This window comes from Actinomyces oris, assembly GCF_001937665.1.
In the GTDB taxonomy this organism is placed as follows: Bacteria; Actinomycetota; Actinomycetes; order Actinomycetales; family Actinomycetaceae; genus Actinomyces; species Actinomyces stomatis.
On sequence record NZ_MSKL01000007.1, the window covers coordinates 1 to 56,271 of the forward strand.

Annotated in this window: 49 protein-coding genes, 3 tRNA genes and 1 pseudogene (1 of these 53 only partly in view); 29 read left to right on the forward strand and 24 right to left on the reverse strand. The window is 69.0% G+C overall.

What is annotated here, in order from left to right; all coding sequences use genetic code 11:
- Positions 1-109 precede the first annotated feature (109 nt).
- Together BKH28_RS02970 and BKH28_RS02975 are read left to right on the forward strand one after the other, a co-directional pair.
- Positions 110-198: transfer RNA gene (locus BKH28_RS02970), tRNA-Ser, on the forward strand.
- 461 nt (positions 199-659) lie between these two features.
- Positions 660-1,094: a hypothetical protein gene (locus BKH28_RS02975; protein ID WP_075417504.1), complete on the forward strand. Its 435-nt coding sequence runs from the start codon at positions 660-662 to the stop codon at positions 1,092-1,094.
- A 145-nt stretch (positions 1,095-1,239) separates the two neighbouring features.
- Here BKH28_RS02975 and BKH28_RS02980 read toward each other — a convergent pair whose 3' ends face one another.
- A complete protein-coding gene (locus tag BKH28_RS02980) occupies positions 1,240-1,626 on the reverse strand; it encodes a VOC family protein (protein ID WP_075417414.1) in 387 nt (128 codons plus the stop codon).
- A 104-nt stretch (positions 1,627-1,730) separates the two neighbouring features.
- Between BKH28_RS02980 and BKH28_RS02985 the strand changes: the two genes are divergently transcribed.
- Complete coding sequence (locus BKH28_RS02985; protein ID WP_075417415.1) at positions 1,731-2,735, forward strand: helix-turn-helix transcriptional regulator; 1,005 nt, start codon at positions 1,731-1,733, stop codon at positions 2,733-2,735.
- An 85-nt stretch (positions 2,736-2,820) separates the two neighbouring features.
- Here BKH28_RS02985 and BKH28_RS02990 read toward each other — a convergent pair whose 3' ends face one another.
- Positions 2,821-3,531 carry a DNA alkylation repair protein gene (locus BKH28_RS02990; protein ID WP_075417416.1) on the reverse strand — a complete coding sequence of 237 codons (711 nt, stop codon included), beginning with the start codon at positions 3,529-3,531 and terminating at the stop codon, positions 2,821-2,823.
- 277 nt (positions 3,532-3,808) lie between these two features.
- Between BKH28_RS02990 and BKH28_RS02995 the strand changes: the two genes are divergently transcribed.
- The 4 genes from BKH28_RS02995 (at position 3,809) to BKH28_RS03010 (ending at position 6,055) form a co-directional block, all read left to right on the forward strand.
- A tRNA-Ser gene (locus BKH28_RS02995) sits at positions 3,809-3,895 on the forward strand.
- A gap of 177 nt (positions 3,896-4,072) precedes the next feature.
- On the forward strand, positions 4,073-4,426 hold the full coding sequence (locus tag BKH28_RS03000) for a hypothetical protein (RefSeq protein WP_075417417.1): 354 nt from the start codon (positions 4,073-4,075) through the stop codon (positions 4,424-4,426).
- Between the two features lie 91 nt (positions 4,427-4,517).
- Positions 4,518-5,825, forward strand: coding sequence for a hypothetical protein (locus BKH28_RS13510; RefSeq protein WP_075417418.1), 1,308 nt, complete (start codon positions 4,518-4,520; stop codon positions 5,823-5,825).
- A gap of 154 nt (positions 5,826-5,979) precedes the next feature.
- Positions 5,980-6,055: transfer RNA gene (locus BKH28_RS03010), tRNA-Arg, on the forward strand.
- 104 nt (positions 6,056-6,159) lie between these two features.
- Here BKH28_RS03010 and BKH28_RS03015 read toward each other — a convergent pair.
- From BKH28_RS03015 to BKH28_RS03025, 3 genes are all read right to left on the reverse strand, one after another.
- On the reverse strand, positions 6,160-7,944 hold the full coding sequence (locus BKH28_RS03015) for an alpha/beta hydrolase (RefSeq protein WP_075417419.1): 1,785 nt from the start codon (positions 7,942-7,944) through the stop codon (positions 6,160-6,162).
- A gap of 112 nt (positions 7,945-8,056) precedes the next feature.
- On the reverse strand, positions 8,057-9,265 hold the full coding sequence (locus tag BKH28_RS03020; protein WP_075417420.1) for a PLP-dependent transferase: 1,209 nt from the start codon (positions 9,263-9,265) through the stop codon (positions 8,057-8,059).
- Between the two features lie 128 nt (positions 9,266-9,393).
- Complete coding sequence (locus tag BKH28_RS03025) at positions 9,394-10,770, reverse strand: MalY/PatB family protein (RefSeq protein WP_075417421.1); 1,377 nt, start codon at positions 10,768-10,770, stop codon at positions 9,394-9,396.
- Between the two features lie 569 nt (positions 10,771-11,339).
- Here BKH28_RS03025 and BKH28_RS03030 point away from each other — a divergent pair.
- Complete coding sequence (locus BKH28_RS03030) at positions 11,340-12,353, forward strand: alpha/beta hydrolase (RefSeq protein ID WP_430515697.1); 1,014 nt, start codon at positions 11,340-11,342, stop codon at positions 12,351-12,353.
- A gap of 141 nt (positions 12,354-12,494) precedes the next feature.
- Here the strand turns inward: BKH28_RS03030 and BKH28_RS03035 are convergent, their stop codons facing one another.
- The 3 genes from BKH28_RS03035 to BKH28_RS03045 all read right to left on the reverse strand — a co-directional run bounded on the left by BKH28_RS03035 (position 12,495) and on the right by BKH28_RS03045 (position 15,984).
- The gene (locus BKH28_RS03035) at positions 12,495-15,266 is read right to left on the reverse strand and encodes a heavy metal translocating P-type ATPase (protein ID WP_075417423.1); all 2,772 of its coding nucleotides are present in this window, start codon (positions 15,264-15,266) and stop codon (positions 12,495-12,497) included.
- A gap of 82 nt (positions 15,267-15,348) precedes the next feature.
- Positions 15,349-15,618, reverse strand: coding sequence for a heavy-metal-associated domain-containing protein (locus BKH28_RS03040; protein WP_075417424.1), 270 nt, complete (start codon positions 15,616-15,618; stop codon positions 15,349-15,351).
- Between the two features lie 84 nt (positions 15,619-15,702).
- A complete protein-coding gene (locus BKH28_RS03045; protein ID WP_009406821.1) occupies positions 15,703-15,984 on the reverse strand; it encodes a metal-sensitive transcriptional regulator in 282 nt (93 codons plus the stop codon).
- A 173-nt stretch (positions 15,985-16,157) separates the two neighbouring features.
- Between BKH28_RS03045 and BKH28_RS03050 the strand changes: the two genes are divergently transcribed.
- Positions 16,158-17,108, forward strand: a complete 951-nt coding sequence (locus BKH28_RS03050) for a hypothetical protein (protein ID WP_075417425.1) — start codon at positions 16,158-16,160, stop codon at positions 17,106-17,108.
- A 45-nt stretch (positions 17,109-17,153) separates the two neighbouring features.
- On the opposite strand, the gene BKH28_RS03055 is transcribed toward BKH28_RS03050, so the two are convergent.
- On the reverse strand, positions 17,154-17,879 hold the full coding sequence (locus BKH28_RS03055) for a response regulator transcription factor (protein WP_075417426.1): 726 nt from the start codon (positions 17,877-17,879) through the stop codon (positions 17,154-17,156).
- Positions 17,880-18,143: 264 nt separating this feature from the next.
- Between BKH28_RS03055 and BKH28_RS03060 the strand changes: the two genes are divergently transcribed.
- The 8 genes from BKH28_RS03060 (at position 18,144) to BKH28_RS03100 (ending at position 28,341) form a co-directional block, all read left to right on the forward strand.
- Positions 18,144-19,535, forward strand: coding sequence for a YcaO-like family protein (locus tag BKH28_RS03060; protein WP_075417427.1), 1,392 nt, complete (start codon positions 18,144-18,146; stop codon positions 19,533-19,535).
- Positions 19,536-19,601: 66 nt separating this feature from the next.
- The gene (locus tag BKH28_RS03065; RefSeq protein ID WP_075417428.1) at positions 19,602-20,309 is read left to right on the forward strand and encodes a cyclodehydratase; all 708 of its coding nucleotides are present in this window, start codon (positions 19,602-19,604) and stop codon (positions 20,307-20,309) included.
- A 1-nt stretch (position 20,310) separates the two neighbouring features.
- Positions 20,311-22,104: a bacteriocin biosynthesis protein gene (locus tag BKH28_RS03070; protein ID WP_075417429.1), complete on the forward strand. Its 1,794-nt coding sequence runs from the start codon at positions 20,311-20,313 to the stop codon at positions 22,102-22,104.
- Positions 22,094-22,831: a hypothetical protein gene (locus tag BKH28_RS03075; protein ID WP_075417430.1), complete on the forward strand. Its 738-nt coding sequence runs from the start codon at positions 22,094-22,096 to the stop codon at positions 22,829-22,831. Before BKH28_RS03070 ends, BKH28_RS03075 begins: the two co-directional genes overlap by 11 nt.
- Positions 22,832-23,025: 194 nt before the next feature.
- Entirely contained in the window at positions 23,026-23,229 is a 204-nt protein-coding gene (locus BKH28_RS03080; protein ID WP_075375698.1) for a thiocillin family RiPP, read from the forward strand.
- 98 nt (positions 23,230-23,327) lie between these two features.
- Positions 23,328-24,545, forward strand: a complete 1,218-nt coding sequence (locus tag BKH28_RS03090; protein WP_075417432.1) for a PqqD family peptide modification chaperone — start codon at positions 23,328-23,330, stop codon at positions 24,543-24,545.
- Positions 24,542-27,184, forward strand: coding sequence for a lantibiotic dehydratase (locus BKH28_RS03095; RefSeq protein ID WP_081380013.1), 2,643 nt, complete (start codon positions 24,542-24,544; stop codon positions 27,182-27,184). The genes BKH28_RS03090 and BKH28_RS03095 overlap by 4 nt, the downstream gene beginning before the upstream one ends.
- Positions 27,181-28,341 carry a thiopeptide-type bacteriocin biosynthesis protein gene (locus BKH28_RS03100; RefSeq protein WP_075417433.1) on the forward strand — a complete coding sequence of 387 codons (1,161 nt, stop codon included), beginning with the start codon at positions 27,181-27,183 and terminating at the stop codon, positions 28,339-28,341. The genes BKH28_RS03095 and BKH28_RS03100 overlap by 4 nt, the downstream gene beginning before the upstream one ends.
- A 296-nt stretch (positions 28,342-28,637) precedes the next feature.
- Here BKH28_RS03100 and purB read toward each other — a convergent pair whose 3' ends face one another.
- Positions 28,638-30,083 carry an adenylosuccinate lyase gene (gene purB / locus BKH28_RS03105; protein ID WP_075417434.1) on the reverse strand — a complete coding sequence of 482 codons (1,446 nt, stop codon included), beginning with the start codon at positions 30,081-30,083 and terminating at the stop codon, positions 28,638-28,640.
- A gap of 5 nt (positions 30,084-30,088) precedes the next feature.
- Positions 30,089-30,499: a hypothetical protein gene (locus BKH28_RS03110; protein ID WP_075417435.1), complete on the reverse strand. Its 411-nt coding sequence runs from the start codon at positions 30,497-30,499 to the stop codon at positions 30,089-30,091.
- A 236-nt stretch (positions 30,500-30,735) separates the two neighbouring features.
- Between BKH28_RS03110 and BKH28_RS03115 the strand changes: the two genes are divergently transcribed.
- Positions 30,736-31,212, forward strand: a complete 477-nt coding sequence (locus tag BKH28_RS03115; RefSeq protein WP_075417436.1) for a GNAT family N-acetyltransferase — start codon at positions 30,736-30,738, stop codon at positions 31,210-31,212.
- Between the two features lie 137 nt (positions 31,213-31,349).
- On the opposite strand, the gene BKH28_RS03120 is transcribed toward BKH28_RS03115, so the two are convergent.
- From BKH28_RS03120 to BKH28_RS03130, 3 genes are all read right to left on the reverse strand, one after another.
- Positions 31,350-31,721: a hypothetical protein gene (locus tag BKH28_RS03120; RefSeq protein ID WP_075417506.1), complete on the reverse strand. Its 372-nt coding sequence runs from the start codon at positions 31,719-31,721 to the stop codon at positions 31,350-31,352.
- Positions 31,722-31,799: 78 nt separating this feature from the next.
- The gene (locus BKH28_RS03125; RefSeq protein ID WP_075417437.1) at positions 31,800-32,561 is read right to left on the reverse strand and encodes a siderophore-interacting protein; all 762 of its coding nucleotides are present in this window, start codon (positions 32,559-32,561) and stop codon (positions 31,800-31,802) included.
- 202 nt (positions 32,562-32,763) lie between these two features.
- Positions 32,764-34,068 (reverse strand): aminopeptidase C, encoded by a 1,305-nt coding sequence (locus BKH28_RS03130; RefSeq protein ID WP_075417438.1) that lies wholly within the window; start codon positions 34,066-34,068, stop codon positions 32,764-32,766.
- Between the two features lie 106 nt (positions 34,069-34,174).
- On the opposite strand from BKH28_RS03130, the gene BKH28_RS03135 reads away from it, so the two are divergent.
- Complete coding sequence (locus tag BKH28_RS03135) at positions 34,175-34,846, forward strand: class I SAM-dependent methyltransferase (protein WP_075417439.1); 672 nt, start codon at positions 34,175-34,177, stop codon at positions 34,844-34,846.
- Positions 34,847-35,264: 418 nt separating this feature from the next.
- Here BKH28_RS03135 and BKH28_RS03140 read toward each other — a convergent pair whose 3' ends face one another.
- Entirely contained in the window at positions 35,265-35,636 is a 372-nt protein-coding gene (locus BKH28_RS03140; RefSeq protein ID WP_075417440.1) for a hypothetical protein, read from the reverse strand.
- A 181-nt stretch (positions 35,637-35,817) separates the two neighbouring features.
- Here BKH28_RS03140 and BKH28_RS03145 point away from each other — a divergent pair, with 181 nt between their 5' ends.
- Both BKH28_RS03145 and BKH28_RS03150 read left to right on the forward strand, forming a co-directional pair.
- Positions 35,818-36,045 carry a hypothetical protein gene (locus tag BKH28_RS03145; protein WP_075417441.1) on the forward strand — a complete coding sequence of 76 codons (228 nt, stop codon included), beginning with the start codon at positions 35,818-35,820 and terminating at the stop codon, positions 36,043-36,045.
- Complete coding sequence (locus tag BKH28_RS03150; protein ID WP_075417442.1) at positions 36,042-38,147, forward strand: hypothetical protein; 2,106 nt, start codon at positions 36,042-36,044, stop codon at positions 38,145-38,147. Before BKH28_RS03145 ends, BKH28_RS03150 begins: the two co-directional genes overlap by 4 nt.
- A gap of 121 nt (positions 38,148-38,268) precedes the next feature.
- Here the strand turns inward: BKH28_RS03150 and BKH28_RS03155 are convergent.
- Positions 38,269-38,675, reverse strand: a pseudogene (locus tag BKH28_RS03155) (phage holin family protein).
- Between the two features lie 46 nt (positions 38,676-38,721).
- Between BKH28_RS03155 and hisC the strand changes: the two are divergent.
- On the forward strand, positions 38,722-39,876 hold the full coding sequence (gene hisC / locus BKH28_RS03160) for a histidinol-phosphate transaminase (RefSeq protein ID WP_075417443.1): 1,155 nt from the start codon (positions 38,722-38,724) through the stop codon (positions 39,874-39,876).
- 32 nt (positions 39,877-39,908) lie between these two features.
- Here the strand turns inward: hisC and BKH28_RS03165 are convergent, their stop codons facing one another.
- The 4 genes from BKH28_RS03165 to pgm all read right to left on the reverse strand — a co-directional run bounded on the left by BKH28_RS03165 (position 39,909) and on the right by pgm (position 45,216).
- A complete protein-coding gene (locus tag BKH28_RS03165) occupies positions 39,909-41,084 on the reverse strand; it encodes a YwiC-like family protein (RefSeq protein ID WP_178388819.1) in 1,176 nt (391 codons plus the stop codon).
- Between the two features lie 313 nt (positions 41,085-41,397).
- Positions 41,398-42,357, reverse strand: a complete 960-nt coding sequence (locus BKH28_RS03175; protein WP_075417446.1) for a hypothetical protein — start codon at positions 42,355-42,357, stop codon at positions 41,398-41,400.
- A gap of 289 nt (positions 42,358-42,646) precedes the next feature.
- Positions 42,647-43,177: a GNAT family N-acetyltransferase gene (locus BKH28_RS03180; protein ID WP_178388820.1), complete on the reverse strand. Its 531-nt coding sequence runs from the start codon at positions 43,175-43,177 to the stop codon at positions 42,647-42,649.
- A 356-nt stretch (positions 43,178-43,533) separates the two neighbouring features.
- Entirely contained in the window at positions 43,534-45,216 is a 1,683-nt protein-coding gene (gene pgm / locus BKH28_RS03185) for a phosphoglucomutase (alpha-D-glucose-1,6-bisphosphate-dependent) (RefSeq protein WP_075417447.1), read from the reverse strand.
- 381 nt (positions 45,217-45,597) lie between these two features.
- Between pgm and BKH28_RS03190 the strand changes: the two genes are divergently transcribed.
- The 5 genes from BKH28_RS03190 to BKH28_RS03210 all read left to right on the forward strand — a co-directional run bounded on the left by BKH28_RS03190 (position 45,598) and on the right by BKH28_RS03210 (position 51,362).
- Positions 45,598-45,996 (forward strand): RidA family protein, encoded by a 399-nt coding sequence (locus BKH28_RS03190; protein ID WP_075417448.1) that lies wholly within the window; start codon positions 45,598-45,600, stop codon positions 45,994-45,996.
- Positions 45,997-46,320: 324 nt separating this feature from the next.
- Entirely contained in the window at positions 46,321-47,322 is a 1,002-nt protein-coding gene (locus BKH28_RS03195; protein ID WP_075417449.1) for a DUF5129 domain-containing protein, read from the forward strand.
- 145 nt (positions 47,323-47,467) lie between these two features.
- Positions 47,468-48,448 carry a DUF5129 domain-containing protein gene (locus BKH28_RS03200; RefSeq protein ID WP_075417450.1) on the forward strand — a complete coding sequence of 327 codons (981 nt, stop codon included), beginning with the start codon at positions 47,468-47,470 and terminating at the stop codon, positions 48,446-48,448.
- The gene (locus BKH28_RS03205) at positions 48,445-50,097 is read left to right on the forward strand and encodes a DUF5129 domain-containing protein (protein ID WP_075417451.1); all 1,653 of its coding nucleotides are present in this window, start codon (positions 48,445-48,447) and stop codon (positions 50,095-50,097) included. The genes BKH28_RS03200 and BKH28_RS03205 overlap by 4 nt, the downstream gene beginning before the upstream one ends.
- Positions 50,094-51,362, forward strand: a complete 1,269-nt coding sequence (locus tag BKH28_RS03210; protein WP_075417452.1) for a DUF5129 domain-containing protein — start codon at positions 50,094-50,096, stop codon at positions 51,360-51,362. Before BKH28_RS03205 ends, BKH28_RS03210 begins: the two co-directional genes overlap by 4 nt.
- 1 nt (position 51,363) lies before the next feature.
- On the opposite strand, the gene BKH28_RS03215 is transcribed toward BKH28_RS03210, so the two are convergent.
- Entirely contained in the window at positions 51,364-52,461 is a 1,098-nt protein-coding gene (locus BKH28_RS03215; RefSeq protein WP_256695450.1) for a serine/arginine repetitive matrix protein 1, read from the reverse strand.
- Between BKH28_RS03215 and BKH28_RS13690 the strand changes: the two genes are divergently transcribed.
- Complete coding sequence (locus tag BKH28_RS13690; protein WP_256695451.1) at positions 52,460-52,654, forward strand: hypothetical protein; 195 nt, start codon at positions 52,460-52,462, stop codon at positions 52,652-52,654. The genes BKH28_RS03215 and BKH28_RS13690 overlap by 2 nt on opposite strands.
- Positions 52,655-52,932: 278 nt before the next feature.
- Entirely contained in the window at positions 52,933-53,823 is an 891-nt protein-coding gene (locus BKH28_RS03220; protein WP_075417454.1) for a DUF5926 family protein, read from the forward strand.
- A 259-nt stretch (positions 53,824-54,082) separates the two neighbouring features.
- Here BKH28_RS03220 and BKH28_RS03225 read toward each other — a convergent pair whose 3' ends face one another.
- The 3 genes from BKH28_RS03225 to BKH28_RS03235 all read right to left on the reverse strand — a co-directional run.
- Positions 54,083-54,940, reverse strand: coding sequence for a DUF817 domain-containing protein (locus tag BKH28_RS03225; RefSeq protein WP_075417455.1), 858 nt, complete (start codon positions 54,938-54,940; stop codon positions 54,083-54,085).
- 252 nt (positions 54,941-55,192) lie between these two features.
- The gene (locus tag BKH28_RS03230; protein ID WP_075417456.1) at positions 55,193-55,945 is read right to left on the reverse strand and encodes a DNA alkylation repair protein; all 753 of its coding nucleotides are present in this window, start codon (positions 55,943-55,945) and stop codon (positions 55,193-55,195) included.
- A 3-nt stretch (positions 55,946-55,948) separates the two neighbouring features.
- Positions 55,949-56,271, reverse strand: the 3' portion of a protein-coding gene (locus tag BKH28_RS03235; protein ID WP_075417457.1) for an NAD(P)H-dependent oxidoreductase. 289 nt of this gene lie beyond the right edge of the window; only the last 323 of its 612 coding nucleotides appear in the window; the start codon falls outside the window, past its right edge; it ends in the stop codon at positions 55,949-55,951.

Genomic DNA, 56,271 nt, shown 5'->3' on the forward strand with positions numbered 1-56,271 from the left:
CAGTACACCTAAGGTACGACCGCGACGCTGGCGACCGGTGGGCTCACGGTGACCGCGGGCCCACCGGGATGGTAGGGTCTGTGCCTGTCGCGCCCGGAGGGTGCGGCTTGGAGAGGTGACAGAGCGGCCGAATGTGGCGGTCTTGAAAACCGCTGTGCGCCTAGCGCACCGGGGGTTCGAATCCCTCCCTCTCCGCCATGTCATGCTTACTCGAACCCTCGGTAGCAATTCGGCTGCCGAGGGTTTGTTTGTGCTCGGATGCGGTCTCCCAAGTGGCTCTCGGCATCTTCTGGGCGCAATGCACGAAGGTCGGGGGTTACTGGCGGACGGTTGGGTGTAGTTCCCGGGGTGCGGGGGTTCGTGCAGTACGCACAACCCTTGGCCAGTAGTCCCCGAGGCTCGTGGAGTAGTCGGCTGGAGCGAGGGGGTGCTTGGGTGGAGGTGCCGTTGGCAAGCCGCGGCGACGAGCGGGGAGTGTTTGGTTAGCATGCTCAGGCGTACCTGCCCTTGCTGCGTATGTCGTTCGCGAGAAACTATGTGATGCGCTCCAAGGCCCCTTGGATGGTGGCACCGCTCAAGTCATTGCTGAGTCTGTCGAGTGGGTCATGTGGGCGCTACTCTAGGCTTCTGTCGCAAGGAGCGAGGGGAGGGTGCAGTTAATGCCCGAGTCCAGTACAGAGTTAGACGAATTACGTCGCCGAATTGATGAGCAATCTCAACGTATTGAAGAGCTACAGGATGCCTTGCACACCTTATCTATAGCGGTCCAGTATCGAAAGGAAGAGCCCTACCTGGCCTTCCAGGCCGAGCACGGTATCACCGGACGGCGAAGGATTGCTCTGAATGCGGCCATCAACGGAGTGCTTTCTCGAGCGCAGGGACATGTGCGCCCACTCAGTTCCAGGGTTCATGAAGAACTCCTGGAAGACTATCCAGCCTTGGCCAAGGCATATGCGTCGGAGCCGATCGACTGGGATGAGGCCGTTCGCATCGTCGGCGAGGTGCTGGGTAGTGAGCATGTTGGTAGGCAGGCGCTGGAGGCGCATCGCGCCCGTGGCTTGGGGCAGGCAGGTCACCGGGCCCTCTCTAGCTGAGCGATCTCCACACTGTGGGTGGGGCACGTCAACGCCGGCGGTGCCCCACCCGCACTTAGGCGACAGCAACTATCGTGATGAACTCAAGCGTTGCAGCGCATCGAGGCCTGCACCCGGTGACGGGCAGGGCGCCGAGGGTCTCGAGTCAGACGAAACTCGAGGTATCAGTGGCGCACACACGCAGGCGGTGCCCATCGGGGTCTGTTGCCACAAAGGTGTAGCCGAATTCGAGGACGGTCGGCTCCAGAACCATCGGAATGCCCAGCTTCTTCCATTGCGCGTGAAGACGATCGACGTCGGCACGCTCAACGTTGCTGAGACTCAGCTCGGTCCCGCCTACGTATGGCTCAGCAGCCGGTTCAATCTCGTCGGCTGCCTGCAGGCCGAGAGTGACGTCGTCGGACAATGCGAAGACGCTGAATCCTGGATAGGTCTTGATCGGTTCATGACCGAGAATCCGGCGGTAGAAGGTGGTACTCGCCTCGACGTCGGAGACGTAGAGGATGACGCTGTTGGGAACGAAGGTCGTCATGGTGATGCTCCTGAGACTCTCACGGGTATACGAGGTGGGCGGACGGCGTCGAGGTTAGAGACCATTGGTGCCACCTTGTGTCACGTACGTGCGAGGATGAGCCGGTGCGTGCTGACCGCTTGCTGTCCATGATCTGGCTGCTGCGTACCCATGGTCGTCTGTCCGCCTCGGATCTGGCGCAGCGGCTGGAGGTCTCACGGCGCACCGTGCTGCGGGACGTTGAGGCGCTGTCGGCTGCGGGCGTGCCGGTATGGTGCGAGCGGGGACCTCATGGGGGAGTGAGAATCGACCCCGGCTTTCGCATTGACGTGACAGGACTGAACCGTGAGGAGAGCCGGGCTCTCTTCGCAGGTCTCACCAGCTGGGGTGCTGCGCCACTGGGCCTTGGTGACGCCCTCGTCTCCGCGTCTCGCAAACTGCTCGCCGCCGTGCCCGACAGCCATCGAAGCCGGTCCATGGGCATTGCCTCGCGCGTCGTGGTCGATCCTCAAGGGTGGCTTCCCCTTCCTGAGAGCGAGCGGGCCGACGCCGTCTTCCATGCTGTTCAGGAAGCGGTCTTGACGCGCCATCGACTGCGTATGGTCTTCCGTCACAAGTCGAGGACGACGACGCAGGACGTCGTCGATCCGCACGGAATAGTTGCCGCTGGTCGCAGCTGGTACCTGTGCGCCTCACACGGCACCGAGGTTCGCTTCACCAGGCTCTCTCGGATCGAAGAGGCTGACGTACTCGCTGAGGAGTGTGCTGACGACTCCGGCTTCGATATGGCCGCGGCATGGCAGAAACAGCGGGAGGAGTTTCTTGAAAGGTTCGAGGCGATCACAGCCACTGTCTGGGTGCGGGACGAGCGTTGGAGCGATGTGCAGGAGTGGACGTTGCGCGCAACGACGACCGATGCAGATGGCGAACCTCCCGGAGATGATGGATGGACCTGTCTCCAGCTGGAGTTCATGGATCACCTGCATGCCATGACGATTCTGCTTCGGCTCGGTCCGGATGCCTGCGTCATCACCCCTATGCGACTGCGACAGGACCTCCTCGACTACGTGGACCGCATGCGTGAGCGGTACCGTGCCGATGGGGCGCGCGATCTGATGACTCACGGTTGAGGCGGCACGGCTCGCGCGTGCTCCGACGGCGAGGAACGGCCAGCGGACTGCGCGGCCCTACCGCCTGCCGTGTCGCGCCCCGCTCCTACAGGCGCTTGACGGCCTCGCGTCGGCTGAGTGGGGACAGGTCCGGATGCGCCTGGACGAAGGCGCGCACCCAGTCGCCGTCCGTGCGTGCGTAGTCGCGCAGCGCCCAGCCGACGGCCTTGCGGATGAAGAACTCCGAGTCCTCCTGGTTGGCCTCGATGACGGCGGTGAGCAGGTCGAGGTCCGTGCCGGCCTTGTGCTGCAGCTGGCAGATGATGGCACTGCGCCGCACCCACACGTCCGGGTCGGTGGCCCACACGCGCATACGGGCCGCCGCAGCCGGATGCTCACGCACCACCAGCCCGACGGCGTGGGAGGTCTCATCCACCAGATCCCACCACTGCCCCGTGCGCAGAAAATGCTCGTAGAGGGCCAGGGACTCCATGCGTCCAGCATGCGACGCGGACAGCTTGGAGCGGATGACGGCCAGCGCCGCGTAGCGCTCCTCGCGGTGAGTGGCCCCATCCCACAGGCACCGCAGCGCCGCCTCCCAGGTGGCGGCCTCAGTCCACAGGCCGCGATGGGCGACGGCGATCCGTTGCGAGAGGCGCCGCGTTTCCGGGACCCCGACGCCGTACATCGCCATCTCGGATTTCAGGTACGCCCGCTGCTGCTCGGCGCGGGCGGGGGCGCCCGCCTCCTCCAGGGCCTCACGCAGGGCAGTGATGAAATCCGTGACCCGCGCACCCGTCTCCCCACTCACCGGCATCCTCGCCCCTCCTCGCAGTGCACCGCGCGCCCTCTCAACATGCTCGCGTCGCCTCATGACATGCTTTCAAGACCATTATGGTTCCGCACGGCACTGGCGCCCGGGTCAGGGAACCGGAGGTCTCGGGCTGCAAGTAGCGGCTGCGGGGCACCCGTGCGGCCGGCACTCGCGTCGCCTCATGCCGAGGCGCCTGCACCGTGTCTTCGGCGGTTTGCTCACGCGGCATCCTCCCGGTAGGCTGCCCGTGCATCCCGCGGTGGAGCCGTGGGAAGGCGATGGAGATGTCGCATAGTGGCCTAGTGCGCCTCCCTGCTAAGGAGGTTGGGGTGGAAGCCCCTCGGGAGTTCGAATCTCCCCATCTCCGCCGGACTGAGAGCCCCGGTGCGCAGCAGCGCGCCGGGGCTTCGTCGTCGGCCCAGCCGTTGCCGCGGAGGGTGCTGTGCCTGGGCCGGCCTCCCTTCAACTGACCGAACGGTCGACGGCTCGCATCCTGCGGTCTATCCTGGCAGTAGTCCATCAATCGTGCTGGGAGTGAGCGGCTATGACTGACATGGACAACCGAAGACAGGCCATCGGATACGCGCTCATTGGCGGTTTTGTCGCCCTCTTCATCGTCCTCAACTGGGCCGGCCCCGGGCGGGTCCTGTCGCTCGTGTCCGCAGTGGCCGTTGTGGTGACACTGCTGGCGATCAGAACTAGATCGCGTCTCGCCGTGATCGCAGCCGTCATCCTCCTGGCGACGCTACCGTTCGTCGCGCTGCGGACCCACGCGGGCTCCGCCGCCGGCGCCATCGGTCCGCTGGTGATGTTCGTCGGGGTCGCTTGCTGGCAGCGCTGGAAGGCTCCGGCTGGATCGGGAGCCGGCGAGACCTCTTCGGCGGCCACTCCCTGCTGACTGGGCCCCGTGAAGCAGCCCCGGTCGGGGCGTTCGCCTCTGGCCGATCGGGGTGCCTGTGTGTCTTCCTGCGCCGATCCGGGATAGCGTGATGCTGTACTCGACTGAGAGGGACCTCATGTCTGACCACGACGCAACCCAGCCGCCGGCCTCCGGCTCGCCCCGCCCCAATCAGGGTGACGAGTTCAACGCCCGGACCGTCCTCATCAACCAGGACCTGCTCGACGCCGCGCGCGCCGAGCAGCAGGCCACTGGGCAGGTGCCCGGCTCCGCTCCTGGGGCTGCGCCCGGCGCCCAGTCCGGCTCGTGGCGCCCAGTGCAGCCCGACCTGCCCGCCGGGCCACCCCCTGAGGAGCAGACGCGCGCCTACTCCACACATGCCGCACAGGCGGCCGCCCAGCCCGGTGCGGCGTCGGCCGACCCCTACATCCAGGCCAACCCCTTCGCCCAGCAGAACGGGGTCGGTCAGCCGGGGCAGCCCGGCCAGCCCGACCCGGCCGGGGGTGGCGGATTCGGTGCCCCCTCGCCCTTCCAGCCCGGGCAGCCCCCCGCTCAGCAGGCAGCCCAGCCGGCGCCCTACAGTCAGCCGGCTCAGCCCGCCTGGGGCGGGCCCACGGCCGACGACGGCGCCGTAGCCGCGTCGTCGCCCTTCGCCCAGTCCGCCCCCGGCATCCCCTCAGCTCCGGGCACCTCCTCGGCCCCCGCAGCCGGTGCCGTTCCAGGGAGCGAGGCGAGTCGGGAGGCCCTGCAGTGGCAGGGGCAGCAGCCGCAGGCCCAGCCGGCAGGTCTGCAGGACCAGCAGCCCTTCGCCCAGCAGCCGGCCCCGCACTCGCACCCCTTCAGTGGGGGTCGCCAGGAGGGTGACGTCGGCATGTCCTCGGTCTTCCCCACGGCGACCGCGCGCGCTGAGGCCGAGCAGGCCACGGAGGCATTCGTCCCCGCTGCGACACAGGCGGTCGCCCAGTCCGCGCCGTCGTCGTCCTCAGCCTTCCCGTCGCAGGGCTCGGCGCCCCAGTGGGGCTCAGCCCCCTCCTCCGACGCCGCAGCCGGGCAGGCCCCGCCCTTCCCCGACATGGCTCCTCCCGCGGCGGGCTCGCCGTTCGCGCGGCCGGCAGGAGGCGGAGCGCTGGCAGCGGCGCGGTCTGAGGAGTTTGAGAGCGCGGACTCCGTCGGCAGCTGGATGCTGACGCTGTTCCTCATGGCCATCCCCGTCGTCAACCTCGTCTGGCTGCTGATGCTCGCCTTCGGCAGCGGCCACTCCGCCAGCAAGAGGAACTGGGCCAAGGCCACTCTCATCTGGGCGGTGATCGGTGTCGTCCTGAGCATCGCCTTCTCCTTTGTGCTTGGCATGCTCGGCTACTCGCTCTTCACTATCAACCAGAGCGCCAGCGTCGGATAGCGCCCAGTGGTTCGCAGGTGCGCTGCTGTCACCGTGGCGCCGAGGGCCGGAGTGCCGCCAACGGCGGGACTCCGGCCCTGTGCCCATCCTCACGGGGACAGGATTTGTCCCCTGGGTGGACGCTGAGTAATGTTCTACCCGTCGGCAACGACATGCGCCTGTAGCTCAACGGATAGAGCATCTGACTACGGATCAGAAGGTTGGGGGTTCGAATCCCTTCGGGCGCACCAACACCCCGTCATCGGCTGAATAGTCGGAGCCGGGGTGTTTTCCATTTCCGGTACTCCCCGGCTCCGACGGCGTCGCTCAGCGGGGTCGCTGCTGAATCTTCGCGTCAGCCTTTCTCACCACCTCCTGCCTGGGGCTCCGGGTCCGCCGCGCAGACCTCCCCGTCTGAAGGAAGCGTCCCGTTGACGAGGTAGTCGCTGATTCTCGCCATGGTGCAGCTGTTCTGACCCGTGGCGACATGACCGTACATGTCCACGCTCAGCAGGTGACTGTTGCGGATCCTCGACACCAGCGCCTTGGACCACGGGTAGGGCGTGGCCGGGTCGTGCAGAATGCCGACGACGAGCACCGGGTTTGTGGCCTCGACGTCGACGTCGACGGCCTCGGTCCTGCTGGTGTGTCCCCAGCCGTGGCAGAAGGCGTCCATCTGGGGGAGCGAGCTGTGGAAGACCGGGTAGTCGTGGCGGTAGGAGGCCAGTTCCGCATCCCAGCTCGACTCGTTCCCGGCGTCGGGGAAGTCGAGGCACCGGTTGGCCGAGAAGGCATAGCGGACGCGGAGCCGTTCGACCACCTGCTTCTCTGTCGTGGGAGGAGGCATGCTGTTGCTTGAGGCGGAGACAGAGGCGGCGTTCCTCACCAGGGCGGTGCCGTCATGTGCGTTCATGGCCTGGGCCAGTCCCTCGGTGAGCAGTGGCCACTTATCGGGCGAGGAGTTGGCGAGTGTGGAGATGCTGCTAACGGCCTTGGCCCGGTTCAGAGTCTCCCGGGAGTTGGAGACGGTCAGTGGGTTGGCGTCCAGGTCGTCGAGGAAGGTGGCGAGCCGGGTGACGGCCTCCTCCGTCGTACCGCTCAGGGGGAACCCCGCCTGGCCCTGCTGGGACTCGATATAGGTGCGCAATGACTGCTCCCAGGCTGCGGCACCATCCTCTGACGCCTCCTGCCGTGACAGAGTGGGGTCCATGGCGCTGTCCAGGACGACGCGTCCAATGTTGTCGGGGAAGAGCTCGGTGTAGACCGCGCCCAGGTAGGTGCCGTAGGAGACGCCGAGGTAGTTGAGGTCCTTGTCTCCCACCAGCGCCCGCATGACATCCATGTCACGGGCCACCGAACGGGTGTCCGCATGGTCGAGGATCTCGGGAACCTCCGTGTACTTCTGGCAGGCCGCGGCCTCGCGTGAGCCCTGGGCGACGATATCGGCGGCGCTGCCTGATGTCGTGGGTTGGCCGGAAGAAGGCGCCTCAGCCTGCCCTGCCAGAATCGCCTGGACGTCCTCGGGGGACCAGCAGGTGATGGGGGTGGACTGGCCGACGCCGCGAGGGTCGAAGCCAATGATGTCGTAGCTCGCCAGGACCTCCGACATCTCCCCGTTCTTGAAGAGCTCGGCCCGCGACTCGATGGCGGAGATACCGCTTCCCCCGGGGCCTCCGGGATTGAGGAAGACCGAGCCCCGAGGGGAGGAGCTCGTCGAGGGCAGCTTCTTGAGGGCCACCGTGATGGTCTTGCCCTGCGGGTGGTCGTAGTCCAGGGGCACGGTCACGGTGGCGCACTGGAAGGCGGTGCCGGTGGCGTCGTTGGTGCAGTCGGTCCAGGTGAGGTCCTGGTTGTAGAAGGACTCCAGCCCCTTGGGGGCACCCGCCCCCGTGGACCCGGTGGATCCTCCGGAACCGTTTGACGTGTTGCTACCGGTGGGCTGAGGCGTGCCTGCGTTGCTGTTCGAGTTCGTACCACGGTCCACCACGACGCCGGCCTCATGGGAGCCCGGCGCGGGCGGGCTGGCGGCGGCTGCGATATTCGCACCGAGCATGCTGCCGGCGGTGATCGTGCCGAGCAGGGTGAGGACGGCGAGGGCTGAGGTGGCGTGCGATGGCGGGGATGTTCGTAGGCGTCTCATGGCAACAAGCCTTGTGTCTCCGACGAATATGAACCATCCGGCAGCCTGGCCGGCTGATGTCGGGGTAGCCCGACCCGACAACCTCACCGTCGGCGTCCGGCTCAGTCCACGTTCAGGCGCCGGCGGCCTCGAATGCCTGGGCCAGGTCCGCGATGAGATCGTCGACGTGCTCGATCCCCACACTCAGGCGCATGAGCCGGTCGCTCAACCCGTAGGAGGCGCGCACCTCGACGGGCACGTCCGCATGCGTCTGCACCGACGGGCACGTCACCAGCGACTCCACGCCCCCCAGGGACTCGGCGAAGGTGAACACCCGCACCGAGGCCAGGAAGCGGGCCACGTCCACCGACTCGGCCAGGTCGAAGCTCACCATGCCCGACCGCCCCGGGTAGAGCACGCGCGTCACATACCGGCTGGAGCGCAGGAACTCCGCGATCGCAGAGGCGTTGGCCTCGTGGCGCTCCATGCGCAGCGCCAGGGTCTTGAGCCCGCGCAGCAGCAGGAAGCAGTCGAAGGGCCCCAGCGTCGCGCCGGTCGTGTTGAGCCGGTAGTTCAGCTGCTCGGCCAGGACGTCGTCGGACACCACCGCCACACCCGCCATGACGTCGTTGTGCCCGCCCAGGTACTTCGTGCCCGAGTGAACGACGACGTCGGCACCCAGCTCCAGGGGCCGCTGCACCACTGGGGTGCAGAAGGTGTTGTCCACCACCAGGCTCGCCCCGGCGGTATGGGCCAGCTCGGCCGCCTCAGGGATGGGGAGCTCCTCCATCATCGGGTTCGTGGGAGTCTCGATGATGACCAGGTCGGCCGGGTCGGCCAGCGCCCCGCGCAGGCCCTCGATGCCCAGGACGAAGTCGACTCGCGCCGCCCCCTCCTCGGCCAGGACCTCCAGGAAGCGGAAGGAGCCGCCGTACAGGTCGCGCAGCGCCACGATCCGGCTGCCGTGCGGGGCCAGTGTGCGGGTCACCAGCTCCAGGGCCGCCATCCCCGAGGACAGGGCGAAGGCGGCCGTCCCGCCCTCCAGGCGCGCCAGGGCGTCCTGCAGGACGTCACGGGTGGGGCTGGCTGTGCGCGTGTAGTCGTAGCCCGTCGACTCACCCAGGCCCGGGTGGCCGTATGCGGTCGACAGGTGGATCGGCGTCGTGATCGCACCCGTGGCCGGATCGGTCCCGGTGCCCGAACGCACCAGCAGCGTCTCCAGACGGAGCTGCGGGTCCGGGGATGACGACGTCGGGTGATGGTGGACGGGGAAGGTGCGAGCGGCCGGCGGCTGGGAACACTCGGTGTGAGCGGCGGGGCGGGGTGCGGACGGACTGGTCATGAGTGGTTTCTCCTCATGGGCGGGGGAGTGGCGGGAGGAAATGATGACTGACGGCCGACGGCGACGCCGGCGATGGCCGGTGAATGGACACCGGTCAGGGCGGTTCTGCGCGGCCCGGACGAACCGACTCAGGCGGACAGGGCGGTGGGGCCCTGCCCGGCATGCCCTGCGGCGCGGGCGGTCACGGCGGCGACGGCAGCCTCCAACCGGTCCAGGGCGGCGTCGAGGGTGGCGCGGGGGCAGGCGACGTTGATCCGGGTGAAGCCCTCGCCGCCGGCCCCGAAGATCCGGCCGTCGTCGAGCCAGAGCTCGGCCTCTTTCAGCATGACCTCGTCGAGCCGCTCGGGCTCGAGCCCGGCGGCCCTCAGGAATCCCGAGCAGTCCAGCCACAGCAGGTAGGTGCCCTCGCAGGGGGCGGCCTCGATCCCCTCGATCCGCTCCAGGCGCGCCTCGACGTGGGCCCGGGCGGCCGCGATGTGCTCACGCAGGGCGTCCAGCCAGGCGTCACCGCCCTCGTAGGCGGCCCGGCAGGCCGTCAGACCCAGGACATTGGGCTGGGAGTAGCCGGTGGTGGCCAGCTCACGGCGGAAGGCCCTGCGCAGGCGGGCATCGGCGATGAGGATGTTGGCGACCTGCAGACCCGCCAGGTTGAAGGACTTCGACGGCGAGGTGCAGGTGATCGTGTGTGCGGCGGCCGTCTCGCTCACGGAGGCGAAGGGCGTCGTCGTGAAGCCAGGCAGGGCCAGGTCGGCGTGGATCTCATCGGCCACGACGACGACGCCGTGGCGGGCCGTGACCTCCTCCAGGGCCGTGAGCTCCTCCCGGCTCCAGACCCGGCCCACCGGGTTGTGCGGGTTGCACAGGAGCAGCAGGCGCGCACCGGTCGCCTCGATGGTCTCCTCCAGGGCGTCCAGGTCACGGCGGTAGACGCCGTCGGCGTCACGCACGAGGGGGACGGCGGCCACGGTGCGCCCGTTGACCTCGACGACGTCGCGGAAGGGGTAGTAGACGGGCTCCTCGATGAGGACCGCCTCGCCCGGCGCGGTCAGGGCACGCACCGCCAGGGCCAGGGCCGGGACGACGCCGGGGGTCACGGTGTTCCACTCGGCCTCCACCTGCCAGCCGTAGCGGCGGGAGAACCAGCCGGTCAGGGCCGCCTGGTAGGCGTCGTCGGGCTCGGAGTAGCCGAAGATGCCGTGGCGGGTGCGCCACAGCAGGGCGCTGGTGACCGCCGGTGCGGTGGCGTGGTCCATGTCCGCCACCCACAGGGGCAGGACGTCCTCGGGGCGGCCGCGCTTGACGGCGGAGTCCCACTTGAGGCTGGCCGTGCCGCGGCGGTCGGGGACCGCGTCGAAGACGGCCGGGTCAACGGCGGGGGCGGTGAAGAAGGCGGCCGCGGGGGAGGCGGCGGTAGGCGCGTGGGGGGCTGTGAGGTCAGGGCGGCCCGGACAGGTGGAGTCGGTGGAGTCGCTGGAGCTGCTGACGGGGGTGAGGTGGGCGTGCATGACAGAAGGTCCTCTCGGGTCCCCTGGCGGCGGTAAGGCGCGCGAGCGCAAGGCGGCTGCTGCGGCAGATCGGGCTCAGGGGTTGGCCGGCGCGTGGCCCGGCCGAGGTGGCGGTTTGCTGGAGGGATGAACACGGGGGCGGTGGGGCCTCCGCGGAGTGCGACGAGCCGGTCTCAAGCGGCTCGGACTCTCACCGTTACGTGTCAGACAGCGACGGCTGGCGCTGTCAGCGCATGCACATTCGACCCTCGCCAAGGGTGCGCACCATCATCGCGCGGGCCTGGGGCGAAAGAGTCGTCATGGCGGTGAGCATAGCGGGAGCGCCGCCGCCGGCGCCACCCGGCTGGTCGGCGCCGTGATCTCGCCCCGCCGGGCGACGCGTACCAGAGTGGGGCGTCTTATCCATAGCCATATTTTCTACCGATTAATAACAGTAGGGTTGATGGTGGTCGTGCCGTCTTGGCAGGTTCACGGCCATCGCCGCAGCCATCACCCAGTGGATGCGGCCCCGGGGGAGGGGACCTCCCTCCTTCACCATCACCGACACAGCAAGGGGCTGTACATATCCCATGACTCAGAAACCTGACCACCCGATGACCCTGGAATCGCCTCGTCCTCCGGCCCGTCCCGCACGCAGCTCGGGGATCAGCCGACGCATCATGCTCAAGGGGGTGGGCGGGGTCGCCGCCCTCGCCGCCGTGGGCGCCGGTGCGTCCGTGGCCGGCGCGGCGCCCGCTCAGGCCGCGGGCCTGAGCGTTACCGAGCACCAGGACGGCGGCCGCATGCAGTACTACCGCTTCTCCACGCCGTCCATCGGCTGGAACCCGGCCGTCAACGTACTGCTGCCCGACGGATACAACCCGGCACGCCGCTACCCGGTGCTCTACCTCCTCCACGGAGGCGGCAAAGGCAACGACTTCCGGGTCTTCGACAAGCTGGGCATTCGAAACTACACCGCGGGCCGCGAGCTCATCGTCGTCATGCCCGACGGCGGACTCGCCGGCTGGTACTCCAACCCGGTCTCCTCGAACGTCGGCCCCCGGAACTGGGAGACCTTCCACATAGGCGAGCTCATCCCCTGGGTGGACGCCACCTTCAGCACCATCGCGGAGTTCTCCGGGCGAGCCGTCTCCGGCTTCTCCATGGGAGGCTTCGGGGCCCTGAAGTACACGGCCAAGTACTACGGGCACTTCGCCTCCGTCTCCTGCCACTCGGGACCCGCCGACCTGCGCGGGAAGGACGGCTCCACGATCACCCACTGGGCGAATCTGACCTCGATGGCCGAGCTCGGGGGCGGCATGGTCTACGGGGCGCCCTGGGACGAGGCGCGTGTGAGCGCCGACAACCCCATGGAGCACATCGAGAGGTACCGGGGCAAGCGCATCTTCCTCACCTGTGGAACGGATACTGTCGACCTGAACGAGCGTCATGTCCTGCCGACCCAGAGAACCTTCGCAGGGGCACTGCAGGCCGCCGGCATTCCTCATGAGCACTATGAGGACGCAGGAGGCCACCTTGTGCGCCCGGAGCGGCTGCAGCAGGACATCGACGGCATGATCGCCCACCTGACCAAGGCCGGTTGAGGGCTTCCCCGTCGCTCTCCGGGCCCTGAGGCCCACCGGTGCGGAGCCGACGACCGGTCAAGAGCTCGGCGTCGAGAACCGTGAATTCAGCGGTTCCCGACGCCGAGCTCGGACGTGCTCCTCGGCTCCTCGGCCGGCTGGTCAGCCAGCGCGGCGCAGGCGCAGGGAGTTGGTGACCACGATGACGCTGGAGGCGGCCATGGCGGCCCCCGCGATCATCGGGTTGAGCAGTCCGGCGGCCGCCAGCGGGATCGCGGCCACGTTGTAGGCGAAGGCCCAGAACAGGTTCTGGCGGATGATCCGCAGGGTCGCTCGCGACACCCGCACCGCCGCCACCGCTGCATCCAGGTCCGTGCGCACCAGGGTGATGTCGGCGGCTTCAATGGCCACGTCCGCCCCCGAGCCCATGGCGAAACCCAGACCCTGTGTGCCGGCCTGGGCCAGGGCCGCGGCGTCATTGACCCCGTCACCCACCATGCCGACCACCGCGCCCTGGGCCTGCAGGTCGGCGACGACGTCGCGCTTGTCGGCGGGCAGCACCTCGGCGCGCACGTCAGCGGCGTCGATCCCCACCTGAGCCGCCACGTGCTCAGCGGCCCGGGTGTTGTCCCCGGTCAGCAGCACCGGGCGGATCCCCAGCTCGCGCAGCGCCGTCACCGCCGCCCGCGAGGAGGGCCGCACCGTGTCTCGCACCACGAGAACCGCCACCGCCTCCAGTGGCTGCACCTGCCTGGCATCGGAGGCGCCATCCGCGGCGGCGTCGGTATCGGCCTCAGCGCTCGCGGTCTCACCGACGGCGTTGCCCACGGCCAGGACGACGGCGGTCGCCCCGGAGTCCTGGGCCTCCTCCACGGCGGAGCGCACCGCCTCGGGAACCTCGACGCCCATCTCATCGGCGAGCCAGCCCGGCCGGCCCACCGCCACCCGGCGCCCCTCCACCGTGGCGGACACGCCCCGGCCCTCATGGTTGGAGAAGTCGGTCGGCGCCGGCAGGTCGCCCAGGCGCTCGCGGGCGGTTGCCGTGATGGCCACGGCAACCGGGTGCTCCGAGGCCGACTCGACCGCCCCCGCCAGACGCAGCGCCTCCTCCCCGAGCGGGGCCAGGCTTGCGAGGGCGTCCGCCTGGCCGCTTGCGCCGGCGCCGACCTCGCCACTGCCGGCCGAGTCCGGGGCCTGCGACAACATCGAATCCGCGCCGCTCACCTCCCGGCAGGCCTCGACCTCCAGGCTCATGCGCCCCTGGGTGACCGTGCCGGTCTTGTCCATGACCATCGTGTCCAGGGCCCGCGTCGACTCCAGCACCTCGGGGCCCTTGATGACCACGCCCAGCTGGGCGGCCCGCCCCGAGCCGACCAGCAGCGCCGTCGGCGTGGCCAGCCCCAGCGCGCAGGGGCAGGCGATGACGAGCACGGCCACCGCCGCGGTGAAGGCCGCCTGCGGGCTGTGCCCGGTGAGCAGCCACCCCGCCAAGGTTGCGGCCGACAGCACCAGGACGATGGGCACGAACACCCCCGAGATCCGGTCAGCCAGGCGCTGGACGGGGGCCTTGCCCGCCTGCGCGGCCGTCACCATCCGGCCGATCCGCGCCAGCGTTGTCCCCTCACCCACGGCCGTGGCCCGCACCAGTAGCGCGCCGGAGGTGTTGACGGTCGCCCCGGTGACGGCCTGCCCGGCCTCGACCTCGGTGGGCACGGACTCCCCGGTCAGCAGTGAGGCGTCCACGGCCGAGCGACCCTCGACGACGACACCGTCGGCCGCCACCTTCTCACCCGGCCGCACGAGGAACAGGTCCCCGGCAGCCAGGTCCTCAATGCTGATGCGCTCCTCGGTGCGGGTGGTCTCCGCGCGGGGTGTGCCGTCCTCGTTGAGGACGTCGATGGTGTCGCGGCTGCCCGACGCTGAGGTGAGGACCACGCGGGTCACCTCCTTGGCGCCCAGCTCCAGCAGGGCGCGCAGGGCGTCGCCGGAGCGGTACTTGGCGCGGGCCTCCGCGTAGCGGCCCGCCAGGAGGAAGGTGGTCACCCAGGCGGCCGACTCGAAGTACATGTGGGCGGCGTGCCCCTGGGAGCGGGGCAGCAGCTCCATGCTCATGCGCATGCCGATGTGCCCGGCCCCGCCGAGCACCAGTGCCCACAGGCTCCAGCCGGTCGCGGCGATCACCCCCAGGGACACGAGCGTGTCCATGGTGAAGGCCCCGTGGCGCAGCGCCCGGAAGGCCGCCTTGTGGAAGGGCCAGGCCCCCCAGACCGCCACCGGAAGCGCCATGAGCGCCACCGTCCACTGCCAACCGGGCATCTGGAGGGCCGGCACCATGGAGATCGCCATGATCGGCACCGACAGGATGAGGCAGTAGATGAGACGCAGCCGCAGGTCGGCGGCCCGCTCCATGTGCGAGGCGCCCAGGGAGGGTGCGCCCCGACCGGAGGCGGAGCGGGGGGACGCATCGCCGGTGCCGGCGGTGCTGGAATGCGTGGCCTGCCTGCCTGCTGCGGCGCTCGGCGCCGCCATGGACAGCGTCGCGCGGCCGCCCGTGCCCTTGGCACTGCGCCGGCCTTCGGTCGAGCCGGGTGCGGATGGTCCCGATGCTGATGCTGCCGATGCCGCCGACGTCGTCGACGTGGGCTCGCCGGCCGGTGACGCCTCCGAGGCTGCCGGCTCATCCGGCGAGGTGGTGCCCAGCGGGGCGCCGGTGTAGCCGGCGCGGGCGACCGTGGCCAGGAGGTCGTCGACGCTCACCGTGCTCGGGGCGGTGATACGGGCCGACTCGGTGGCGAGGTTGACCGAGGCACTCACGCCGTCGAGCTTGTTCAGCTTCTTCTCCACCCGGGCCACGCAGCTGGCGCAGGTCATGCCCCCGATGGAGAGGTTGACGGTGCGCAGCTGCTCGCCCGGTTCCTGGCTGGTCGTACTCATAGGAGCCTTCCGTGTCCGTGTCGGTATGCGTGGCCGCCCGTCGACGTCCGGACCTCGGGCGACGGCGGTGAGACGTCCGGGCTCAGCGCTCGCGGACGTCGCGCTCGACGGCGTCGAGCGTGTAGTCCCCGGCCTCGTCGATGGCCTCGGCCAGGGCTGTGTCCTCCAAGCGGATGTCGGAGAGCACGGTGACGGTGGACTGTCCGTCCTTGTTGAGCAGGACGGAGACGTCCTTGACGCCCTCGAGCGCCTCGAGCTCCTCGGTGACATGGGCGACGCAGTGGCCGCAGGTGAGTCCGGAGACCTTGAGGGTGGTGGTGCGGTCGATGCCGTCGGCGGTGAACTCAGTCATCTCTCACTCCTTGGGAAGTGTGTGCGGAAAACGGGTGGATCGGAACGGGAACAAGACGGTCCGGCACTGAGCGGACCGTGGTGCTCAGGACCGCACGAGTCGGGCGATGGCGTCGGAGGCCTCGCGGATCTTGGCGGTGCCCTCCTCGTCGCCGGCCTGGGCGGCGTGCAGGACGCAGTGGCTCATGTGGTCCTCCAGCAGGCCGAGGCTGACGGCCTGAAGGGCCTTGGTGGCGGCGGAGATCTGGGTGAGGACGTCGATGCAGTAGACGTCCTCCTCAACCATGCGGGAGATGCCCCGGACCTGCCCCTCGATGCGGCGCAGGCGCTTGAGGTAGTCCTCCTTGGATCCGGTGTAGCCGGCCATCTCTCCTCCGTTGTCTCGGTCGGGATCGAACATACCCCTAGGGGGTAGAGCGGTCAAGTACCCCCAGGGGGTATGTGGTCGTTGGTGGCCGCCCGGAGTGCGGTCGGGCCGGCCCGATGGGCACGGAACCGGGAACCGGGACACGGGGAAGGGGGACGTGGGATGCTCGTGCCATGACCGCCGTTGCCAATGCCGTCCCTGGCCCCGCCGACCCCGACGCGGCGCCCCGGACCACAGATGACCCCGACCTCCAGCTCGCCCGAGACCCGAGGGCCGGCGCCGGACGGCTCATGGTGCTGGCCGGCAACCGTCCCGACCTGCGCGGCGTCATCGTGGACAACCCGGGCTGCTCCCCGGAGCTGCGCGCCTGGGTGAGCCGCATGGGAGGCGCCTCCGCCGGCTCCGGCCGCGGCGGACGTCCCGGCACCGATGCGGGAGCGGCCCGGCCGGACGGCTCTGGCGGCGTTGACGACGCTGGCGGCGTTGACGACTCCGTGTCGCTGGCACCCACGGGCTGGGAGCCCTCCGACATCGGCCTGGGCGACGACCCCTTCGGCTCCGTCCTGGGCGACCCGCTCATGGGCTCACCGCTCTTCGACGACGCCGGCGACCTGGGCCAGGAGCCCGCCTCCGCCGAGCCCGCCGGCGCAGCCGGTCGGAACGGGAAGGGAGGGCGGCGGCCGTCGTCGAGCCGGAGCACGGCCAAACCGCGTACCGGCCCCGCCCGCACCGCCTCGCGCACAGCCGCGGCCCGGGTCTCGCAGACACCCGCCCCGCCCCGACAGCGGCCGTCGGTGACGATGCCGCCGCAACCGGCTCCGGCGCCGCCTGGACGCTTCGCGCCACCAGCACCGTACCCGGGGCCGGGGGCCGCCGGGCCGGCCGGGGCTGCTCCGGGGCGAGTGGCGGACAACCCCTGGGCCGTGGAAGGCGCGCCGGCCGGCGGCCTGCCGCCCGTGACCTCCGGCGCCCCGTACGAGATGCGAGGCCACAAGGCCCCGCCCTCCCTGCGGACCGCCAGGAGGCCCGCGCCGTCCTCGCAGTCCAGCACGTCCCCGGCCAAGGTCGTGGGCTGGATCCTCTTCATCCTCCTGTTCATCATCATCCGGGCGTTCAACGGCTGAGACGGGAGGGGGCCGGGGCCGACGCCATCAGGGGTCGGATGTGCCTCAGGGCGCGGCGGAGCCCGGGGTCGAGCCGCTCGGGGCGCTGGTGACCGGGATGGTGATGGGGCTGTTGGAGGCGTAGCCGTGCTTGAAGGCCCACACCACGATCTCCAGGCGCGACGTCGTCCCGGTCTTGTGGAACAGGCCTGTGATGTGGGACTTGACCGTCGCCTCGGCGATGGCCAGCAGGGAGGCGATCTTGCGGTTCGAGGCCCCCTCGCACAGAAGGTGGAGCACGTCGCGCTCCCTCTCCGAGAGGTGGACGCTGCCGTCCGCGCCGCGCACGGAGGCCAGGGCGTAGTCGATCAGGCGCGTCGTCGGCGTCGGGGCCACGACCTTCGCCCCGGAGTGGACCGTGCGCACCGCCGCGATGATCTCCTCGGCCGGGGCGCTCTTGAGCAGGAAGCCGCTGGCGCCGGCCCCCAGACCCTGCAGGAGGTCCTCGTCGGTGTCCACCGTGGTCAGCAGAATGACCCGGGTCGACGGCGAGGTGCGAAGCACCTCCCTGGTCATCTCCACGCCGTCCATGTTCTCCATGTGGACGTCGGTGATGAGGACGTCGACCTGGTGAGACTGCAGAAACCGCAGGACGGCGCGAGGTGAGCGTGTTGCGGTGAGGACCTTGAGGTCCTTGACGTCGGAGAAATAGGACTCCAGATGGGCCAGGGCCATCGCGTCGTCGTCGACCAGGGCCAGGCCGACACAATCGGGAGAAATCTGGGAAGACATGAGTCTCCTTGGGCAGATGTGTGCAGCCCGCGATCAGTGGGGGGCGCGGCCTGCTGGGAACAGTGAACAAACTACCTGAAAAAACAGATTCGCCGTGTAAACGCTCCGAGACGCGCCCCGACGAAAGGCGGTTAGAGCTATCCAAACGGCGAAGAAAGCAATAGATCAAAGGCCGATGCGAGGCCCCGACGGATTCCGGCAGGCTCTTGGGCAGCGGCACTTCCCCAAGTGTGCCTCCTCTGTCGTTCCCAGGAAGGAGGGTCCGTGTACCGCTCTGCGCTCATTGAGGGCGTCGCCCCATCTTTGGCGCGCGCTGCGTCACTCGAATCTCCCTTCGGCCTGGTTTCCCGTTCCACCGAGCTGCCCCAAGCGGCCGGAGAGCCGGTCTTCGCGATCTGGACCGGTCTTCTGGGTGATCCCTCTGAGGCGCTGAGGTCACAGCGCACCTGGAATCACCGTGCCGAGGCGGGCAACTTCGACGGGGCCGGCGGGGCCATCGACGCCGATCGCGCCAGACACATCGCGATCGTGGAGACGATGGAACGCTACTCCAGCTGCTCATGGACGGAGGAGGAGCTGGTGTGGGACACCCCCGCCGGTCTCGGCGAGGCCGCGATCGGACCGGAGCGCTGGCCGGCGTGCTCGGCCACCGAGCTGGCGGACCCGGACTGCGGGCTCATCGCCTCAGACCCCCGCGTCCCCCTGCGATGGGTGCGCGGCTGGTCCTTGACCCGCGGCCGTGAGGTCTTCGTCCCAGCGGTGCTGACATACCTCAACTTCCCGGTGCGCACCCCCTCCGAGCAGTTCGTCAACCCCATCTCCACCGGCACCGCCGCGCACTCCGACCTGCGCGAGGCCGTCCTGGGTGGCCTGCTCGAGGTCATCGAGCGCGACTCCATCGCCCTGACCTGGCTCCAGCGCCTGCGCCTGCCCGCGGTCGCCGTCGACCCCAGCACCCTGGGTGAGGAGGTCGCCGAGTACCACCGGGTGGGCACCTCCACCGAGCTGGAGACCCACCTGTTCGACGCCACCACCGACTACGGCGTCCCCACCCTCTACGCCGTCCAGACCTCGCAGGTCGATCCCGAGCTGGCCCAGGTGGTGGCCGCCACCTGCGACATCGACCCGCAGCGGGCGCTGGCCAAGATCTACCGCGAGCTCGCCTCCCTGCGCATCGCCCTGCGCAGCCACGCCCGCGGCCCGCGCGCCCAGGAGATCAAGGGGCAGGACCTCACCGTGGTCGGTGGCGCCCTGGCCGACGCCGAGCTGTCCATGCGCCACGTCTTCGACTTCCTCCTGGAGGGGGAGCGGCCCGTCCACGCCCTCGACGGGATCGGCACCCTCACGGCACCGACGTCCAGCGCTGACGGCACCGACGGCAGCAGTGGCGGAGTCGGCCCCGACCCGCTCGAGCAGGTTGTCGCCAACCTGGAGAGGGCCGGCGCCGAGGCGATCGTCGTCGACATCACCACCGATGAGGCCCGTCAGGTCGGCATGCACGTCATCAAGGCCCTCATCCCCGAGGCCATGCCCCTGTCCTTCAGCCACCACGCCCGCTACCTCGCCACACCCCGCCTCTACCAGGCGCCCCGGGCGATGGGCCTGACCGTCCACGATGAGGAGGGGATCAACCCCGTCCGCCAGCCCTTCGCCTGAGCCATGAGCCCGGCGTCCGCACCACCAGCCACCTCACCGACCGACTCCCAGGAGCCCCGACCCGATATGAGCATGACGCCGCCCGCACCGGCCACGCAGCCGGCACCGCAGACCCCCACGGGGCCGGTGACGGCCTACCTGCCCCAGGGCGGGTTCGCGCGCGCCGTCGTCGGGCGCCTCGCCGGGCAGGGCGACCCCGTCATCCCGGTCGACCAGGGGCTGGTCAGCGCCTACATCCCCTACGCCGACCGCGCGGTTCTCATCGCCGACCCCGACCAGTCCGGCCTGCGCGAGGACCTCGACACCCTCTCCTTCACCCGGAGCATGCCCTCCCTGGGCCTGGAGCTCTTCCCCACCGAGCTGCGTTGCGGGCCGCTCGTGGTCCCCGGCCGCAGCGCCTGCTACCGCTGCTACGACCGGCGCCGCCGCCAGCACGGCTACCGCCCCCTGCCCCCCGAGGTCGCTTCTGAGCACGGCCCGCTGGAGCAGGCCTACGCCCACCACCACGTGCTCCTGGGGGCCGGCCTCATCTCCCTGGCCCTGCAGACCCTGGATGCCCTCGACCCCCAGGGCCCGACCACGGGAGGCGCCGACGACGTCGCGCCGATCGGCGGCCAGGTGTGGACCATCGACCTCGTCTCCGGCATCACCACCTGCTCGTCGACCGTGGCCGTCGACCGCTGCGAGACCTGCTCGGGCCGCTACGCCGGCGGCCGCGACGGCCTGCCCGCGCTCGCGGCCCTCCTGCCCGAGCGACGTGGGGAGGTGGCCTGAGATGGCCGCAGACGCCGGAAACTCCGTCATGCGAGCCGGCGACGTCGGCCGTGCCGCCCGCCGCGACCTGCAGTTCCGCATCCCCCGCAGGCCCGTGGTCCGGCTGGGGCTGCGCGCCCGCCCCGAGGAGAACGGCTGGATCATCGACGGCGCCCGCAAGAGCCAGGTCCTGGGCGGGGCCTTCGCCCGTGAGCACATGGGCCCCCTGCTCCAGGCCTGCGACGGCACTCGCACCCTCGACGAGATCGGCGCGGCCACCGGCATCGGCCCCCAGGCCGCCTTCGAGGCCGTCTCCCTGCTGTGGACCGGCGGCATCGTCGAGGAGGGTGACACCGAGCCGGCCCCCGGCGACCCGTCGCCCGAGCTGGCACGGTTCCTCTCCCGTCTGGGCGACTCCACCGGCGTCAACGACTCCTGGCAGGACGCCGCCCGCCGCCTGGCCGCGGCCCAGGTCGCCGTCGTCGGGGACAACGAGCTGGCCGGTGAGATGGTCGCCGCCCTGGAGCCCACCGTGCCCGAGGTCCGGCTCGACGGCGCACCCCGCCGGGGGGATACGCTCACCGTCCTGATCGAGACCGTCGACTGCACGGCCCGCTCCCAGGAGGTGGCGCGCCGCTGCCGGGAGGAGGGCATCGCGCTGCTGCGGGTGCGCGCCGAGCAGGAGGCGGTGACGGTCGGCCCCTACGTCGACGAGGCCTTCTCGCCCTGCCTGGCCTGCGCGTGCGCCGATGAGCCCGAGATCGGCCCCCGCCCCGAGGCCGCCCGCCACGATGTCGTCGTCGGCCTGGCCGCCCGGGCCGTGGCCGCCATCATCGCCCGCGCCACCGTCACCCACCTTCCCGGGGACGCGCGGCGCACGGACCTGGCCACCTTCACCTACTCCGACCGCCCGGTCGTCTCCCGCCCCGGCTGCCCCGTCTGCTCGGTGGCCGGGCAGGGAGAGGAACCGGTGCCGGTGGCGCCCTCGGCCCCCGTGGGGGCCCGCTACGAGCAGTCCGTGGCCATCCCACCGGCCGCCTTCGTCGACTCCAAGGGCCACCAGCAGCACTACAAGCCCTCCAACCTGCGCCTTCAGCGCGAGTTCCGCGACTGGCCGGTCTGCCCGCGCACGCCTCTGCCGCCCGCCGACCTGGAGCGCCTCGACCAGCCCTGGCCCGTCGCGCACCCGCTCACCGATGACGGCTCCGACCCCGACCTCGTCACCCGCCCCACCCCGGCCGAGCTCGCCACGATCCTGGCGCTGTCGGTCGGCGTGCGCGAACCGCTCGGAGCCGAGCCCACCGGCCAGGGACCGGCCGAGGCCGCCCAGAGTCCGCTGAGTGCCAAGCTGCGCCGCTGGACGGCCGCCGGCGGCAACATCGGCTCGGTGACCGCCTACGTCCTCGTGCCTGAAAGCGGGCAGGCCGGACATGAGGCGAAGGAGGCGGCCGGGCAGCGGCCGGCCCCGGGCACCTATGTCTACATCGAGCGCGACCACGCCCTGGCCCTCATCGGTCCCGCCCCCGCTGCGGACGCGGAGACGGAGCCCCTGCCCGACGGCGTCGGCGCCCGGATCGTCCTGACCGGCAACGTGGACAAGGTGGCCCGCAAGTACTTCTCCTTCGCCCTGCGCATCGCCGTCCAGGACTGCGGCTGCTCCTTCGAGGTCATCCGCCTCGTCGCCGACGCCCTGGGAGTGCCGCTGCGCGCCCGGGCCCGCTGGGACGAGCAGCGCATCGCCCGGGCGCTGGGCACCGACCCGGCCCGGGAGCCGGCCTGCATCGTCGTCGACCTGGGAGGCCGCCGTGCGCACTGACTTCGAGACGCTGCGCGAGCTCGTCGCTGGCTTGTCCACCGGATCGGACACTCACCCCGCCGAGCCGACCTCCGACGGCCTGGCCACGCGCCGCCCGCGCCCGCCGCTGGACTGCCAGGTGCCGGACGCGCTCGTCCCCGGCCCCCAGGAGCCCTACCCCTACAGCCTGCACCAGACCTTCGAGCGCCGCTCATCATCGACCACCTACGGTACCGAGCCGCTCGAGGCCGAGCCCCTCCTGGCCATGGTGCGCGACGCCCTGGCCGACGACGCGAGCACCTGGGGCCAGGACGCGGCGGCCTGCCCCCTGGAGCCCTTCGTCCTCCTCCTGCGCCCGAGTGGCGCTGAGCCGGGCATCTACCGGGTGAGGCTCGACGGCGTCGACCTCGTCCGCCCCCTGCCGCAGGCTGAGGAGATCGAGGGCATGGCGGTGCAGAAGGAGTTCGCCCGCGCCGGCGCCATCGTCTCGGTGGCCGCCAACCTCGATGAGGCCGACGCCTGGGGCGGGGCGGCCGGCTACCGCTTCACCATGGGCCGCAGCGCCGCCCTCATCTACTCGCTGCACCTGCGCGCCGTCGCCCGGGGACTGGTGGGGACGGTCTTCGCCGGCTTCGCCACCTCGGCGGTACGCCACCTGCTGGACTCCGACGGCGTCAGCCGCCACCAGATGTTCGCCGTCACCATCGCCAGTGCGCAGACGGCGCCGCCCGATGAGGCGGCCGGCTGACCCAGTCACCAGTCGCGCGCTCCGGCGGCCCGCCGCCGGCACGACCGACCCAGAACTGCATACCGCGTCACAGAAGTTCCACAGACCACCCCGTTCGCGGGGTTGGGGCCCGGTCCCGGCAGACCGGACCCCCGGGGCCCGAACGGGCCCCGCTCCTGCCCACAAGACATCTGAGAGAAGGAGGTGAACAGCATATGACGAACAGCTCGATTGATCTCACCCTCGCCGACAGTGACTTCGGTGTCGAGGAACTGCCCGAGGGCAACGCCCTGGGTTGCGCCTTCAGCCACGCCAGCGCGTCCTGCCCGGCCAGCGCCGCCTCGGCCTCGTGCCCGGCCAGCGCCGCCTCGGCCTCGTGCCCGGCCTGCGCCGCCAGCGCGTCGACGACGTCCTGCTGACGACCCCATGGTGGCGGGTAGGGGACCGGGGTCCCCTACCCGCCACTGGCGGTACCCCGGAGCCCCGAGAACCGACCTGAGGGAGCCAAGAGCCCACGATGAGCACGGTGATGAGTACGGCGACGAGAACGCCGACGATCCCTGGTAGCCCCCCGACGTCTCCGATCCCGCGCCTGCGCCGCGGCGTGAGCCTCATCGTCGGGATGGACAACCAGCCGATGCTGTTCGACTCCGACTCGGGCAAGTACCACCGGCTCGGCGCGGCCGCCGCCTTCATCGTCAACCAGTTCGACGGGGTGCGCCCCCTGCCGACCATCATCGAGGAGCTGCCCCAGGACATCGACGAGGCGGGCGCCCAGCGCATCACGAGCCTGGTCGACAACCTGCGCGACAAGGGCCTCCTGTCGGGGAGCGAACCCGCCCCCGCCGTCCCCGAGGCCCCGGTGCGCACCCGGCGCACCCGCGGACGCCACACCGCCCAGCCCCGCCGGGCCCGCCACCTCAAGGTCGAGAGGCCCCGCCGCAGCGGGGGCTGGTGGCTGCCCCGCATCATCATCGCCCGCAAGTACCACCGGATCGTCGCCCCGGTCGTCACCCTGCTCCAGCGCCTGCCGGCTCCCGCACTCAGCTGGGTCTTCCTGGCGCTGGCCGCCTGCGGGTACGCGGCCGGGGCCATGGCGCTCAGCTCCCTGGCCGGCGGCCCCCGCCCCGGCGTCCTCGTCTTCGTCACGGCGGTGGCGATCCAGCTGGTGAGCATCCTGCTCCACGAGTCCTGGCACGCCATCGTCGCCGGCTACCTGGGCACCCCGATCCGGGGACTGGGGGTGGCGCTCATGTTCTGGGCGATCCCCATCGCCTACGTCGACCGCACCGACTCCTACCGGGTGCGCTCCCGGCGCGGGCTGACCATGCTGGCCCTGGCCGGCATCTTCTCCGACGGCGTCGTCTGCGGCCTGGAGGCGGCCATCGCCTGGGCCTCGACGGGAACGGTGCGCCAGGTGGCCCTGACCCTGTGTGCCTTCCAGCTCACGATGCTCGTGACCAACCTCAACCCCCTCACCCAGTCCGACGGCGTCGCCGCGGTCGAGGCGGCCACCGGCTCGGTCAACCTGCGCGGGCGCTCCATGTTCGTGCTGCGCTGCGTCCTGGCCCGCCAGCCCCTGCCTCCCGCCCTGGCCGTCATGCGGCCCGCGGTGCGCTGGGGCTACTTCATCTACGGGCTGCTGTGCTCTCTTCTCGGACTGCTGGCCTTCGTGATGAGCATTGTATGGATAGGCTACTGGCTGTACGTCCTCGTGAAAGGTTTCCTCCTATGACGCAGCCGGTTCTCTCTCGTGCCGGTGCCTCCCCCTCCCGACAGCCACAGCCGCAGCCCGTATCCGCCGTGACCCCCGGGGAGCCCATCCCGTCCGCTCCGTCCTCCGCCGTACCAGCGTCGGTACCGGCATCGGAGCCGGAGCCCCCGGCCCTGGCCCAGCCCGCCGTGGCCCTGCCGACCCTCGTGCGCCTGGGCGGGCTCCCGGTGCGGGCCGTCCCCGAGACCAGCGCCGCCGTCATCGGCACCCTGGACTACCTGCGCCGGCTCGACGAGGTGCTCGACGGCGCCGCGGAGCAGCTGCTCGACCCGCTCTACGAGATCGTCCCCACCCTGGACAAGACCGAGCGCCGCCCGGTCCTGCGCGCCAAGCGCTGCGTCTTCCAGGGGCGTGCCACCGACCTGTCCGAGGAGGTCCTGGCCGTCCTGCCCGCTGAGCTGCGCGCACTGCTGGAGCGCTGGGACGCCCTGGTGGCCCGCAAGGACGAGACCCGCGCGCGCCTGGCCGTCCTGGTCGACGTCGACCTGGACCGCAGCCGCGAGCTGCTGGCGGCCGGCCTCGACGAGCCCGGCTACCAGGAGGCCCTGGCGATCGCCGCCCCGGCCCTCATCTCCACCCTGGCCGCCCGCGGCCGCAGGCTCGAGGACCCCCGCGTCCTGCGCACCCTCTACACCCTGGCCACCCGGGCCGCCCTCAAGACCAGCCCCTTCTCGGGACTGACCACCGTCAACGAGGCGGGCCGGCCGTCCACCGGGCGCAGCCACCGCATGGTGGCCACCCACCTGGCCTACCGCATCCTGAGCGCCACCGCCCAGGACCTGGCCCCCGACAGCGCCCTCTACCTCGAGCCCGCCCCTGTGCGCCGGGCCTTCAGCGCCGCTCCCGGCGCAGGCGTGGCCGGCGCCTACGGCCAGTACCCGCCCAGTGAGGCCGAGGCGGAGGCGCTGAGCGTCCTCGGCGAGCACGAGTACGGCAACGGCATGGTCTTCCGCCAGGAGACCGTCCAGCCCGCCCGCTGGCTCCAGGAGACCCACGACGCCCTGACCGGCGGCGGCATGCACGCCGTGCTCAGCGTGCGTGACGCCTGCGAGCGCGTGGGTGGCACCGACCCGCGCCTGCGCCTGGAGCGGCTGCTGGCCTCCGGCGCCATCGTGCCGCACGTGCCCTGGTACCGCGGGGAGAACCCCTTCCCGCTGCTGGCCGCCTCACTCTCACCGGAGCAGCAGCGCCAGTGGGGCAAGGACCTGGCCTGGCTGGCCCGGCTCGACGACGCCGTCGGCGCCGCCGACGGGCCCGGCCGTGCCGAGCTCCTCAACCGCACGGTGCGCCTGGCCGAGCGCGTCTTCCCCGACGGCGAGCTCGGCGAGCGCCCCAGCGGCTTCCTCTACGAGGACCGCGAGTCGACCCGCAGCTGGGTCGATCCCCTCGAGGACGCCCCCTTCGAGCAGGACGTCAAGACCCTGGGCGATCTCGCCGACCCCTGGGTGACCCGCTCCCACATCTACGACCTCATGGTGGCCCGGTTCGTCTCGCTGTTCGGCAACGGTGGGGTGTGCAAGGACCCGCTCGCCTTCTTCATGACCATCGCCCACGCCCCCGACGGCGACCAGGAGATGCTGCGCGCCGCCGGGCTCGACTACGCCGCCGGCCCCGACACGGAGCGTGCCGCCCTGTCCGGCGGGCTCTCCGGCTCGCCGAGGCACCTGGGCGCCTTCCTCCAGCCGGTGGCCCCCAGCGCCCGGACCTACGCCGCCGGCGGGGGGCTGACCGTCGTCAACGCCTTCACCAACGCCAACGGCTCCCTCCAGGCCCGCTTCCACCGGCTCCTGGGCTCCGGCTTCCGGGAGCGCCTGGCCACACGGATCCGCACCGCCTGGGGCACCGAGCGGGTCCTGGAGATCCAGGCCAGCACCGAGTGCAACACCGGTCAGGCCGTCTCCTGCGGGCTTCTGCCGCCGCTGGGCCTGCCCGGTGAGCCGGGGGCGCCGGACGCGGTCCCCCTCAGCTCCCTGCGGCTCGTCCACGACCCGGCCACGAGCACCCTGTTCCTGGCCGACGACGCCGGGCCCGTGGGACTGGCCTACCTGGGCCTGACCCCCCAGTACCTCCTGGGCGGCTACCTGTCCTGGCTGGTGCTGCTGAGCGACCCGTGGTCCCGGCTGCCCCCGTTCGCGGATCACTGGACCAGCCGCCGTCGGGACCTGGGCGGGCCCCTGCCCGACGAGGTGATGCACTCCGAGCGGACCGTGGCCGGCCGGTTGGTGACCCGGCGCGAGTCCTGGACCTTCCCGGCCGACCAGATCGCCCCGCTCATGGACCGCGACCTGACCACGACCCTGCTGCACATGGACGACCTGCGCAAGCAGTGGGACATACCGACGGAGGTGTTCGTCCACCAGCACATGCCCTCCCAGGGCGCCACCTTCGACCAGCACAAGCCCCGCTACGTGGACCTCACCTCGCCGGTCTCGCTGTTGGCGCTGCGCGGCTGGATCGACCCCGGCGCCGCCCACATCAGCTTCGTCGAGGCCCTCCCGGCCCGCGGCCAGGCCCTGGGGCTCACCCAGGACGGTGAGCCGACGGTGGCCGAGTACCTGGTGGGACTCCAGTGGCCCAAGAACCTGGGAGGCATGGCATGAGCACCTACGACGACGCCCAGCCCAACCGGCGGGAGCAGCGCAACCAGCCCAGCCGGCTCATCCGCTCCCGGAGGCTGCGCTGGCTCGGCGGGCGCTCGCGGGCCGGTGAGCAGGCGGAGCGCTCCGAGGCCGGTCAGCCCGGTCAGGGCGCCTCGACCCCGCAGGTGGGTGGATCGATCCCGGGGATCCAGCCCCTGGAGATGGCGGCCGCCGACTTCGGCAACCTGCGCGCCCAGCACAGCTCGATGCGTCAGCGGGGGGCGGCGCTGGCCAACCAGCATGAGAGCGTCGGCTGGCTGTACGCGCGGATCTACTGCGCCGGCGGGGACGACACCGACGCCCTGCTGCCCGAGATCGCCCAGTGGCTGGCCCGGGCCCGCGGACAGTGGGACATCCGCTCGGCACACTTCCTGCGCTTCGTCGACCTGCGCGGGCACCACATCCGGCTGCGGCTCAAGGCCGTTGAGGGTGTCCTGGACGACGCCTACGCGAGCATGAGCGAGCTGGGGGCCGTGGCCCAGCGCACCGAGGTGCGCACGGTCGAGCGCCTCGTCACCGACCCGATGACCGGCGGGATCGGTGCCAGCCGGCCCGGCATCACCTTCGGTGTCTACGGCCCCGAGTACGACAAGTACGGGGGAGTGGCCGGCGTCGAGGAGGCCGAGCGGCACTTCTACGTCTCCAGCCGATGGTGCCTGGACCACCAGGTCTGGCAGATCCCGCGGCCGGTGCCGCGGGCGGCTCTGGCGGCGCGGTTCCTGGCTCTGGCGGCCCGCAGCGCGCCGCTGCCCGAGGCCGAGCTGCTCTCCGCCCACCTGCGGATGTGGGGCTCGCGGCTTCCCGCGCACCTGCGTGACGGCAGCGCCCTGGGGCCGATCGTCCAGCAGCTGCTGGAGGTCATCGAGTTCCAGTTCGATGAGATCCCGTCCTGGAGTCAGGCGGCCGCTGCCGTCGGCGAGCTGGCAGACGACGCCGGACGCGCCATCGGGGTCATGGGGGCGGGCACCGGCGGCCGTCGGGCCCTGGACCTGCTGCACATCGACGTCAACCGGCTCGGCCTCAACCCGGCCGAGGAGTGCATCGCCGGGCTGTGCGCCCGTCAGCTCCTGACCGGGGGCGCCGTGCCCCCGGCCCAGCCTTCAGTCGCCGTCGGGTAGCCGCGCGCCGCCCTGCCGGAACCCTGAAACGCGCCGAGGTGTCCATGAGATGGGGCCCTGAGTGTCGATGAAGGGCTGGAAGTGTCCATGAAGTGTCGATGAAGTGTTCATGAAGGGCCGCAGAGTGTCGATGAAGGGCTGGAAGTGTCCACGGTGCTGACATCAACACTGCGCTGACCTCCCAGCCTGAGAAGAAACCCCGGGATTCCAACGTTCTGTGTCAGGTGCTTCGAGGGTCGGCGCGCTGATGTCAGCACCGTGGACACCCGGCCATTGCCGGACCCGCCGGCGCGCCCTCAGTCGTCCAGGTGGGAGACGAGCTCGGCGGCCAGACCCGTGTAGGTGGCGGGCGTCAGGGCGAGCAGTCGCGCCTCGACGTCGTCGGGCATGCCGAGCCCGGAGATGAACTCGCGCATCCCCTCGGGCGTGACCTTCTTGCCGCGGGTGAGCTCCTTGAGGCGCTCGTAGGGGTCGGCCATGCCGGTCGCCCCGGCGACAGCGGCCGCCCGCATGGCCTGCTGGACGGGTTCGCCGAGCACCTCCCAGGTGGCGTCGAGGTCCTCCTCCAGGCGGGCGCGGTCGACGTCGAGCCCGGCCAGGCCCCGGCGGATGTTGTCCACGGCCAGCAGCGAGTGCCCCAGGGCCACGCCCACGTTGCGCTGCGTGGTGGAGTCGGTGAGGTCCCGCTGGAGGCGGGAGGTGACGAGCGTGGCGGCCAGCGTGTCCAGCAGCGAGCAGGAGATCTCCAGGTTGGCCTCGCCGTTCTCGAAGCGGATCGGGTTGACCTTGTGCGGCATGGTCGACGAGCCGGTGGAGCCCTGCGCGCTCAGGCGCTGGTGGAAGTAGCCCAGGGAGATGTAGGTCCACACATCCGTGGCCAGGTTGTGGGCGATCCGGTTGAAGCGGGCGACGTCGGAGTAGAGCTCGGCCTGCCAGTCGTGGGACTCGATCTGCGTGGTCAGCGGGTTCCAGGTCAGGCCCAGGTGCTCCACGAAGCCGCGACCCACGGCCTGCCAGTCGGCGCCGGGAACGGAGACGACGTGCGCGCCGAAGGTGCCGGTGGCGCCATTGATCTTGCCCAGGTACTCGGTGGACTCGACGCGGCGCACCTGACGGCGCAGCCGGTGGGCCAGGACCGCCAGCTCCTTGCCGAGCGTGGTGGGGGTGGCCGGCTGGCCGTGCGTGCGCGCCAGCATGGCGGCGTCGCCGTACTCGTGGGCCATGGCGGCCAGGTCCTCGACCAGCCCGCACGCGGCCGGCAGCCACACCTGCTCGATGGCGGCGCGGATCGTCAGGGCGTAGGAGAGGTTGTTGATGTCCTCGCTGGTGCAGAAGATGTGGACGATCTCGCCGACCGTGGGCAGCACGGTGGGGCCGCCGTCGGCGCCGACGACGCCGGGGGCCTGGGCGGCCGCGGTCAGGCGCCGTTTGAGGAGGTACTCGACGGCCTTGACGTCGTGGCGGGTCTCGGCCTCGATGACGCCGAGCTCGGCGATCTCCTGGGCCCCGAAGTCCTCGACGACACCGCGCAGGTAGGCCTTCTCCGTCTCACTCAGGCGAGGGGCGCCGGGCAGGACGCCGCCGTCGGTGAGGTGGATGAGCCACTCGACCTCGACCTGCAGGCGGGCCCGGTTGAGCGCGGCCTCGGAGAGGTGATTGACCAGTGGGGCGGCGACGGCGCGGTAGCGGCCGTCCAGGGGGCCCAGAGCGATGGCGGGGGAGATGGTGGAGAGATCGGCCATGCCGCTCATTGTGGCAGGTTGCCACCGATCTCTGCGAGCGGGGCGTCCTGGGCGGTGACGAGGACGGGCTGCGCCTCGGGCCGGCGGTGGCGGTAGGCGTTCACGATGACATAGAGCAGGATGCCGGCCGACGGCAGGTTGATGGCGGCAGCGGGCTCATGGCTGTAGAAGCCGTGACCGAGCAGAGCGGTCGCCAGCCCCAGGCCGATGACGGCCAGCGCGAGGACCGAGGGGCCCGGGATGCGCTGCGACGGCTCGGCACGCTGAACGTGCTGGGCCTGGAGAAGGATGAGACTGACCGTCAGCAGGCTCAGAGGGGTCAGGAGGGAGGTTTGCCAACCGAACAGGCCGCCACCGACGGTCAGGGCCAGGACGGTGGTGGCAAGCGTGAAGACGACTGGAGGGAGGAGTCGCATGATAGATGACCTCGTAGGGCGGACATGGTGGGGAATGGTATGACCGGGCAAAATCCTGCCGGATTCTTGTGGCATTTTCAACAAGTGGTCCATCGTCATTGGTGGGGAGCACTACCCAGTTGCCGTCACCCTATACGGCATGCCGTCCCTGGAACTGTGAAATCAGCCCTGACCAGGGAGAATGCAATGTGTCCGTGACGCCATAGGTGCCGTGCGGGTCAGTGGATAATGCGGTTATGACGACGGACCGGGTCCAGCACGGAGCGGCAGTCAGAGTTCTGGTGGAGCAGGACCTGGCCAGTGAGCAGATGCTGGCTCTTATGCGCGAGGCCGCGGGACTGCCCGACGCCGAGCTGCGCAGGATCATTGCTGAGGAGCTAGTGCTCATGGAGGTCGTGGGTACGGGCCCGCGGGGCGCGCCCACGTCGGTAGCTGCCTACGTGTCTCGACCCGATGGCGTCGTGTTGGAGTACATTGCCGTGGCTCCGGGGCTACGTGGCGACGGAATCGGGCGGGCGCTCGTTGATGCCCTTGCCAGTGCGTCGGGGCAGGTCGTCGCCGAGACCGACGACGACGCCGTCGGCTTCTACCGGGCGCTCGACTTCGATATCGACTCTGCGCCGTTGGACCCGCGCTGGCCGGGGCGCCGCCGCTACCGATGCGTGCGGCGGCCCCTCCCCCGAACGGCACGTGCCGAGAACTGCGATTCCTGACGACGACGTACTTCTCCCACGGATGACTGCGGTCCGTCCCCAGTCATCTGCGGGAGAACGCAGTCCTCGCGGCGCAAGTACGTTCTCGATCGACCTCGTCGAGGAGTCTGGTGGCCGAGGCCGGCGGGTGACGGGGCCTATCGGGGCGAGGGCTTGCTTGCGGCGACCTCACGGGGCCGCCGGTCCCTCAGGCTGCGCACCAGGACGTAACCCAGCAGAACCAGTTCGGGCAGGATGAGGAGCGCGACGACGTCGGACCGGTAGAGGCCGCGCGCGAGAACGAGCCCGGAGAGGACGAGTCCGGCGATCCCCAGCAACCGGATTCCCGACGGCGACAGGTTGCGCTCGCCCGGATCTGAGGTCTGGGCTTGCAGCAGAACCAGGCCGAGCAGGAGCAAGCACAGCGATGTGTTGAGGCTGCTGAACTGCCACCCGAGAAACAGGTTCCCGATCGAGGTGACCAGGACAGTGAGGGCGAGGACAACGATGGCGGGCTTGATGAGTCGCATGGAGAGCACCCCGGTGAACAGATCGCGACGATGAACGGCCTCAGGATACGTCCGCTTCACGTCCGGTGGGGCTTTGGGTCAGGCCTCAGGGGCTGCTGTGCCCATGGAGCGGCCGCGGATCCAGTAGGCCTGGTGCTGGATGCTGCGCCGGCTCATGCCCGAGGCGATCAGGTGGCGCCGTACCGCCTTGGTGGCGCTGCTCTCCAAGGCGATGAAGACCCAATCCAGGGCCAGGTCCCCGGTGTCCGCCCACAGGGTGCGGTCGACGGCGGCCAACAGCTTCTCCTCAGAGACCTCGGGGTTCACGCGGATGAGCCGATGGTCGCGCGCGGCCAGGGGAAGGAAGCCGGCCTCGGGCGCCAGCATGACGACGGTGGCCGGGCTGCTCGTCGGGGAGGCGGCCACGGCGTCGGCGAGTGCGGGAGCGGAGGCCTGGTCGCCCACCAGCAGCATCCGGTCGCCGGGGGACGGTGGGCGGTAGCTGGTGCCGCCCATCATCTGGACGGATACGGTGGCTCCCGGCTTGACCCGCTTCGCCCACCGCGACGCCGGGCCGCTGGGCTCATGGTGCAGGACCAGGATGATGGCGGTGGCGTGTTCGCGGTTGATGCGGGTGAGGGTGTAGGCGCGCTGGTGCTGGCGGCCACCCTGATGGATCCACATCCGCGCCCAGGCGGTGGGCGGCAGTATGGCGGTGTTGGCGCCCAGCAGGCTCGGGCAGTGGACGGTCAGCTCCGTGTAGGGTGCCAGCTCGCGCACCCCGGTCACCGTGAGCTTGTGCTCCGGCACCCGCAGTGCCTTGAGTACTGTGCCTTGAAATCCCCTCCCACCACGTGCCATCTGCGTGCTCGCCTCCCGGTCGTCTGATCTCGCGTGATCTCACGCTAAGGCGAACCATAACCGGAATGGATGTGGGATTCCTTAGGGACCCCTGCCGAGAACAGCGGAGAAAATGCCGAAAGAATTCCGGTAGCGCCCGGGGTGGAGGAGGTGACATACCGGGGTGCCGTCGCCGGAGGGCCTGTGCCGGTGAGCCGCCGCCTCAGGCCATCGGGTCCCAGCTGGGCAGCATGATGGGCTCGGTCTTCAGGGCGGCGCGGACCTTCTCCGGCAGGCGGCTTGCGCGCACGACGACCTCGAAGACGTACTCGTCGAACCAGGAGTCGCTCATCGTGTGAAAGCCCTTGTCCCCGAGCTTGTCGCCCCAGGAGTTCTCCACCCGCCAGCGCCGCGGGACGCCGTCGACCAGGTCGACGCCGGTCAGGCACATGGCGTGCGTGAGCGCCGACTCGCGCGCCACCAGCCGCTCGGCCTTCGTCATCGACAGCTCCACCCCGTACAGGCCCTCGTAGTCGTGCAGGGCGGCGTCCCAGATTCCGGCCTTCTTGTCCCGCTGCCTGGCGACGTCGCAGGCGAACCACACCGGCTCACCGTCCTGGATCGCGGCGATCGCGGCGGCCTTGAGCACCTCGAGCTCGGCGGTGACGTGGTCCTGGACCGGTTCCCCCACCATGACGTCACTGCGGCCCATGCCGTAACGCGTGTTGACCGCGATCTCGGGGCGCGGGTCGTGGGCCAGGACCACGAACTCCTCCACCCCGGTGACGTAGCGCTGCGCGAACTCTCGTGGTGTGAGCGTCCCGACCCGGTGAAATTCCTTGTTCTTATCGCGGTACTGCCACACGAACTCGTCGGGCGGGGTGCCCAGGTGGATGCACAGCATCCGGTGAACCTGCTCCAGGGCCGTGCGCCGCAGAGGCTCGGGGTCGACGCCGTCAGCCACCGCGGTCCGCAGGCGCAGGGCCGTGCGCCGCAGCAGCGTGGCCAGGTGCTCATTCATCGCCTCGGAGTCACCGGCCGAGACCGTGTCCGGCATGGCGTAGGCCGGCACGATCCCGTACTTGGCCACCAGGCGCGCGAACTCCGGCCACCAGCCGCCGTCGGGAATGGGGGAGTACAGGGAGGCGACGACCTCGCGGTCGTCCAGGGGACGGTCGGCCTCGGCGATGACGCGGGTCAGGAAGGCGTTGGCCTTCTCCAGCTTGTCGTAGAAGAAGGGGAAGGACTGGCTCAGCTCCAAGGAGTCGAGCTCGAGCTCCTTGATCATGGAGGCACGCAGCACATTGAGGCCGGCGAAGGCCCAGCAGCGCCCCGACTGCTTCTGGTCGGTGATCGAGGCGTCCGGGACGAGGTCGGACACGGAGGTGTCGATGGAGGTCACCACGGCCCGATCCAGGGAGACCTGCTCCACGTCCGTGGTGGCGACGGCGTTCCCGGCCAGGCGGGCGGCGGGGTCGGCGAGGAAGGCGGTATTGCGCTGGGCGACCCAGGAGGTGTCGATCGTCATGAGGCAGAGGATAGATAGATCGGCGGCGCGCTCGCGTCCCTGCCCGGCCGCTGGGCGCCGTCACCGGATGGCCTGCCGGGTGACCCGACGCCGCTAGGATCGCGGCATGACGCAGCCCCGCCAGCAGCACTCCGACCCGCGGTCCGACGCCGCTCACTCCGCTTCCCGCTGGGAGGAGCGCTACGCCTCGGTCGAGCAGCTCTGGTCGGGCCGCCCCAATGACTGGCTACCGGAGCTCGCCACCGACTGGAGCCCCGGGACCGCCCTGGAGATCGGCTGCGGCGAGGGCGCCGACGTCCTGTGGCTGGCCGAGCGCGGCTGGCAGGTGGTCGGGCTGGACCTGTCCGCCACCGCCATCGGGCGTCTGACCGGGCAGGCCGAGCGGCTCGGGGTCGCCTCGCGCGTGACCGGTCGTGTGCACGACGCCGGAGACGGCCTGCCGGCGGGGCCCTTCGACCTGGTGACGAGCTTCTACGTCCACGGCGGGCACGAGCCGGGCTCCCTGGACCTCGTGGCCCTCCTGTCCGACGCCGCCGCCCGCGTCGCCCCCGGCGGGCACCTGCTCACGGCGGTGCACGCCGTCAATCCGCCCTGGCACACCCACCACGCCCGGACCTACACGGCCGCCGAGCTCCTCGAGGGCCTGGCCGGGGCGACGGCCGGCTGGCAGGTCGTCGTCGGCGAGGAGCGCCAGCGGCAGGCGACGGGGCCCGAAGGCCAGGAGGGGTGCCGGGCCGACGCCGTCGTGTGCCTGCGCAGGCCGCCGGCCTCGGTTTGATGAACAAGCCGTGGGAACGGCCCTGAAGAAGTGCCGGAATATTCTGGGTAATCGCCAGAATGTGGTGCACACTACGTAGAAATGGCGGAATGGCGCCTATTTCTCAGCATGTTCATAGGGGAACTCGGGGGGTCCGCTCAGGATCGGTGGGTTACATAGTTACTGCCGCCGGACGGAACCGGTCACGAGGGTTGGGGAGCCCGATGACTGGCAGGTCTCCGAGTCTGGAACGGGTCTTAGGGAGCCCGGACCGGACGTTCTGGTGAAGGAGGCTCCGCCTCCCCGGCCTTATGGGAAGCCGGGTAGCAGGAGGACCTCGCGAGGCTTGGGCCCGCGGTCCGGGAGACCGGACCGCGGGCCGAGTCCTTTACTGAGCGGATGTGGTGTCGAGGCCGGGCTGCTGGGGGTCGGCTGTCAGTCAGTGCGGTGAGCCCCTCTCCGCCTCCCGGAGCGCTGTCCACCAGTTCTCGAGCATGAGCCTGCCCCAGGGGGTGGTGTCGTAGAAGAGCCATCTGTCATCGGGGCCGTCCATGGTCCAGAGCCTGTCGGTGCGGATGAGGTCGGTGCCCGTCGGGTCGCCATCGCGGGGATCGGGCTCATACGTGAACGGATCGCCCAGGAACAGGTCGATCATGTTGCTGGAGGCCAGCCAGGCCAGAATCGCGTGAGCCCGTTCGACGGCGGCCTCGGCGTCGAGGCTCTCCATCTCTCGCACGGTGTTGAAGGCCTCGATGCCACTGGTCTCGCACTCCGTGCCCATGAAGAGAAGCTCCACCGTCGTGGGATCCATGTGCGGGTCTCCTTCCCCGGGGATGCAGCGAGTGGGCGTCGCCGCTGATCCTCCCATCTGGTCCCTGGTCGCGCTGCCGCGTGGCGGTCCACCGGGGGCCACAGGTACCTGAATGCAGGACTGATCCACAGGGCTGAAAGCGGGCGCTGCGGTCGCCTCGGGGGCGCCCTACCGTCGAGTCATGTCTTTCTCACTGTCACGCTCCAGGTCGGACTATGACCACGCCGTCGCCCTGTTCCCCACGTCGGTCCCCGCGAGCTGGGTGGGGGCGGACTCCACCGCCTGCCAGACGGCGCTCACCAAGGCCTCCGGGCTCTTGAGCGCGTTGGCGGCGCGTTATGACACGGCCTTCTCCAAGCTCAGTGTCATCGAGTCACGCAACTCGTCGATTGGAACGAGTCCGTCATGAGCCCGGTCGCCATGGATGGCTCCAGTGGTCCGTACCCCGCCTGGAAGCAGGACCCCCATGCGACGGAATCGCCGGCCTCCAAGTCGTCGCGCCCGAAGCCCAAGACTTCCCACGCCCCGTACACCGGGCCGGCCCCGGAGGATACCGGCCACACCTGGACCATATGGGGTGGGGGCGCCGCCGTCGTGGTGGCGGGCGGAGCCGTCTCCGTGAACACGAGTGACCTCGACTCCCTGGCCAGCAGCCTCACCTCGGCCGCCGGATCCCTCGATGACGCACGAACACTCATTGCCAACGCGGTCACCGAAGTGAATGCGGTGCCGCCTCCGCCTTCACCACCACTTCAATTCGACCCTCTTGACTCGAACCTTCTTTCCCCTCCGGGTAGAAGGTGGAAGGATGTTAATGGTCAGTGCGTTCCTATTCAGGACGACGGGGATCCTTCTGATATTCGTCGTCTCATCCGCGATGGGGGTAGTGACGCACGTGTCCATACCGGTCTCGATGTCGATCTGGAAAAGTCCGAAGCGCTTGAGGCTCTGGATGCGTTGAGCACGGGGGCGGGGTCGCTCCAAGACGTCGCCAACACCCTGCGCGGCATCGCCTCCGACGTCACCGCCTGCTCCCAGGCCCACACCCTGGCCGAGGGGAAAGCCACTCCCGTGAATGGTCTTGTGGGGCCTGTGGACGTTCGGGCCTTCGACCCCGGCCTCCTCCAGCTGGCGCTGGGCCCCTCCATCGCCGCTCAGTTCCCCACGATCTCAGCTTTGCTGGCGTCGTCACCGGTGGCGGGCAGAATGCTCTACGAGCTGTTGGAGGACAACGAGGACGGCCAGGCCGTCGTCGAGGCCCTCACGCTCCTGCTCAGCGACCCGACCACCGAGCAGTGGGTCAAGGAGGACCTCGTCAGGATCGTCCTGCTGACGCGCTGGCTCAAGAACGCCAAGACCGGGCGGGAGGCCGCCACGGTCCAGACCTACCTCCAGCAGGTCTCTCAGCGCCTGGACCCCTGGGCGAAGCAGCGCCTGCCCGGACAGGTCACCGTGGGGACGCAGACCGTCGACACCAAGAGCCTCACACCCATGCAGCGCGTCGCCATGACCCTGGGGGTGAACGCCGCCGCGCTGGGGGCGGGAATCTACGGGACCCAGAGCGGCATCACGGTCACCCCCGTCGGTGGAAACGGAGCCACCGTGCTCCCGCCCGCCGCCAAGGACCCCTTCGGGCTCGCCAGCGCCGTGAAGCCCGGCATGACCGGCAAGGGCAAGGAGACCAAGTCCCCGCAGAACATCTCCGAGACCATCACCCACTGCCAGGAGGTGCAGTCCTCCAGGCGCTCCCTCGGTCAGGGCTACGAGGAGGCCGGGGTCATCTCCATCCAGCGGGTCGAGCATGCCGACGGCCGCGTCTCCTGGGTCGTCTACGTCCCCGGCACCACAGACTGGACCGTCGGTGACGGCGAACCGCAGGACCTGCTCACCAACCTCGAGGGCGTGGGAGGCACACCCACGGCCATGGAGAGCGGCGTCGTCACCGCCATGCGCCAGGCCGGTATCAAACCGGGGGAGGAGATCGCCCTCTACGGCCACTCCCAGGGCGGAATCACCGTCTCCAACATCGCCGCCGACCCGGCGATCCAGGACCGCTACAACATCACCACGGTCCTCACCGCCGGCTCCCCCACCGCAGGAGCCGACATCCCCGACGACGTCCGCGCCCTCCACCTGGAGAACACCGGTGACGCCGTCCCCGGGCTCGACGCCGCCCCCACACCCACCGGCCCCCACCGGCAGGTCGCCATGCTCGACACCCATCAGACGAGCACGAACGGCTACCCCCACGCCTCCACTGCCTACGCCCAGGCCACTGAGGGTCTGGAGGACAAGGCCCCCGAGCTGGCCGACTGGAACAAGTCCTTCTCGCACGCCTCGGGAGCCGGCGAGCAGGGGACGACCACCACCGAGTACACCTTCGCGATCCAGCGCAATACCGACCCCAACGGGGTCTACAAGGGCGGCACCACCTACCGGGGTGCAGTGCCGTCGGCGAAGCCTTCCTACCCGCTGCCCACCCCGGCCCCGCAGCCGACGGGCCAGCACTAGGTGTTGTGGGTCATGAGGTTGCAGGCGCGCGCCGAGTCGACGATGACCGACCCGTGGGTGATGCCCACCGGCGCCGGGAGGTGCTAGTCGGTATCAGCTGGAGCGGCCGACGTCGTCGGCGTCAGTCCTCGCGGCGCACGAGTATCGCGGCGATGATCGAGGAGATCACCGAGATGATGATCGAGCCGGCCACCGCCGAGCCGAAGGAGGAGACCTCCAGCCCCAGCGGCACCGAGCCGCCGGTACCAGTGCCGCGATGTGGTCGGTGAGCCGGCCCGTCAGCGAGAGCATCGCACCGTTGATCACCAGGGCGAACAGTCCGAAGGTGATGATGTAGAGCGGAAAGGTCAGGAACTTCGCCACCGGCTTGACGAGCGAGTTCACCAGCGCCAGCACCAGGCCCAGGACCAGCAGGTTCAGCCACATCTGGGAGGTGCCCACCCCCTCGGGCACACTCAGCCCGGACAGGAGGCGCGTGGCCAGCCACAGACCGGCCGCGTTTCCAATGGTTCGTGCCACGATCTCCATGGGCCCATTCTGCCTGGGCAACCTGTGCCGGTGCCAAGATGGGGTCATGACTCCTGAAGCGACCCCAGTGCCCGGCGGACCCGAGCCGGCGACCCCCGCCGCGGCCTCGGAGGACGGCCCCTCGACGACGGTCCGCATCCGCCCCGACGTCGCCGCACTGCCCGCCTACGTGCCCGGGGCCCGGCCCGACGCCGCCGCGGCGCAGATCGCCAAGCTCTCCTCCAACGAGCTGCCCTACCCGCCGCAGGACGCGGTCGTCGAGGCCATCACCCGCGCCGCCACCGGGGTCAACCGCTACCCGGAGATGACCGGGGAGACCCTGACGCAGGCCCTCGCCCGCCGCTGGGGCGTGGAGGCCGAGCAGGTCGTCGTCGGCAACGGCTCAGTCGCCCTCATCCAGCACCTGCTCGACGCCGTCTGCCAGCCCGGCGACGAGGTCGTCGTCCCCTGGCGCTCCTTCGAGGCCTACCCGATCTGCGTTGCCGTCGCCGGGGCCCGGGCCGTGCGCGTCCCGCTGACCCCCGACGCCCGCCACGACGTGCCCGCCATGCTGGCGGCCATCACCCCGCGCACACGCGTGGTCATGGCCTGCACCCCCAACAACCCCACCGGGACGATCCTGACCGCCGACGAGCTGGCCGAGCTCGTGGCCGGCGTGCCGCGCGACGTCGTCGTCCTCGTCGACGAGGCCTACCTCGACTTCGTCACCGACCCGCGGGCCGGCTACGCCCTCACCCTCCTGGCCGGGGCGCCCAACCTCGTGGTCTCTCGGACCTTCTCCAAGGCCCACGCCCTGGCCGGGATGCGCGTGGGCTACCTCGTGTGCGAGCCGGGCCTGGCCGCCGCCATCCGCTCCGTGGCCACGCCCTTCGGGGTCAACCTGCCCGCGCAGGCCGCCGCCACCGCCGCCCTGGGGGAGGCCGAGCTGGCCCGCACCGCCGAGCGCTCGGCCGCCGTCGCCGTCGAACGCGACCGGGTCGTGGACGCCCTGCGCACCCAGGGCTGGCAGGTGCCCGAGGCCCAGGGCAACTTCTTCTGGCTCGGTGTGGGTGAGGAGACGACGGCGCTGGCCGAGCACTTCCGCGCCGCCGGCATTCTCGTGCGGCCCTTCGCCGGTGAGGGGGTGCGGGTCTCCATCGGGACGACGTCGGACAACGAGAGGGTCCTGGCCGCCGCGGCCGCCTGGCGCACCGAGCGCTGAGACCTGCCGGAGCGGGGTGGGCTACGGCGTCGTCATACCGAGATGGTCACCAGGAAGGCCACGCACATGACGACCTCCACGATGCCCATCGTCCCCGGGCGCAGTGGGCGGTGGCGCGTGCGCACCAGCTGCCACTGCCACAGCGGCATGACCAGCGACCGCACGGTCAGCACCACCCACAGGACGGCATGTCCCCACGGCAGCATCCCCGACGACGCCAGCCACCACGTCACCACCGCCACCGCCGCGTGCGCCGCCACCGTGCCGGCCAGCAGCACGTAGTTGAAGCGCTCGCGGATCATCGACTTGATGTAGGGCACGGTCCCGCAGAAGTAGGCGGCCGTCAGAGCGGTGACCAGCCACATCCAGGACCAGCCGGTCAGGGCGCCGCTGGGGGAAGCCCCCGGTAGGGGGGAGCTCGGCGTTCCCAGGCCCAGGAACCCGCCGTCGCCGCGCACCGCCAGACTGTAGGTGACGGCCGCCATGAGGGAGGCGGCCGTCGTCGTCGACAGCCCCGAGAGCAGCGAGCGCTCGTGACCGCGCCACACCTGGTGCAACGCGATGGCGAACAGTGGCAGCAATGGCACCGCCCATTGGATGAGGTAGGGCGCCACGAGCAGGGTGATGAGCGCCAGCGAGGCCGTCCAGCCGGTGTAGACCAGGAGCGGCAGCATGATGAGGGCGCGCTTGCGGGCCGAGCGGGTGCGCAGCCACTGCGACCAGGACCAGTAGGTGAGGTAGCTGCCCCACCACGTGGGCAGGAACAGGAGGTTCACCCAGCTGAAGCCGCCCACCACCCAGCCGACGATCGGCGGCAGCACCAGCATCGACCAGGCCCCGTGCTGGTTGGGCACCCAGGCCTTGCGGCCGGGCTGGTTGCGGATCTGCTCCTGGGTGGGGGGCTTGGGGCGCTCGGCCTGCCGGGGGCGGCCGGTGGCCAGCATGATGTCGTCCTGCGGGCCGGGCCGGGACTGCTGAGATGGGGCCCGGCGCGGCGTGGTGGTGCCGGATGGTGCCGAGGGGACTCCCGGCGGTGTCAAGGCCTGGTCGGCCGATGCGGCCGCAGGGCTCGTCGGGGAGTCGGTGGGTGCGGAAGACGCGGGGGAGCCCGCCGATCCGGCGGTCTGCGTGGAACGTGCAGGATCGGTGTGCGTGGAGGAGTGCTCGACGTGGTTCTTGGACGGCCTCGACGGGCGGGACTGACTCACACCCTCACCCTAATCGCTCGCCCCCGGAAGTGGCCGGGGACTTTCTGCGCGTGCGGGGACCTGTGCTCGCGGCCGGGGACTTTTGCTGACGGCCGGGGACATACCACGTGTCCGGGGACGGGATTCCTGTCCCCGACGGCGTCGAAGGTCCTCGTACGGGGTGGCACGCACCTGGCCGCGCGGAATGTCCCCGCCAGCGAGCGGTACATGTGCCCGCTGACCCCTGCCCCACTCAACACCGAGCCGGGCACTTTCCGCGGCCCTCAACAGAATTTCTGCAGTGCTACGCGAACGATGCCCGGCTCAGTGGTTGTCACCAGCGCACGCCGGTGGGGTGGATGCCGTGTCGGGCGAGTTCGCGGCACATGGCGGAGGCGTCGGCAGGCCAGGCGTCCTCCCAGGTCCAGCGGGCGACGTCGTAGCCGGCGCGGGTGAGGATGAGCTCGCGGCGGCGCTCGCTGAGGACGGTGTCTTCCGCGTCCTTGCCGTAGCTGTTCTTGCGGTACTTGATGCGGCCGTCGAACTCGCCGGCCACCATGGTGTGGGGCCAGAGGAAGTCGAGGCGGTAGGTCTGGCCGTCGATATGAACCTCATGCTGGAGATCGGGGCGGGGCAGGGTGGCCTGCCACATGCGTACGCGGGAGAGGGACTCTCCGGGGGACTCGGAGTGCTCATCGGTCAGGTGGATGGTGGTGCGGGCACTGCGGATGCCGTGGGCGCCGGTGGCCAGGCGGTCGACGGCGTCGGTCAGCTCGGTGCGGGTGCACAGGTGGGCGGCCAGGGCGGCGTCCATGGCACAGACCCCCTGAGTGAGCCCGCCCCACCGGGCCAGATCAACGAGTGTGTCGGCGACGGATGAGGTGTGGGCGCCGGATGCGTTCAGCAGGTCGCCCAGGCCGGGGCGGCGGTGGCGTTGAAGCAGTGCTGTGCGCGCACGGGCCTCGCTGACTCGGAGGCACTGAACTCGCCCGGGGAGGCGGCCCACCAGGGGCAGCCCGAGCCACACGGCCGCTGATGGGCCGAGCAGGACGATGTCGCCATGAGTCTTGGTCATGGCGGCCCGGATGAGGGTCGTGTGCCTCAGGTCGGGTCTGGCCTCCTTCCACTCCTGGGAGGGCACGTAGGTCCCCGGGGCGATCCGGGTGAGTCCCGGGCCGGTGAACAGTCGGGATGCCCCGGCCATGACCGGATCAGAGGTGAGGAGCAACGGCAGCGACGGTGCTGTGCTGAGAGTGTGGGAGACGGTGGTGCGTTCGAGTGCGGTGATACTCATGCCCCTCATCGTGGGGCGAAGCACGGGAGGAGGCGCCCGACGTCGTCGGCCTTGTGGAGGCGGCTTGCATCAGGTGACCTGTGGCGCCCGGCGAGTCGCCATCTGTGGGGACTTTTCGCGTGTGCGGGGACCTGTGCTCGCGGCCGGGGACTTTTGCTGACGGCCGGGGACATACCACGTGTCCGGGGACGGGATTCCTGTCCCCGACGGCGTCGAAGGTCCTCGTACGGGGTGGCACGCACCTGGCCGCGCGGAATGTCCCCGCCCGGAGCCGTGTGCGGTGGGGCGCTCAGGCCAGGGTGAGCCGCATCTGGTGCCAGGGCGCGCCGCCGTGGTGGGAGGCGGACAGGCCCTCGTCGACGAACCCCAGGCGCGCGTAGAAGGGCACGAGGTCGTCGAGGCAGGTGAGCACCAGGCCCTGGCGGCCGTGGGCGCGCGTCGTCTCGATGACGGTGCGCAGCAGGCGGGTGGCCAGCCCCTGCCCCTGTGCGGCGGGCGCCGTGGCAACGCCGAGGAGCATCTGCCAGGCCCCGTCGGGGTCGTGCATCGCGGGGGCCTCATACATCTCGTCGCTCAGATCGCGCTCGTCGGTGCACGGTCCGTTGACCAGTGCCAGCAGCATGCCGCCCTCATCCTCGATGAGCCAGAAGTGGTCGGCATAGGTCGCCATCCGCTTGGCGATCGTGGCCGGACTGGCCGCATGCTCGGGTGGGAAGCAGATGGCTTCCAGGGCGGCGGCCATAGCTGCGTCCTGCGCCTGCTCCGCACGGGCCGTCCGGGTCGTGCGGATGTGGAGAACCGGGGAGTCGGTGGTGCCCATACCCATATTTTCACCAGTCGGTAGCCGGGCGTCGAGTATTCGCCAGCGTCTCCGCGCGCCCCGAGGTCACGGCCGGGGACATACCGCGCATGCGGGGACATTCTTCTGCGGCCGGGGGCACATTGCGTGTTCGGGGACAGGCATCCCGTCTCCGACGGCGTCGAATGCCCCCGCCCGGAACGGCGCGCACCCGGCCGCGCGGAATGTCCCCGTGAGCAGGGAGGGGGGTGCCAGGGAGGGAGGCAGACAGACGCCGAGCCGGGCATTTCCCGCGGCCCCCGACAGAATTTCTGTGGGGCTGCGCGAGACATGCCCGGCTTGGTGGGGTGGTGCGAGGCAGGAAGGCGCCTCCGCCGTCAGCCGCCCAGGGCTGCGGCGACCACCTTCTTGGCCTCCTCCTGCACCTGCGCCAGGTGCTCGGCGCCCTGGAAGGACTCGGCGTAGATCTTGTAGACGTCCTCCGTGCCCGAGGGGCGTGCGGCGAACCAGGCGTCCTCGGTGGTGACCTTGAGCCCGCCGATGGCGGCGCCGTTGCCGGGCGCGTTGACCAGTCGGGCGGTGATCTCCTGGCCGGCCAGCTCGGTGGCCGTCACGTCCTCGGCGGCCAGGGCGGCGAGCTTGGCCTTCTCCTCCTTGGAGGCGGCGGCGTCGATGCGGGCGTAGGCGCTGGCGCCGAAGCGCTCCACCTGCTCCTCGTGCAGCTGGGAGGGGGACTTGCCGGTGACGGCGATGATCTCGCTGGCCAGCAGAGCCAGGATGATGCCGTCCTTGTCCGTGGTCCACACGGTGCCGTCCTTGCGCAGGAAGGAGGCTCCCGCGCTCTCCTCGCCGCCGAAGCCGATCGAGCCGTCGAGCAGACCGGGCACGAAGTGCTTGAAGCCCACCGGTACCTCGATGAGGGTGCGTCCGATCGCGGCGGCCACCCGGTCGATGAGGCTGGAGGAGACCAGCGTCTTACCGACGGCGGCGTTGGCGGGCCAGCCGGGCCGGTGGGTGAACAGGTACTCGATGGCCACGGCCAGGAAGTGGTTGGGGTTCATGAGTCCGCCGTCGGGGGTGACGATGCCGTGGCGGTCGGAGTCGGCGTCGTTCCCGGTGGCGACGTCGTAGGGGGTCTTGCCCTCGGCGTCGGGCGTCATCGTGGAGCGCAGCGAGGCCATGGCGTTGGGGGAGGAGCAGTCCATACGGATCTTGCCGTCCCAGTCCAGGGTCATGAAGTGCCAGGCCGGGTCCACCTCGGGGTTGACCACCGTGAGCTCCAGGCCGTAGCGCTCACCGATCGCGCCCCAGTAGTCCACCGAGGCGCCACCCAGCGGGTCGGCACCGATGCGCACGCCGGCCTTGCGGATCGCCTCGAGGTCGATGACGCTCTCCAGGTCGGCGACGTAGGTCTCCAGGTAGTCGTGCTTGATGATGTGGGGGCCGTCGAGCGCCTCGGTGACCGGGACCCGCGGGACGTCCTGCCACCCGGAGGCGAGTAGCTCGTTGGCGCGGTTGGCGATCCACGTGGTGGCCTCTGAGCCGGCCGGGCCGCCGGTGGGCGGGTTGTACTTGAAGCCGCCGTCGCGCGGCGGGTTGTGGGAGGGGGTCACCACGATGCCGTCGGCCAGGCCGGGCCCGCTCGTGCGCACCCCCGCCTTGGTCCCGGCGCCGTTGGCCAGAAGGATGGAGTGCGAGACGGCCGGGGTGGGCGTGTAGGCGCCGCGGGCGTCGACGGCGGTGGTGACCCCGGCCCCGGCGAGCACCTCGACGGCGGTGCGCCAGGCGGGCTCGGACAGGGCGTGCGTGTCTCGGCCCAGGTAGAGGGTGCCGTCGGTGCCCTGGGAGCGGCGGTACTCCACGATGGCGGCGGTCGTGGCCACGATATGGGCCTCATTGAAGGCGGTGTCCAGAGAGGATCCGCGGTGCCCGGAGGTACCGAAGACGACCTTCTGAGCCGGGACGGCGGAGTCGGGGACGAGGTCGTAGTAGGCGGAGACGACCTCGTCGACGTCGATGAGGTCTTCGGGCTGTGCTGGCTGTCCTGCGCGTGCGTGCATGGGCTCAGTGTGTCACGTGCCACTGACTGGATCAGCCCGTTTCGCTGTGCGAAACACTGGTCGTTCCGAGGCTGGGACGCGGTGGCCGGCGAGGTCGGGATGCCGCACGACGTCGTCGTAGGAGGCCCCGCTGCGAGGGTCTGGGAGGGGCGCGGAAGGGCCCGAGAGACGGGACGAGCCCGATCGGCTCACGTCGGATCCGGTGTCGGACCCCGACGGCGAATCCGTTGCGGTTGCCCGGTGCACTCCCTGAAAACCGGCTTGTCCTCGGGGCATGGGTAGTCTGGTCCGGGCGCCGGCGCCACTGCGCTGCCACCCGGGCCGCCGCTCCGCTCACCAGGGACGCGGCCGAACTCCAGTGTCCAGCAGGAACGAGGAACCATGACCGTCAGCCGTATCGCCACGACCAACGCCCCCGCCGCCGTCGGCCCCTACTCCCAGGGCGTCTCCACCGGTCAGGAGGCCGGCTCGCTCGTCTTCGTCTCCGGGCAGGTGCCGCTCGACCCGGTCACCGGCGCGCTCGTCGAGGGCGACATCCAGGCCCAGGCCGAGCAGGTCCTCAAGAACGTGGGCGCCATCCTGGCCGAGGCCGGGCTCGGGTACGACGACGTCGTCAAGACCACGGTCCTGCTCGCCGACATCGCCGACTTCGCCGCCGTCAACGAGGTCTACTCCCGCTACTTCACCGGCGAGACCCTCCCGGCCCGGGCCGCCTTCGGGGTGGCCGCCCTGCCGCTGGGGGCGGGCGTCGAGATCGAGGCCATCGCCGCCAGGTCCTGAGTCGGCCCGATCGAGAGCCATCCCCGAAGTCACGGCGCCACTCCTGAGACTGGCGCCGGTCGTACGGGTGCGAACTGGGATCGGCCGCGTCAGATGGGGCGCTGCCTTGCCCAGCACGGGGTGTTCGACCCTGCCGGTGGGGCGACCCGTTCACTAGGCTCTTTCCCGGTTCCACTTCCACGGGGTGCCCCTTGTCGGGGGCGCCCCGTGTTGCTCTCCCCATGGCAGATGACCGGACTGATGGGAAGGATGAGGCCCGGCAGGCGGGCACACGACCGCCGGTTGGCCAGCCCCCCCCTTCGAGACGCGACGAGAGGACGACGGATGCCGCCCACGCACCTTCCTCTCGTTGTCCGCCTCGGTGGGATCCGCTCGCTGCTGGCCTTCTGCGTCATCATGACTGTGGGCCTGGCGGTCGTGCTGTCACCGGTGGTCGTGGCGGTATGGGAGCCCTTCCTCGCCGCCGTCATGCTGCTGCCGGCCCTCATGGGCGCCGGCGGGATCGCCTACTACCTGTGGCGCGGCCTGTCCGCGCGCCGAATGGCCCGGGAGGCTCGGCGTGCCTACTCCCGGGTCACTTACGACTACGAGGCCACCGAGCTCCAGGCGCGCCTCGTCCCGGAGGGGGAGGTGCGCGGCGCCCGGGTCATGGCCGACTACCGATGGTTGCGCGACGAGTACGAGAACCTGACCCGCTCCTGGCAGGACCTCGGCAGCCCGCGCGGCGCCCAGTGGTTCGAGCTGGGGATGCTCGGGAGGGTCACCGAGCTCGAGCGGCGCTCGGCCGCACTGGACTCGACCGAGGACGTCATCGTCGGCCGTGCCGCCTTCCTGACCCTGTCCTCCCGCTGGGAGCGGATCTGGCATGACGAGCAGCGTCCAGTCCTGGAGGACCTCGGCCTGCTCCTGGACCTGTGCCAGTGGATCGACTCCTGTGCATTCACACCCGGCGGCACGGTGGAGGCGCGGGAGCTGGTCCGTGCACACCATCAGCGCCTCAGTGAGATGACCGCTGAGCTGTCGGCCGGCCTGCTGCAGCCCTCGGCGGCGCTCGATGAGCTCGCCTGGATCGCGGCCGACGTCCGTCGCGCGACGAACGCTCTGGGGTGGACGGCGGCCGCAGGTGTGGACTCTCCTCTCGGTCCTCCCGACCTCGACGTCCAGCACTGGGTGAACGCCTCGGAATGGCTGGACGTCGTCGAGCCCGGAGGTGACGCCGGGAGCCTGTACGACGCCGACGCCTACGCCGTGGCCGGTGCGAGGATCGGTCCCCATGCGCCGTTGCGCAGGGGATTCCTCGGGGACGGGACCTTCCCGGGGCGGTGACGCCGGTACGGCTGACGTCGGCCGCTCGACGACGAACTAAATACACACGGTTTAAGACGGACAATTAATACTGTTAACCTCGACCAGTGAGAGCAGACGCAGCGCGTCGTTCGGGGCCGGCTCGATTGTCAACAAGGAATGTCACATGAAGCAATCTGCGATTGTCCGTCTTGGGGGTATTCGAGCAGTCGCAATCTTCCTCCTGAATATAGCTGGGGCGTTGATCTCGATCCTGCTTCTACCGGCGGCGCTCCTGTATCCAATTGCATCCGGGCATCGTCCTGTCGTGGAAGTTCGTGATGAGGCCGGTATCTATCACGAGCAGGCTCTTCGCCATGGGCTGGAGGAGCAGGTCTACGATCGTGAGGTTCGCATCGCGGTGCTCTCAGTTCCCGGATCGGGCATTAGCAATATTGATGAGGAGATTATCAAGTACGCGAGTGATGGCACACAAGGCTCGTCTTGGTTCAAGGATTCCGACGTCGATAGCCCAGTGAATGGAACGATCCTCTTCGTGGTAGCGCCCGAGTCTCACTGGGTACGTTGCTACGCGGCGAAGGACCTGCAGCTGTCAGCCGACAAACGGACGGCCATCGAGAACGCGGCGGGAAGCCACTACGCTCAGAGCGACTGGGATGACGGGACCGTGGCGATGGGGCGGCAGCTGGCGACCTACATCGGTTCAAGCGATGGAAGCAGCATGATTGTGCGGGTCGTCGGCGGAGTCCTCGCCTTCCCTGTGGGAACCGGATGGCTTGTTTACTACTTGTGGCGGGGCATGACTGCTCGGCGGCGTGCTCAAGGGGCACGCCATGAGATGATGCGGATCGTCTACACCTACGATCTCACCGAGCTGCAGGCGGGAACCCTGCCGGAGGGGTCCCGCCAGAGCCGGGACGTTGGTTCCGACTACCGACGATTCCGCGACGAGTACGACACCGTCAGCCAGCAGTGGAAGGACTTCGGGGAGCCTCGTGGTGCTCAGTGGTTCGGCCGCGGTGTTCTCGCTCAGGCCACTCGTCTCGCCGAGAGGACGGCCAGTTTGGCCGAGCTCGACGCCGCTGTGAATGTCGGCGCCGCGGCCCGGGCGGACGCGGCCCCGAATCCTGGGGGTGCAGTGCTGTGAAGAAGCTGCCAACGGTATCTGAGCTCGGTGGGATGAGAGCGATCCTCGGCTACGTGGGCAATCTCCTCATTGGTGTGGCTCTTGTTGCTGCTCCATTCATCATCAATGGTGGACAATCACCCTTCTACCCCTCGAAGCAGTTCCACCCGACGGTCGAGATTCATGATGAGCCCGGTGTTCTTCCTCAGGACTTCATTGAGTCCGACCTTAAGAAGCTCACCTTCCGGCAGCCGACTCATATCGCTGTGGTTGATGTGAGCAACTCGAAAGTTCAAAACCTTGAGCAGGAGGTTCAGAACTACGCCCGCACCCACGCCACTGACGTCCCTTGGATATCATGGACGGATTCTGAACGTTGGGCCGACAATGTGTTCGTGATCGCTGCTGCACCCAACGCCAATTATGATGAAAGGCTGGAGGGGCAGGTAGCGGGATACTACTACGGTTCCCGGCTGCAGATCAGCGAAGAGGGAAGGGAGGAAGTATGGGGCGTCACGGAGTTGAAAATGATAGAACGCGACGAGGTCGGGCGTGTTCTAGAATCCGCCAAAGTTGCATCTGACTACATTGGTGCTCAGTTAAATCCTGTCAGGGTGTGTGCTCAAATCACGTTATTCTTCATCTTCTTCATCGCTGCGAGCAAGTGGATTCGATATTATTTAGGTCGAGGGAAACGGGCGATGTCTGGCATTCAAGAAGCGCGTGAGGCATACTCTCAGGCGATGGCCGGGCGCGCAGCTGTCAGTGACTACCTTCGACTCATCCCTGCCGGTGACATCTACGGCATTCAAGTGATCGCCCGGTATAAGGTGCTGCAGCGGCACTATCGCCGACTTGATCGCGCCTGGAAGATCATAGGGAACCCCATTGGCCTTCAGTGGTATGGAATGAGGCGTGGTCGTCTTGCTGAGTATGTCAAGGTCTACTCCGTGCAGCTCCGCGCCATGCAGCAGACGGTTGTCAACTGTGCTCAGCTCTTGACGAGGAGAGGGACCTGGCAGGAGTCATGGGAAAACGAGTATGAGCTCGTGCAGCGAGATATTGCGGCAGTAGCACGTATCTTCTCATATGTCCCGAAGGATCATCAATCGTTCTCGAGGGAGGCGCTGAACTGGGTGAATCTAAAGCGGGCTGAGCTTGATTCTACTGCCACGAAGGTATTAACCGGAATAATGCTCCCGTCCGATGCGCTTCGTGAACTGAGCCGCCTCTCCACTGAGGCGAAAAAGTTCGCTGAAGAGGCAGTTGACAAATTATTCCACGGCCCCCTCAAGCGAGCGCATTATAAAGATTTTAGGGAATACCTGACGAGCTACGGGCAGGAATTCCCGAAGTGCGCGAAAGATGTTCTGAGATTTTCTTCCAAGCCTCAGTTCAGAGTCGGTGCTCATGGCGTTTATCTTGTGAAATTCTCAGACTCTCCTGATGACCAGCAGATCTTCTCCAACGTTTCCACGACTGTTCGTATGACCCCCCACTCTCCGGCCGCTTCCTATGTTGCCTTGAGGGCGGAGGTTCCGGGCCCCATGTCTATTTATCCGCCAGTCCGAGACATATCGGATGCCTATTTTTATGCCATAGCGGCGCCGGCAGTGGAAGACAAGTCTAAGGTCAAGAAGAATCGAAAGTGTAGGTTGAGGCTCGCATGACTCAAGAAAATCATAAACGTGAAGGAGGTGGGTCGTCGAGTGCGATCTCATTTGCGGCAAATGTACTGCTGCGCGCGGCTATGATTCTTACACTGCCGGTCATGATGTTTTTCTCCCCAATGCTGGGTTATGTTCCGACTGTCAGTGTGCATGACCAAGCGGGAGTGTTTGATCGTGAGTTGTTGGAGCGCGAGCTGGGGGAGCTGAGGCTCCGTCAGGACATTCGTTTTGAGGTCATTTCTCTGTCCGGATGGGGAATTAAGAATCTGGATGCGGCTGTGGCGTCCTTCGCAGACCAGGAGTTGGAGTACAAGAACGATATTAGAACGGTCGACTATAGGAACTGGAAGAAAGGAGTCGTCATCATCGCGGTGGCGCCCCGCGCACATCAGGTCGGCGTGTATCCGGGTGCCGATGTATCGCTTAAACGTTCGGAGCAGGTTGCCATTCAGGATGCTGCGGAGACCCAGTTCTCTAATCAGGACTGGAATGGTGGCGTTCTGGCTATAGGAAATAAAACCGAGACGTACTTGGGTGCCTACGGTAGCGGACGTGCGCGTACAGGTGTCGCTATTGCTGCTGTCGTGAGCCTCTGGGGTGCAATAAAACTGTTTCTTTATCTTCGTCGCGGTATTATTTCTCACCGCATGGCAAGACTTGCTGCCAGTTCATATGGACAAGTGACCTATGATTATGACTCGACTGCTCTGCGAGTAGGCACCCTTGACTCAAGTGCTCCCGAATCGCGAGAGCTCGCAGCGCGCTATGAACGGTTTGAGCAGGACTACCGTAATGTGACGCTTGCCTGGCAGGAATTCGGTGACCCTCAAGGTCTCGACTGGTTCGGTAAAAACGTGTATGACAGCGCGAAGAGCCTGCAGGAGCGTTCGGCGGCACTCGACGATGGTGATGACGTCATTGTGGATACGGTTTCAATATTGACGATGTCGCCCACATGGTCGCGATCCTGGGAGAAGCAGCAGGAGCCGGTCCTGGAGAAATTGAGAGCAGTCATGCGAATGGCCGGATCGGTGCGTCGGCGTAGTGCTGTCGACCGTGAGAGCATCGCAAGATGGGTGGCTCAGCAGAATCGGAGGCTCGGAGAGCTGACCGTTGAGCTCGACAAGCGTGAGCTAGCCCCGGTTGAGGCGTTGGCTGAGTTGGATGGGATGTCGAGAATTATTGATCTGGTGGTTGCGGCACTTGAGCAGCGACGAGAGGCGGTTGTTGAGGCAGTCGTGACATCCAGCGTGTCGGTGTGTTGATTCAGCTATGTTTCGGTGTGTATCCAACGATCTCAGCTCCTTGAATACCTACCAAAAGTCCTGAGTCGCCCAAGCTCGTGATGATGTGTGATGAGGAAGTAGGGGGTGTGATGACGCGCGCGGTCTGCGTATCAATGACAAGAGATGTTTTGTTGTTCACCTCTTGACCTGCGCCGCTTATTGTGTAGGTTGAGACGGCCAGGACTTGTTGATCGCTGGACAGGTTCCAGTGGATCTGGAGTTCTCCTCGCCCTGGAGGATAGACGAAGGACCGTTCAAAGGGCAGGGTTACTGGCGTTCCATTGAATGTACATGCGTCTTTCGTGGTGCATTCGATGACGTATTTTGCCCAGGATGTGTCTCCTGACTCGTAGGCCTTCTGGAACTGTTCCAGAGTCGGGATCCCGGACTCAGAAATGAGAAGTGGTGCATTGCTTCCCGACAGCGGGAACGTTCCAATGCGCTCACCTTGGAGAGAGTAGGTCTCAGCGGTGCCGGATTTTTTGGGTATGCGGATCCAGCCGTCTCGGGCCGGTATGTAGTCGGCTCGTTCGCCTGGAAAGAGTTCGTCGGGAAGTGCGGTTACCGTTCCATCGGATAAGTTCATGATGCCGGTTCCGACAGATTCCCATCCATTTCCCTTCGGCTGAGATAATTCGACGAGGGGGCTCGGTGCGGAGGTGTCTCCTGCGACTCCGAAGGCGACAGGTTCGACTTGTTTGTCGTATTGGCGCTCCCACCGTTGCTTCGGTGCGCCGTTGTTCCACTCCCAGGCTGCGCAGTGGTTGGTGTGTCCATACATGTTGCATGTCAGGACGAGATCGGGAGACATGATGTAGGGGTAGTCGTTGGTCGACCAGGGGGCTTTTTCGATAGTTCCAGTCGCGGGATTGAGGATCTCGTGTTTAAGAAGCATATGCCCGCCCCACCATGGATTGCTGCCCCAGGTGTGAATGATCTTGGGAGGTGCTTTCCATAGCTCTTTGAGGTGGCCGTTTTCGAGGACGTATCCTTTCAAAATGCTGGGAGAATCATATGTGGCTGATTGAACGACAAAATATTTCCCGCATCTTGAGACGTGCGGAAAACTAATTTGCATGTCCTGGGTTGTGTCAGTTGTCAAGCGCCATGCCTCGCGCCACGTCGCCCCGGCCGGAGGGCGCGTGTCGGTGGAGGGACCGCAGGAGATGGTCTCGTTCGTCTCGGCCGGCGCCTGCCATGTTGAGAAGGCCGGCGCCTTCGGCTCGGTGAGGGATGAGGCCATGACGGGGCCCTGTCGTGCCCACGCCTGAGCGAGGGATAGGGACGCGGTCACCATGATGAGGACGAGCGCGGCGGTGAGTGAACGACTTCGGAAGATCGTTCGAGCAAGACGCACACACAGGTGCCGAAGGTTCGCCGCACTGAATCGCATGGGAGTAGCATTCCCCACTTCATGCGTCGGCGGGACTGTTCTCCCTGTGACGTCGGGGGAAACCGATGGGGAGAACTGCCGTGAACCGCATCATGGGGCGCCGACGGGCCGCCGTCGGCCTGGGAGGGGCGCGGGGTGGCCGGTAGGCTGACGGGCATGTCGAAGAAGAAGCGCCATGGGCGCCGTCCGGCCGCCGCATCGGCCAAGCCCCGCAAGCAGAGCATCGAGTTCGTTGCCCGCCCCTTCGCCGGTCTGCCGGCCGAGGAGGACCTCGTGGCGATGGCCCAGATCATCCCGGCCGCCACGACTACTGTGCGCCTGACCGAGGAGTACGGCGGTCAGCAGGTCCAGCTCGTCACGCTTCTTCCCGAGTTCGTTCAGGGGCTCAAGCGCTCCGACGGCGAGGTCCTGGTGGCCATGCAGACCTCCATGCACTCCGGGGACGCCTCCCGCGACGTCGCCGCCGCCATCCTGGCCACCCTCGAGCTGCCCGAGGGCCAGGCTCTGCGCGCCGACGGCCTGCCCGAGCCCGGCCCGCGCCTCCAGGACGTCCTCGACACCAGTGAGCCGCCGGCCGTCTCCGTGCGCGAGACCTTCGACTTCTGGGTCGACCCCCAGGCTGCCGGCGAGAACGCGCAAGCCCGCCAGATCGTCGAGGAGGCCATCGATCGCGCCAAGGAGGAGATCGCCCCGACCCGGCCTGTGCCCGGCGTCGAGCACGCCTACTGGTGCCGGCTGGGTGCCAAGGAGTTCGTGCGCTGGGTGCGCGGGGAGGACGAGGACGAGTTCTTCAACGCCTTCGCCCGCATCTACGCCGCGCGCGAGTCCGACCTGGAGGAGGGTGCGCGCTTCGTCGGCGCCTTCCGGGCCAACGGTCTGGCCATCCCCGTGTGGGAGCTCGTGCCCGGCACGGAGGCTGAGGAGCTCACCAAGCCGCTGCAGGCCATGGGCAAGCGCCTGGACGCCGCACTGGCCGACTCCAGCCCCCTGAGTCCCGAGGTCCGCCGCGCCAAGGCCGGCATCATCTCCCGCCAGGTCAACCTCTGACCGCTCTCCTCACGGACATCTCCGCCCGGCCGGGGACATTCTGCGCGTTCAGGTACCTTTCCGCGCAGCCGGGGACGTTCTGCGCGTACGGGGACAGGATTCTGGTTCCCGACGGCGTCGAATGCCCCTGGTCGGAAGGGCACGCACCCGGCCGCGCGGAATGTCCCCGTCAGTGTTGGTGACGGGCTGGGGAGACGGCCGGGAGGCGGTGGGGAAGTGACGAGGGCGTGGTGACGGGCCGGGGTGCACAGTGCGCGACTCAGGTATCGGTGATGTGCAGGCGCCGGCGCGTCACGCGCGGCAGGCCGCGTCCGTAGAGGGTGCCCTCCTTCGCCTTGACGGCGGCGACGAGCACGAAGCTCAGTGAGATGAGCAGCGCCCAGCTGCCGAACTTGCCGGCGTGCACCAGGTGCCAGCCGTCGGCCTGGTCGGGGTAGCGCCAGGCGCTCAACGCTGTGGCCAGGTTCTCCGCCAGCCACAGGAATCCCCCAATGAGGATGAAGGCCACCGTCGTCGGCATCCAGTAGCGCTCCCCGCCGACAGTGAAGTGGACGGCGCTTCCCCACAGGGTGATGAGGAAACCGGCGGCAATGACCCAGCGCAGGTCGATGATGACGTGGTGGGTGAAGAAGTTGAGGTAGGCCGCCACGGCCAGCAGACTCACCGGCCACCACCGAAAGCCGCCCACGTGCAGGTCGAGGCGCCGGAAGGCCTGGCAGATGTAGGAGCCGACGGAGGCGTACATGAAGCCGGAGAAGACCGGTACCCCGCCGACGCGCACCACCCCGGCATCCGGATAGGCCCAGGAGCCGGTGTGGACCTTGAACACCTCCAGCGCCAGCCCGATGAGGTGGAAGGCGCAGATGACGCCGAGCTCGCGCCAGGTCTCCTGCTTCAGGGCCACGAAGGCGATCTGCACAACGACGACGTAGATCAGCAGGGCGTCGTAGCGGGCAATCGGCGGATCCGTGTAGCTCCAGATCAGGGCACTCGCCGCGAGCCCAACGAAGATGGCGATGGCGAAGGCGCAGCAGGCCAGCTCCAGGAGGGCGAACTGGACCAGGCGGCGGGGGAGTAGGCGCCACCGACTCAGGGGAAGACGCGCGGTGTCGGGCACGACCGAAGTATGCCGTGCCTTGACGTCGCCCTGATACGTACCGGCCCCTCCGGGGCTCTCGTTGGCGGGGACTTTTCTTCACGGCCGGGGACATCTCGCGCGTTCGGGGACGGGAATCCGGTCCCCGACGGCGTCGAATGCCCCCGGCTGGAAGGACACGTACCCGGCCGCGCGGAATGTCCCCGTCGAGGTCGCACGTGACTCCCGAGAGGGTGGTCCTGGCCAGACTCGATGACCATCTGGCCGACACCATCACCGGATCGAGCGCAGTGCTCGCTTGATGATCCGTTCAGTGGCCGGGGTGGGCGACTCCTCCTGCCAACGCTCGCAGAGCTCCCTGGCCCAGGCGGGCTGGGTCTTGGCGGCGTCGTTGACCCAGTTCGCCACGGAGTCCTGCACATAGCGGGAGGAGTCGGCACGCAGCGGCTCGAGCAGTGGAAGGCCCCGCTCGGGCTCCTTCTTGAGCTCGGGGATGTGCCGTGCCCACACACCCCGTGGACGTAGCGCCTCGCTGGCGAAGCGCCGAATGCGCTCCGAGGGTTCTGAGGTCCATGGCCGCAGCGCGCGGATGGCCTCGTCAAGCTGGGGCACCAAGTGCGGGCGCACTGCCATCCATGACCACTCGCGCACCCCGAAGTGCGGGTCGTCCGCGGCCGGTCTTGCCAGGGTCAACAGCGTGTCGACGTCGGCGTCCTTCTCCTGGGAGACCAGGGCGAAGACTGCCCAGCCCCGGACGGTGTCGGCCGCGTGATTAGCGAGATCCAGGCAGGCGGAGCGACCAAGGTGCGTATACAGCGCTTCTCCCATGGTCTGCATACGAGCCAGGATGCCGAGTGAGTCGGCGTGCTTGGCCGCTTCAACCAGCTCCTCTGGGGCCGCCGGCACCACCTGTGTCAGAAGGGTGGAGTGGGTGATGGCCAGGATCTCTGCCAGTGTTCGGGACTCGTCTCGTCCCGAGTTCAGGTCGGCTTGGCGCTCTGCGGCGATACTCGCGGCGGGGCTCATATGTCACTTCACCACGAGGCGGGCCACGCGCTTGAGGTGCTTCTTGTGCTGGCCGCGGCTGGCCTTACCGACCTTGCCGAAGTTGACCCATGACCGTCCGCGCATGCCCAGCTGCTTGAGGGCGGCGCCCAGGAACACCGAGCTGACGTAGTTGCCGCAGAACCGGCGCAGGAACCACGTCGGGGCGGTCGAGGTAGTGAGTACCAGCACCTGCTGGATGTGGGTGAGGTGGCCCTTCACCCCGGAGGCCGTCGCATGGTAGGCCCAGCTCTGCTTCATGACCTTGTCCACGAATCCCTTGACGATGGCCGGCACGTCACTCCACC

Excerpts from the sequence above, each read along its gene's own strand:
- BKH28_RS02975 (WP_075417504.1), top strand. The coding sequence starts at position 660 with ATGCCCGAGTCCAGTACAGAGTTAGACGAATTACGTCGCCGAATTGAT.
- BKH28_RS02980 (WP_075417414.1), bottom strand. The coding sequence starts at position 1,626 with ATGACGACCTTCGTTCCCAACAGCGTCATCCTCTACGTCTCCGACGTC.
- BKH28_RS02990 (WP_075417416.1), bottom strand. The coding sequence starts at position 3,531 with ATGCCGGTGAGTGGGGAGACGGGTGCGCGGGTCACGGATTTCATCACT.
- BKH28_RS03000 (WP_075417417.1), top strand. The coding sequence starts at position 4,073 with ATGACTGACATGGACAACCGAAGACAGGCCATCGGATACGCGCTCATT.
- BKH28_RS13510 (WP_075417418.1), top strand. The coding sequence starts at position 4,518 with ATGCTGTACTCGACTGAGAGGGACCTCATGTCTGACCACGACGCAACC.
- BKH28_RS03015 (WP_075417419.1), bottom strand. The coding sequence starts at position 7,944 with ATGAGACGCCTACGAACATCCCCGCCATCGCACGCCACCTCAGCCCTC.
- BKH28_RS03020 (WP_075417420.1), bottom strand. The coding sequence starts at position 9,265 with ATGACCAGTCCGTCCGCACCCCGCCCCGCCGCTCACACCGAGTGTTCC.
- BKH28_RS03025 (WP_075417421.1), bottom strand. The coding sequence starts at position 10,770 with ATGCACGCCCACCTCACCCCCGTCAGCAGCTCCAGCGACTCCACCGAC.
- BKH28_RS03030 (WP_430515697.1), top strand. The coding sequence starts at position 11,340 with ATGACTCAGAAACCTGACCACCCGATGACCCTGGAATCGCCTCGTCCT.
- BKH28_RS03035 (WP_075417423.1), bottom strand. The coding sequence starts at position 15,266 with ATGAGTACGACCAGCCAGGAACCGGGCGAGCAGCTGCGCACCGTCAAC.
- BKH28_RS03040 (WP_075417424.1), bottom strand. The coding sequence starts at position 15,618 with ATGACTGAGTTCACCGCCGACGGCATCGACCGCACCACCACCCTCAAG.
- BKH28_RS03045 (WP_009406821.1), bottom strand. The coding sequence starts at position 15,984 with ATGGCCGGCTACACCGGATCCAAGGAGGACTACCTCAAGCGCCTGCGC.
- BKH28_RS03050 (WP_075417425.1), top strand. The coding sequence starts at position 16,158 with ATGACCGCCGTTGCCAATGCCGTCCCTGGCCCCGCCGACCCCGACGCG.
- BKH28_RS03055 (WP_075417426.1), bottom strand. The coding sequence starts at position 17,879 with ATGTCTTCCCAGATTTCTCCCGATTGTGTCGGCCTGGCCCTGGTCGAC.
- BKH28_RS03065 (WP_075417428.1), top strand. The coding sequence starts at position 19,602 with ATGAGCATGACGCCGCCCGCACCGGCCACGCAGCCGGCACCGCAGACC.
- BKH28_RS03070 (WP_075417429.1), top strand. The coding sequence starts at position 20,311 with ATGGCCGCAGACGCCGGAAACTCCGTCATGCGAGCCGGCGACGTCGGC.
- BKH28_RS03080 (WP_075375698.1), top strand. The coding sequence starts at position 23,026 with ATGACGAACAGCTCGATTGATCTCACCCTCGCCGACAGTGACTTCGGT.
- BKH28_RS03090 (WP_075417432.1), top strand. The coding sequence starts at position 23,328 with ATGAGCACGGTGATGAGTACGGCGACGAGAACGCCGACGATCCCTGGT.
- BKH28_RS03095 (WP_081380013.1), top strand. The coding sequence starts at position 24,542 with ATGACGCAGCCGGTTCTCTCTCGTGCCGGTGCCTCCCCCTCCCGACAG.
- BKH28_RS03100 (WP_075417433.1), top strand. The coding sequence starts at position 27,181 with ATGAGCACCTACGACGACGCCCAGCCCAACCGGCGGGAGCAGCGCAAC.
- purB (WP_075417434.1), bottom strand. The coding sequence starts at position 30,083 with ATGGCCGATCTCTCCACCATCTCCCCCGCCATCGCTCTGGGCCCCCTG.
- BKH28_RS03110 (WP_075417435.1), bottom strand. The coding sequence starts at position 30,499 with ATGCGACTCCTCCCTCCAGTCGTCTTCACGCTTGCCACCACCGTCCTG.
- BKH28_RS03115 (WP_075417436.1), top strand. The coding sequence starts at position 30,736 with ATGACGACGGACCGGGTCCAGCACGGAGCGGCAGTCAGAGTTCTGGTG.
- BKH28_RS03120 (WP_075417506.1), bottom strand. The coding sequence starts at position 31,721 with ATGCGACTCATCAAGCCCGCCATCGTTGTCCTCGCCCTCACTGTCCTG.
- BKH28_RS03125 (WP_075417437.1), bottom strand. The coding sequence starts at position 32,561 with ATGGCACGTGGTGGGAGGGGATTTCAAGGCACAGTACTCAAGGCACTG.
- BKH28_RS03130 (WP_075417438.1), bottom strand. The coding sequence starts at position 34,068 with ATGACGATCGACACCTCCTGGGTCGCCCAGCGCAATACCGCCTTCCTC.
- BKH28_RS03135 (WP_075417439.1), top strand. The coding sequence starts at position 34,175 with ATGACGCAGCCCCGCCAGCAGCACTCCGACCCGCGGTCCGACGCCGCT.
- BKH28_RS03140 (WP_075417440.1), bottom strand. The coding sequence starts at position 35,636 with ATGGATCCCACGACGGTGGAGCTTCTCTTCATGGGCACGGAGTGCGAG.
- BKH28_RS03145 (WP_075417441.1), top strand. The coding sequence starts at position 35,818 with ATGTCTTTCTCACTGTCACGCTCCAGGTCGGACTATGACCACGCCGTC.
- BKH28_RS03150 (WP_075417442.1), top strand. The coding sequence starts at position 36,042 with ATGAGCCCGGTCGCCATGGATGGCTCCAGTGGTCCGTACCCCGCCTGG.
- hisC (WP_075417443.1), top strand. The coding sequence starts at position 38,722 with ATGACTCCTGAAGCGACCCCAGTGCCCGGCGGACCCGAGCCGGCGACC.
- BKH28_RS03175 (WP_075417446.1), bottom strand. The coding sequence starts at position 42,357 with ATGAGTATCACCGCACTCGAACGCACCACCGTCTCCCACACTCTCAGC.
- BKH28_RS03180 (WP_178388820.1), bottom strand. The coding sequence starts at position 43,177 with ATGGGCACCACCGACTCCCCGGTTCTCCACATCCGCACGACCCGGACG.
- pgm (WP_075417447.1), bottom strand. The coding sequence starts at position 45,216 with ATGCACGCACGCGCAGGACAGCCAGCACAGCCCGAAGACCTCATCGAC.
- BKH28_RS03190 (WP_075417448.1), top strand. The coding sequence starts at position 45,598 with ATGACCGTCAGCCGTATCGCCACGACCAACGCCCCCGCCGCCGTCGGC.
- BKH28_RS03195 (WP_075417449.1), top strand. The coding sequence starts at position 46,321 with ATGCCGCCCACGCACCTTCCTCTCGTTGTCCGCCTCGGTGGGATCCGC.
- BKH28_RS03200 (WP_075417450.1), top strand. The coding sequence starts at position 47,468 with ATGAAGCAATCTGCGATTGTCCGTCTTGGGGGTATTCGAGCAGTCGCA.
- BKH28_RS03210 (WP_075417452.1), top strand. The coding sequence starts at position 50,094 with ATGACTCAAGAAAATCATAAACGTGAAGGAGGTGGGTCGTCGAGTGCG.
- BKH28_RS13690 (WP_256695451.1), top strand. The coding sequence starts at position 52,460 with ATGTCCTGGGTTGTGTCAGTTGTCAAGCGCCATGCCTCGCGCCACGTC.
- BKH28_RS03215 (WP_256695450.1), bottom strand. The coding sequence starts at position 52,461 with ATGCAAATTAGTTTTCCGCACGTCTCAAGATGCGGGAAATATTTTGTC.
- BKH28_RS03220 (WP_075417454.1), top strand. The coding sequence starts at position 52,933 with ATGTCGAAGAAGAAGCGCCATGGGCGCCGTCCGGCCGCCGCATCGGCC.
- BKH28_RS03230 (WP_075417456.1), bottom strand. The coding sequence starts at position 55,945 with ATGAGCCCCGCCGCGAGTATCGCCGCAGAGCGCCAAGCCGACCTGAAC.